This window comes from Thermodesulfovibrionia bacterium (assembly GCA_030646035.1).
GTDB lineage: Bacteria > Nitrospirota > Thermodesulfovibrionia > UBA6902 > UBA6902 > JACQZG01.
In genome coordinates this window covers 1-57,671 of record JAUSMY010000046.1, presented here as the reverse complement: position 1 = coordinate 57,671, position 57,671 = coordinate 1, and the positions used below count along the sequence as shown (strand labels likewise).

General features: G+C 43.8%; 56 protein-coding genes and 1 rRNA gene (1 of these 57 running past the window's edge). 28 read left to right on the top strand and 29 right to left on the bottom strand.

Features of this window, described 5'->3' with window-relative positions:
- A protein-coding gene (gene gspD / locus Q7U10_07205; protein ID MDO8282395.1) for a type II secretion system secretin GspD crosses the window boundary here: on the bottom strand, positions 1 to 63 show its start. 2,124 nt of this gene lie to the left of the window's left edge; the window shows 63 of its 2,187 coding nt (coding positions 1-63); its start codon is at positions 61 to 63; its stop codon lies beyond the left edge, outside the window.
- Positions 64 to 381: 318 nt separating this feature from the next.
- On the opposite strand from gspD, the gene Q7U10_07200 reads away from it, so the two are divergent.
- Both Q7U10_07200 and Q7U10_07195 read left to right on the top strand, forming a co-directional pair.
- On the top strand, positions 382 to 4,821 hold the full coding sequence (locus Q7U10_07200) for a hypothetical protein (protein ID MDO8282394.1): 4,440 nt from the start codon (positions 382 to 384) through the stop codon (positions 4,819 to 4,821).
- Between the two features lie 89 nt (positions 4,822 to 4,910).
- Positions 4,911 to 6,326: a M48 family metalloprotease gene (locus Q7U10_07195; GenBank protein MDO8282393.1), complete on the top strand. Its 1,416-nt coding sequence runs from the start codon at positions 4,911 to 4,913 to the stop codon at positions 6,324 to 6,326.
- 17 nt (positions 6,327 to 6,343) lie between these two features.
- On the opposite strand, the gene Q7U10_07190 is transcribed toward Q7U10_07195, so the two are convergent.
- From Q7U10_07190 to Q7U10_07175, 4 genes are all read right to left on the bottom strand, one after another.
- Positions 6,344 to 6,988 (bottom strand): metal-dependent transcriptional regulator, encoded by a 645-nt coding sequence (locus Q7U10_07190; GenBank protein ID MDO8282392.1) that lies wholly within the window; start codon positions 6,986 to 6,988, stop codon positions 6,344 to 6,346.
- 9 nt (positions 6,989 to 6,997) lie between these two features.
- Entirely contained in the window at positions 6,998 to 8,005 is a 1,008-nt protein-coding gene (gene amrS / locus Q7U10_07185) for an AmmeMemoRadiSam system radical SAM enzyme (GenBank protein ID MDO8282391.1), read from the bottom strand.
- 499 nt (positions 8,006 to 8,504) lie between these two features.
- Positions 8,505 to 9,392, bottom strand: coding sequence for a UDP-3-O-acyl-N-acetylglucosamine deacetylase (gene lpxC, locus Q7U10_07180; GenBank protein ID MDO8282390.1), 888 nt, complete (start codon positions 9,390 to 9,392; stop codon positions 8,505 to 8,507).
- Between the two features lie 110 nt (positions 9,393 to 9,502).
- Complete coding sequence (locus Q7U10_07175) at positions 9,503 to 10,894, bottom strand: TldD/PmbA family protein (GenBank protein MDO8282389.1); 1,392 nt, start codon at positions 10,892 to 10,894, stop codon at positions 9,503 to 9,505.
- A 104-nt stretch (positions 10,895 to 10,998) separates the two neighbouring features.
- Here Q7U10_07175 and mtnP point away from each other — a divergent pair, with 104 nt between their 5' ends.
- From mtnP to gspN, 13 genes are all read left to right on the top strand, one after another.
- On the top strand, positions 10,999 to 11,787 hold the full coding sequence (gene mtnP / locus Q7U10_07170; GenBank protein ID MDO8282388.1) for an S-methyl-5'-thioadenosine phosphorylase: 789 nt from the start codon (positions 10,999 to 11,001) through the stop codon (positions 11,785 to 11,787).
- Between the two features lie 56 nt (positions 11,788 to 11,843).
- Positions 11,844 to 12,758, top strand: coding sequence for a type II secretion system protein N (locus tag Q7U10_07165; GenBank protein ID MDO8282387.1), 915 nt, complete (start codon positions 11,844 to 11,846; stop codon positions 12,756 to 12,758).
- Positions 12,759 to 12,812: 54 nt separating this feature from the next.
- Entirely contained in the window at positions 12,813 to 14,867 is a 2,055-nt protein-coding gene (locus tag Q7U10_07160; GenBank protein MDO8282386.1) for a secretin N-terminal domain-containing protein, read from the top strand.
- Between the two features lies 1 nt (position 14,868).
- Positions 14,869 to 16,386: a type II secretion system ATPase GspE gene (gene gspE / locus Q7U10_07155; protein MDO8282385.1), complete on the top strand. Its 1,518-nt coding sequence runs from the start codon at positions 14,869 to 14,871 to the stop codon at positions 16,384 to 16,386.
- Between the two features lie 48 nt (positions 16,387 to 16,434).
- Positions 16,435 to 17,610 carry a type II secretion system F family protein gene (locus Q7U10_07150; protein ID MDO8282384.1) on the top strand — a complete coding sequence of 392 codons (1,176 nt, stop codon included), beginning with the start codon at positions 16,435 to 16,437 and terminating at the stop codon, positions 17,608 to 17,610.
- A 28-nt stretch (positions 17,611 to 17,638) separates the two neighbouring features.
- Positions 17,639 to 18,103: a type II secretion system major pseudopilin GspG gene (gene gspG / locus Q7U10_07145; protein ID MDO8282383.1), complete on the top strand. Its 465-nt coding sequence runs from the start codon at positions 17,639 to 17,641 to the stop codon at positions 18,101 to 18,103.
- A gap of 65 nt (positions 18,104 to 18,168) precedes the next feature.
- The gene (locus tag Q7U10_07140) at positions 18,169 to 18,630 is read left to right on the top strand and encodes a prepilin-type N-terminal cleavage/methylation domain-containing protein (protein MDO8282382.1); all 462 of its coding nucleotides are present in this window, start codon (positions 18,169 to 18,171) and stop codon (positions 18,628 to 18,630) included.
- 1 nt (position 18,631) lies between these two features.
- Positions 18,632 to 18,979, top strand: coding sequence for a prepilin-type N-terminal cleavage/methylation domain-containing protein (locus Q7U10_07135; protein MDO8282381.1), 348 nt, complete (start codon positions 18,632 to 18,634; stop codon positions 18,977 to 18,979).
- Positions 18,980 to 19,606: a prepilin-type N-terminal cleavage/methylation domain-containing protein gene (locus Q7U10_07130; protein ID MDO8282380.1), complete on the top strand. Its 627-nt coding sequence runs from the start codon at positions 18,980 to 18,982 to the stop codon at positions 19,604 to 19,606.
- Complete coding sequence (gspK, locus tag Q7U10_07125; GenBank protein MDO8282379.1) at positions 19,603 to 20,496, top strand: type II secretion system minor pseudopilin GspK; 894 nt, start codon at positions 19,603 to 19,605, stop codon at positions 20,494 to 20,496. The genes Q7U10_07130 and gspK overlap by 4 nt, the downstream gene beginning before the upstream one ends.
- A 1-nt stretch (position 20,497) precedes the next feature.
- Positions 20,498 to 21,559: a hypothetical protein gene (locus Q7U10_07120; GenBank protein ID MDO8282378.1), complete on the top strand. Its 1,062-nt coding sequence runs from the start codon at positions 20,498 to 20,500 to the stop codon at positions 21,557 to 21,559.
- Complete coding sequence (locus tag Q7U10_07115; protein ID MDO8282377.1) at positions 21,556 to 22,074, top strand: hypothetical protein; 519 nt, start codon at positions 21,556 to 21,558, stop codon at positions 22,072 to 22,074. The genes Q7U10_07120 and Q7U10_07115 overlap by 4 nt, the downstream gene beginning before the upstream one ends.
- A 17-nt stretch (positions 22,075 to 22,091) precedes the next feature.
- Entirely contained in the window at positions 22,092 to 22,877 is a 786-nt protein-coding gene (gspN, locus tag Q7U10_07110; protein MDO8282376.1) for a type II secretion system protein GspN, read from the top strand.
- Between the two features lie 88 nt (positions 22,878 to 22,965).
- Here gspN and Q7U10_07105 read toward each other — a convergent pair whose 3' ends face one another.
- From Q7U10_07105 to Q7U10_07085, 5 genes are all read right to left on the bottom strand, one after another.
- The gene (locus tag Q7U10_07105) at positions 22,966 to 23,535 is read right to left on the bottom strand and encodes a flavodoxin family protein (GenBank protein MDO8282375.1); all 570 of its coding nucleotides are present in this window, start codon (positions 23,533 to 23,535) and stop codon (positions 22,966 to 22,968) included.
- 8 nt (positions 23,536 to 23,543) lie between these two features.
- The gene (locus Q7U10_07100) at positions 23,544 to 24,038 is read right to left on the bottom strand and encodes a rubrerythrin family protein (GenBank protein ID MDO8282374.1); all 495 of its coding nucleotides are present in this window, start codon (positions 24,036 to 24,038) and stop codon (positions 23,544 to 23,546) included.
- Between the two features lie 53 nt (positions 24,039 to 24,091).
- Positions 24,092 to 24,832, bottom strand: a complete 741-nt coding sequence (locus tag Q7U10_07095; GenBank protein ID MDO8282373.1) for a hypothetical protein — start codon at positions 24,830 to 24,832, stop codon at positions 24,092 to 24,094.
- 68 nt (positions 24,833 to 24,900) lie between these two features.
- Positions 24,901 to 25,197, bottom strand: a complete 297-nt coding sequence (locus tag Q7U10_07090) for a c-type cytochrome (GenBank protein MDO8282372.1) — start codon at positions 25,195 to 25,197, stop codon at positions 24,901 to 24,903.
- Positions 25,198 to 25,241: 44 nt separating this feature from the next.
- Entirely contained in the window at positions 25,242 to 25,361 is a 120-nt protein-coding gene (locus Q7U10_07085; GenBank protein ID MDO8282371.1) for a desulfoferrodoxin FeS4 iron-binding domain-containing protein, read from the bottom strand.
- A 114-nt stretch (positions 25,362 to 25,475) separates the two neighbouring features.
- Here Q7U10_07085 and ribD point away from each other — a divergent pair, with 114 nt between their 5' ends.
- A complete protein-coding gene (gene ribD, locus Q7U10_07080) occupies positions 25,476 to 26,570 on the top strand; it encodes a bifunctional diaminohydroxyphosphoribosylaminopyrimidine deaminase/5-amino-6-(5-phosphoribosylamino)uracil reductase RibD (GenBank protein MDO8282370.1) in 1,095 nt (364 codons plus the stop codon).
- A gap of 16 nt (positions 26,571 to 26,586) precedes the next feature.
- Here ribD and Q7U10_07075 read toward each other — a convergent pair whose 3' ends face one another.
- The 3 genes from Q7U10_07075 to Q7U10_07065 are packed head-to-tail and all read right to left on the bottom strand — an operon-like array spanning position 26,587 to position 28,899.
- Complete coding sequence (locus tag Q7U10_07075; GenBank protein ID MDO8282369.1) at positions 26,587 to 26,853, bottom strand: bacteriophage holin; 267 nt, start codon at positions 26,851 to 26,853, stop codon at positions 26,587 to 26,589.
- A 2-nt stretch (positions 26,854 to 26,855) separates the two neighbouring features.
- Positions 26,856 to 27,137, bottom strand: coding sequence for a hypothetical protein (locus tag Q7U10_07070; protein ID MDO8282368.1), 282 nt, complete (start codon positions 27,135 to 27,137; stop codon positions 26,856 to 26,858).
- Positions 27,138 to 27,168: 31 nt separating this feature from the next.
- The gene (locus tag Q7U10_07065) at positions 27,169 to 28,899 is read right to left on the bottom strand and encodes an NAD+ synthase (GenBank protein MDO8282367.1); all 1,731 of its coding nucleotides are present in this window, start codon (positions 28,897 to 28,899) and stop codon (positions 27,169 to 27,171) included.
- Positions 28,900 to 29,090: 191 nt separating this feature from the next.
- On the opposite strand from Q7U10_07065, the gene Q7U10_07060 reads away from it, so the two are divergent.
- Positions 29,091 to 30,569 carry a DegQ family serine endoprotease gene (locus Q7U10_07060; protein ID MDO8282366.1) on the top strand — a complete coding sequence of 493 codons (1,479 nt, stop codon included), beginning with the start codon at positions 29,091 to 29,093 and terminating at the stop codon, positions 30,567 to 30,569.
- 28 nt (positions 30,570 to 30,597) lie between these two features.
- Here Q7U10_07060 and larC read toward each other — a convergent pair whose 3' ends face one another.
- Genes larC through gltX form a run of 5 tightly spaced genes read right to left on the bottom strand, consistent with a single transcriptional unit; the run spans position 30,598 to position 36,734 of the window.
- Entirely contained in the window at positions 30,598 to 31,872 is a 1,275-nt protein-coding gene (gene larC, locus Q7U10_07055) for a nickel pincer cofactor biosynthesis protein LarC (protein MDO8282365.1), read from the bottom strand.
- Positions 31,869 to 32,621 carry a nickel pincer cofactor biosynthesis protein LarB gene (gene larB, locus Q7U10_07050; protein MDO8282364.1) on the bottom strand — a complete coding sequence of 251 codons (753 nt, stop codon included), beginning with the start codon at positions 32,619 to 32,621 and terminating at the stop codon, positions 31,869 to 31,871. The genes larC and larB overlap by 4 nt, the downstream gene beginning before the upstream one ends.
- Before the next feature lie 5 nt (positions 32,622 to 32,626).
- The gene (locus Q7U10_07045) at positions 32,627 to 33,616 is read right to left on the bottom strand and encodes an NAD(P)H-dependent glycerol-3-phosphate dehydrogenase (protein ID MDO8282363.1); all 990 of its coding nucleotides are present in this window, start codon (positions 33,614 to 33,616) and stop codon (positions 32,627 to 32,629) included.
- A 2-nt stretch (positions 33,617 to 33,618) separates the two neighbouring features.
- Positions 33,619 to 35,298: a glutamine--tRNA ligase/YqeY domain fusion protein gene (locus Q7U10_07040; GenBank protein ID MDO8282362.1), complete on the bottom strand. Its 1,680-nt coding sequence runs from the start codon at positions 35,296 to 35,298 to the stop codon at positions 33,619 to 33,621.
- Between the two features lie 17 nt (positions 35,299 to 35,315).
- Positions 35,316 to 36,734: a glutamate--tRNA ligase gene (gene gltX, locus Q7U10_07035; protein ID MDO8282361.1), complete on the bottom strand. Its 1,419-nt coding sequence runs from the start codon at positions 36,732 to 36,734 to the stop codon at positions 35,316 to 35,318.
- 168 nt (positions 36,735 to 36,902) lie between these two features.
- Between gltX and Q7U10_07030 the strand changes: the two genes are divergently transcribed.
- Positions 36,903 to 37,103: a type II toxin-antitoxin system HicB family antitoxin gene (locus tag Q7U10_07030; protein MDO8282360.1), complete on the top strand. Its 201-nt coding sequence runs from the start codon at positions 36,903 to 36,905 to the stop codon at positions 37,101 to 37,103.
- Entirely contained in the window at positions 37,103 to 37,324 is a 222-nt protein-coding gene (locus tag Q7U10_07025; protein ID MDO8282359.1) for a type II toxin-antitoxin system HicA family toxin, read from the top strand. The genes Q7U10_07030 and Q7U10_07025 overlap by 1 nt, the downstream gene beginning before the upstream one ends.
- A gap of 22 nt (positions 37,325 to 37,346) precedes the next feature.
- On the opposite strand, the gene Q7U10_07020 is transcribed toward Q7U10_07025, so the two are convergent.
- The 9 genes from Q7U10_07020 to tilS form a co-directional block, all read right to left on the bottom strand.
- On the bottom strand, positions 37,347 to 37,697 hold the full coding sequence (locus tag Q7U10_07020; protein MDO8282358.1) for a nucleotide pyrophosphohydrolase: 351 nt from the start codon (positions 37,695 to 37,697) through the stop codon (positions 37,347 to 37,349).
- A 45-nt stretch (positions 37,698 to 37,742) separates the two neighbouring features.
- The gene (locus Q7U10_07015; GenBank protein ID MDO8282357.1) at positions 37,743 to 38,633 is read right to left on the bottom strand and encodes a hypothetical protein; all 891 of its coding nucleotides are present in this window, start codon (positions 38,631 to 38,633) and stop codon (positions 37,743 to 37,745) included.
- Positions 38,634 to 38,672: 39 nt separating this feature from the next.
- Positions 38,673 to 39,917, bottom strand: a complete 1,245-nt coding sequence (locus tag Q7U10_07010; GenBank protein MDO8282356.1) for a restriction endonuclease subunit S — start codon at positions 39,915 to 39,917, stop codon at positions 38,673 to 38,675.
- Positions 39,910 to 41,535, bottom strand: a complete 1,626-nt coding sequence (locus tag Q7U10_07005) for a class I SAM-dependent DNA methyltransferase (GenBank protein ID MDO8282355.1) — start codon at positions 41,533 to 41,535, stop codon at positions 39,910 to 39,912. Before Q7U10_07005 ends, Q7U10_07010 begins: the two co-directional genes overlap by 8 nt.
- Positions 41,529 to 44,591, bottom strand: coding sequence for a type I restriction endonuclease (locus Q7U10_07000; protein ID MDO8282354.1), 3,063 nt, complete (start codon positions 44,589 to 44,591; stop codon positions 41,529 to 41,531). Before Q7U10_07000 ends, Q7U10_07005 begins: the two co-directional genes overlap by 7 nt.
- A 315-nt stretch (positions 44,592 to 44,906) precedes the next feature.
- Positions 44,907 to 45,341: a type II toxin-antitoxin system VapC family toxin gene (locus tag Q7U10_06995; protein MDO8282353.1), complete on the bottom strand. Its 435-nt coding sequence runs from the start codon at positions 45,339 to 45,341 to the stop codon at positions 44,907 to 44,909.
- On the bottom strand, positions 45,322 to 45,528 hold the full coding sequence (locus tag Q7U10_06990; GenBank protein ID MDO8282352.1) for a hypothetical protein: 207 nt from the start codon (positions 45,526 to 45,528) through the stop codon (positions 45,322 to 45,324). The genes Q7U10_06995 and Q7U10_06990 overlap by 20 nt, the downstream gene beginning before the upstream one ends.
- A gap of 95 nt (positions 45,529 to 45,623) precedes the next feature.
- The gene (locus Q7U10_06985; GenBank protein ID MDO8282351.1) at positions 45,624 to 46,478 is read right to left on the bottom strand and encodes a hypothetical protein; all 855 of its coding nucleotides are present in this window, start codon (positions 46,476 to 46,478) and stop codon (positions 45,624 to 45,626) included.
- Positions 46,479 to 46,517: 39 nt separating this feature from the next.
- Positions 46,518 to 47,888, bottom strand: coding sequence for a tRNA lysidine(34) synthetase TilS (gene tilS, locus Q7U10_06980; GenBank protein ID MDO8282350.1), 1,371 nt, complete (start codon positions 47,886 to 47,888; stop codon positions 46,518 to 46,520).
- Positions 47,889 to 47,904: 16 nt separating this feature from the next.
- Here tilS and lysA point away from each other — a divergent pair, with 16 nt between their 5' ends.
- The 9 genes from lysA (at position 47,905) to Q7U10_06935 (ending at position 55,613) form a co-directional block, all read left to right on the top strand.
- On the top strand, positions 47,905 to 49,161 hold the full coding sequence (lysA, locus tag Q7U10_06975) for a diaminopimelate decarboxylase (protein MDO8282349.1): 1,257 nt from the start codon (positions 47,905 to 47,907) through the stop codon (positions 49,159 to 49,161).
- Positions 49,158 to 49,982, top strand: coding sequence for a diaminopimelate epimerase (dapF, locus tag Q7U10_06970; GenBank protein ID MDO8282348.1), 825 nt, complete (start codon positions 49,158 to 49,160; stop codon positions 49,980 to 49,982). Before lysA ends, dapF begins: the two co-directional genes overlap by 4 nt.
- The gene (locus tag Q7U10_06965; protein MDO8282347.1) at positions 49,960 to 50,145 is read left to right on the top strand and encodes a DNA gyrase inhibitor YacG; all 186 of its coding nucleotides are present in this window, start codon (positions 49,960 to 49,962) and stop codon (positions 50,143 to 50,145) included. Before dapF ends, Q7U10_06965 begins: the two co-directional genes overlap by 23 nt.
- Entirely contained in the window at positions 50,146 to 50,952 is an 807-nt protein-coding gene (gene dapB / locus Q7U10_06960; protein ID MDO8282346.1) for a 4-hydroxy-tetrahydrodipicolinate reductase, read from the top strand.
- 425 nt (positions 50,953 to 51,377) lie between these two features.
- Positions 51,378 to 51,812, top strand: coding sequence for a 50S ribosomal protein L13 (rplM, locus tag Q7U10_06955; GenBank protein MDO8282345.1), 435 nt, complete (start codon positions 51,378 to 51,380; stop codon positions 51,810 to 51,812).
- Positions 51,813 to 51,827: 15 nt separating this feature from the next.
- Positions 51,828 to 52,220: a 30S ribosomal protein S9 gene (gene rpsI, locus Q7U10_06950; protein MDO8282344.1), complete on the top strand. Its 393-nt coding sequence runs from the start codon at positions 51,828 to 51,830 to the stop codon at positions 52,218 to 52,220.
- A gap of 102 nt (positions 52,221 to 52,322) precedes the next feature.
- Complete coding sequence (gene argC / locus Q7U10_06945) at positions 52,323 to 53,369, top strand: N-acetyl-gamma-glutamyl-phosphate reductase (protein ID MDO8282343.1); 1,047 nt, start codon at positions 52,323 to 52,325, stop codon at positions 53,367 to 53,369.
- Positions 53,369 to 54,574, top strand: coding sequence for a bifunctional glutamate N-acetyltransferase/amino-acid acetyltransferase ArgJ (argJ, locus tag Q7U10_06940; protein ID MDO8282342.1), 1,206 nt, complete (start codon positions 53,369 to 53,371; stop codon positions 54,572 to 54,574). The genes argC and argJ overlap by 1 nt, the downstream gene beginning before the upstream one ends.
- A 64-nt stretch (positions 54,575 to 54,638) precedes the next feature.
- Positions 54,639 to 55,613 carry a LysM peptidoglycan-binding domain-containing protein gene (locus Q7U10_06935; GenBank protein ID MDO8282341.1) on the top strand — a complete coding sequence of 325 codons (975 nt, stop codon included), beginning with the start codon at positions 54,639 to 54,641 and terminating at the stop codon, positions 55,611 to 55,613.
- Positions 55,614 to 55,699: 86 nt separating this feature from the next.
- Here the strand turns inward: Q7U10_06935 and Q7U10_06930 are convergent, their stop codons facing one another.
- On the bottom strand, positions 55,700 to 57,124 hold the full coding sequence (locus Q7U10_06930) for a sigma-70 family RNA polymerase sigma factor (GenBank protein ID MDO8282340.1): 1,425 nt from the start codon (positions 57,122 to 57,124) through the stop codon (positions 55,700 to 55,702).
- A 211-nt stretch (positions 57,125 to 57,335) separates the two neighbouring features.
- Positions 57,336 to 57,671: ribosomal RNA gene (locus tag Q7U10_06925) — 23S ribosomal RNA — on the bottom strand; the annotation flags it as partial.

Genomic DNA, 57,671 nt, shown 5'->3' with positions numbered 1-57,671 from the left:
ACCGATCAATACTGAAGAGAACAGAAAAGACAGGACAGTAAATATAATTAATAGTCTTCGCATTATTATCATAAGTATATAACACTATTTATTTAAAAAAAAGTATAGCAGATAGTTCAGTGCCATATCAAATTATTTTAGATCCATTACGGCAAATTGACCATGAAGGCAAACTGTTTTACGGTTACAAACGTGAATATTAAACAGAAGATTCAGCCGAATATTATATACATACCACATATAGACTCCAGAACCGGCCAAGGATAAACACTTGACATATTTGCCTGTTTGATATATTTTGTATAAATATCAATCGTAAATCTATTATTCAATCGTGTATTCAATGATATTTATTAATACTAAAACCTTTAAGGAGGAGATATGAGAAAGTTCAAGTCAGCAGGTTTAATTGCGATGTTAGTAATGGTAGCAGTATTTTTGGTCAGTTCTGACCTATTCAGCAAGCCTTTGACAAATGCCGATAACCCATGGCAAGGCAAGGCAAGGCCGGGATTCATGATTGGAGATGGTGAAAATGTAAATGACTATACCATAGATATGCTTATGCCTATGTGGGGCAATGGAAAAGCCCTTTTCTTCTTCAACCCTACCGTAAGATATGACAACAATGACGGCAACGAGGAGAACCTCGGCTTCGGCTACCGCAGATTTGTAAGGAACAACAATGTGATAGCCGGCCTTAACCTGTACTGGGACACAATGAGGAGCGAGAACGACTTTAGGTATACCCAGGTAGGTCTCGGCATTGAAGCGCTTTCCGATGTTATCGACCTTCGCGCAAACGTTTACTATCCGTACGGAAATGTAAAAAAGAGGCTTTCCGGGCTTGACTTCTACGAATTCGGCCATACGAACCTTATTGTGCACGACGGATATGAAGAAGCTCTCAAAGGTATGGATGCTGAAATAGGCGTTCTCGTCCCTTTTATCTCTGAAACGATCGAGACAAGGATATTCGGCGGCGGCTACTTCTACGACTCAGACCTGAACGACGCGGTAAATGGCTGGAAGTTAAGGGCTGAGATAAGGCCGATGAAGATACTTAACCTCAACATAGAGGTGAAGGAAGATGACGTAAGAAGCGCAACATTTATAGGCGGATACCTAGACATCCCTTTCTCATTAGGCGACCTGCTTGGCGGTGAGAACCCCTTTAAGGGAGCATCCGATCTTACTGCATTCGGAACAGGCACAAGAATCCTTAAAGAGAGGATGACCGACAAGGTCATTAGAGACAGGCATATCACAACAGTCGCAAGGCCCAATTATAATGGAAGACCGGTCCTTGATGAGAACAATGACCCTATAGAGGTCATTTATGTAAACGCGGACAATACCGGCGGTGACGGCGGTGACGGCACACTTGACAACCCGTGGGAAGACATCAATGACCCGCAAAACCTTGATGACCGCTTTCAGGACGGCGCATGGATGTATGTCTTCTGTGATGATAATGAAGTTGGTTGTACGCAGACATATGTGAACATCGGGCTTATGGACGATATGGTCCTCTGGGGACAGGGTTACCTGCACCCTGTATTCGGCCTCGGCGGCGGAGTACATCCGATACTTGACGGAGGAGATGACGGATATATCGTAACACTTGCCGACAATAACGAAGTCATGGGCCTCACAATTCAGAACGGTGAAACCGGCATCTACGGCGATGACATTCAAAACACCAACATCCATCATAACAATATCTTAAACAATGGCGGAACAACATCCGGTATTCATATTGAAAACAATTTCAGCGTTGTCTCAGGCTCGCACCTAACCTACACGTTTGACAATAATGTCATTACAGGAAACTACGGCGACGGGCTGTATCTTTTAACTACTCTTTATAATGCTTCCAGCGGTACTCTTGACGATGTAAGCATCACCAACACTATAACAAACAGCACGATAGAAGATAATGGCAGCGACTTTTCCGGCGAGGGTGTTGATGTTTTCACCAGTATTTATACCTCAGCTTCAAGCTCCCAGATAACAAACACCGCGATCACAAACCGCATCGAAAACAGCAGTGTCAGCAATAACAATGGTGACGGGGTTTCATTTGAAAGCGAGATCTACACAGAAGGCTACAGCAGCTCTATTAATAACGCGAGGATAGACAACTACGTTCTGAACAATGCGGATACTATAAACAACAACACCTGGAACGGAGTTTGGCTTGGAAGCGACATACGCACGAATGGATTGTCCAGTAATTTAGACAATTCTGCGATCACGAACAACCTTGACAACAATGTCATGAACGGAAACGGGGATGAGGGCATAGACATAGAGAGCATGATATCCACCTGGTACGACAACAGTGATATCACCAATGCAGAGATAACAGCTACATTAGACGGAAACACGGTGGACGGAAACGGCTTTGACTATGATGCATCCGGCGAAGGAGTGGGCTTTGACAGTCTGATAATATATGCTGACAGTCCTGACAGCTTCATAAATAGTTCAACAATAGGCGTCTCCCTGACCGATAATACCATCACCAACAATTATGGGGACGGGGTGTTATTTGATGTTAATGGTGATTGTGGAGGCTACTGCGGCACCAGGATATATACGCGAAATTCACGAAGTTCTGTTACCGATGCCCTGATAGACATCGACTTCTCAGGCAACACCATCTCAGATAATGGAGATGACGGCGTTGATTTCAATGATGTCAGGATATATACAGGATATGATTATATAAACGGCTCCCCGACATCCACAAACGCCAGCCCTATTAACAGAGCAGCCATCAATATTGACTTTACTGACGAGAACATCATACAGGATAACTCTTCACACGGTGTTGACCTTGATGCAGTTTATATCTACACATCCGGCTCATCCAGTTCAGTGACAGGCGCTCAGACAAACGTGACCTTCACAGACAATGTGGTGGGCAATGGGATAGACGAAGAGAGCAACGGAAACGGTGACAAAGGCATTCTGATCGATGATATGGATATCTTCACCTTGGGATCCGACAGCGACATCTATACCCCGTTAATGGACTTGAGCTTTACAAACAACTATGTTGATGCCAATGATGACGAGAACATAGATTTAGATGGCCTGAATATTTATACAAATGGGAGTCTCAGCGGGATATCAAATGCCTCAATAATTAGCGATTTTATGAACAATACCGCGACAAACAGTGATGACGACGAAGGCTTTGACATGGACCTCAATATCTATACCACCGGTTATTCCTCTGATATCTATAACGGAGATATCACAAACACCTTTACCGACAACACCATAACTGATAACGATGAGGAAGGCATTGACCTCGCCAACCAGATCTACACTGCTAACTCATACAGTGCTATCTCATATTCTGATATTGACAACTTGTTTGACGGCAATACGATAGGAAACACAGATGGCTCAAACCAGTCTTACGGCATCAATATCGACACCAATATCATTAGGACTTCCGGCTATAACAGCACGATATCTGAATCCACAATGTCAGACACATTTATTGACAACCTCATCCAATACAACAATTCATACGGTGTATATATCGGCAGTTCTGATAATACCTTTATACGGACATCCGGCTACAACAGCGGTATAACTGACGCAAGCATATCCGAAAGCTTTACAGGTAATACCATCACCGGCAACGGCAATTCGGGTGTTGAATCATATGGCCTGTATATTGATACTAACGGGGCAGACAGTGCTATAAGCGGTTCGGATATTACAAGTTACTTTGAAGCTAACAACATATCTTCAAACTCCAATTGGGGTGTTATGTTTGACTCAAACAGGATTTCCACCTGGGGCAGCAACTCCAACATATCAGGGTCTGAGATCAAAAACGAATTCACCGACACTTTAACCGGCATTGGAAACACTATTGACTCAAACGACTGGGACGGGGTGTATATAGAAAATGAAATCTATACATGGGGAACCAACGCTTCTGTATCCAGCTCTTCAATAACAAACACCTTCACAAACAATGACTCCACCATCAGCAACAATGGCCAGGGTAGTGATTCTGGTGACGGGGTTGATATCCTAAGCTCCATACGCACGTACAATAACGACGGCGGCTCTATAACCGATGTGACGATAAGGAACGAGTTTTATACAAACGTGCTGAATGGCAACGCTGACCAGGGCATAGAGGTTGAGTCAGTTATCTTCACACAGGGCTCCACATCCGATATCACAGACGCAAATATTTTCAATACCCTTGAGAACAACACGGCAAATGACAACATGGCAGATGGAGACAGTGACGGGATATATATATACAGCACACTCACCTCAGGACGCGATATTATCACTTCATTCATTACCGACAGTCTGATAGACAACGTTGTTAATAACAGCGGCGGAAACGGTATTACCCTTGGGTCTGCGCTTCAGGCAGGGGGAGGAGATTATGGTGTCGTCACAAGCCTGTTCTTCCAGGGCAACGTGGTTGCAAACAGCAACAATGACGGACTTAGACTCGTATACGATATTAGTGACAATCCTTGGATCGGCGGAGTAGATGCACAATATGATGACTGGTATCTGGCACACTTTACCTTTGACCTGGGCAACGGAAATCTTGGCTCATTAGGTAATAACTCACTCTATGGGAACGAAGTTTTTGCTCTGTTCAATAATGTCACTAACCCCTGGACAGGATGGCTGAAGGCTGAGAACAACTACTGGGGTCCGGGAGTTGTTGTAGGAGATTTCCCGTCTCTCATAGGCGGATCAGGCGGTGCGGATTACACAAGCGAGAGTCCGTTCCTGGAAACAGACCCGAATCCGCTTCCGTAATTAAGTCTTAACCTAAAAGCCCCGGGCAGATGCCCGGGGCTTTTTTTATCCCTTTTTATAGATATAATATTCCTATGCCGATGATAAATATGAAGAGAGTCAAAAAACTTTTATTATGTATCATCTTTCTTTTAGTATCCTCATGCGCTGTCAATCCCGTGACCGGGAAGAACGAGCTCATGCTCGTAAGTGAAAGTCAGGAGATACAGATAGGCAAAGAGACTGCTCCGTCAATGAGATGGGGATTCGGGGGCGAATACAGGGATACAGAGTTAGAGGCATATCTCGGAGGCATTGCAGCGGAACTCTGGAAGAACTCGGAAAGGCCCAATCTGCCGATGAAGTTCTACATTCAGAACACCTCGATCCCCAACGCATTCGCCCTGCCCGGCTATGTAGCTATCACAAGGGGGCTTTTAAGCGACATGGATAACGAGGCGCAGTTCGCAGCTGTGATCGGGCATGAGATAGGCCATGTTATGGCAAGGCATACGGCGCAGAGGCTCTCACGCATGTCACTTCAGCAGATAGGGCTTTCTATCGGAGCAGCGGCTCTTGAGGGAAAGACCGGGAGCGACGCGCTTCTAAGCGTAGGGGCAATTGGCAGCAGCCTCTTACTGCTTAAATATGACAGAGAGCAGGAGATACAGGCAGACAGGCTCGGCGTAAGATATATGTCATGGCTCGGTTATAACCCGCATGAGGCAATGAGCGCGCATGAGGCGCTGGAGAGGTCTGTTAACGGCTATATGCAGAGAGCAGGGGTGAATGAGAAAGAGAGTTCGCCATTAGCCGATATGCTCTCTACACACCCGAGAAAAGAGGTGCGGCTCGTTGAGATACAGGATATGATAAACGCGCTGCCTCCTTATACTATCAAGGGCGACGGCGAGTTCAGCAAACGCTTTCTGGATGCAACAAAAAGAATGCGTGAGATAAACAGGATTTATTTTATATATGATGATGCCGAACGCCTTTATAAAAAAGAGGACTTCAGCGGGGCAGAGGCAAAGATTAAAGAGGCGATAAAAAAGAACGACAGCCAGGCGCCCTTCCATAACCTCCTCGGCTTAATAATGATCCGTCAGAAATCCTACTGGAAAGCAGAGAACAGCTTCAGGCAGGCGCTCGCTCTTAACCCGGACTATCAGCCTTCTGTATTCGGCCTTGGGCTGATAAATTATTACCAGGAGAATTATTCCGCTGCGATCGATAAATTCAACACAAGCATGAAACTCTATCCCGGCCATCTGCCGACACACTTTGGATTAGGAAAGAGCTACTACCAGCTAAAACAGTACAGCAGCGCCATACCTCATCTCGGGGAATTCGCAAATGCAGTGCCAAAAGACCCTGAAGTGCACGGGATGTTAGGCATATCTTATGAGAGCACCGGCCAGATAGACCTTGCGATAAGAGAATACGGATTTCAGATACAGGCAGCGCCTGATACTCAGCTCGGCTACCATGCTAAAAAAAGGCTCTCGGTGCTCCGGAAGAAATAAGCTGTTGTTCCTTTCTGTTATACCTGTTTTACATATATCTCTTCAGCAATGACAGGGTCTATTGCCAAAGATGTCTCATCTATCTTAAGAATGAATGACGGCCTCTTCTGTTTCAGCTTAATTATGCTGCCGGGCACCACGCCCATTGAGGTTAGGCGGTCTATTCTCGCCTCCTCCTTTGGGACAATGAAGACTATCCTGGCATTTGTGCCGACATCAAGCTCCTTGAGCTGCATAACAAGCGGCCTTACAGTCTTATACCTTGAACAGCAGTCACCTCTTGGAATGGGCTTGCCATGCGGACAGGTAGGCGGATGTCCGAGGAAAGAGCATACGCTTTCAGTGACTGACGGAGACAGAAAGTGCTCGATCTCGCAAGCTGTATCCTCAGTCTCCTGCATACTTACATCAAGCACATCATGGAAAAGCCTCTCCGCAAGCCGGTGGCGGCGGGTCAGATCCCGTGAACGGCTCTCGCCTTTTTCAGTGAATTGAATATTATCACCGGAGATAGTTACAAGCCCGGCATTCTCCATCTTTCCAATAACATCAGGCGCGCTGTTGTCGGCAATATCCTCAATCACCTTTGAGCAGCTCCTGATCCCCCGCTCTCTTAATGCCCACATCAATTCAAGTATCTCATCTGCAAGTTTACTGATCATATGCCGTATTTACCTCCATACCCCTTCTATCTGCTCCATACACTTTGAACAGTGTGTGTCCTTCATTCTGTTTTCCATTATCTTATACCCTGCACGCCTTATCAGCATGTCTTTGCAGTTCGGACAATAAGTGTTCTCACCGCCCTCGCCGGGAACATTGCCCTCGTATACATATCTTAAACCATTGGCATAACCAATATCACGCGCATGCCTTAGTGTTTCTACAGGGGTCCTCGGCTGGTCTAATAGCTTATATGTAGGATAATATCCCGTTACATGCCAGGGAATAGACGGGTCAACAGCCCTTATATATTCCGCCATAGCTGTCAGCGTGCTTTCCGAATCATTATATGAAGGAATGACAAGTGTAGTAACTTCAACCCAGACACCAAACTCCCTCATCAGCCTGATAGTATCCAGCACGGGCTTCAGCCTTGCGCCGCAGACCTTTTTGTAGAAATCGTCATCACCTTTAAGGTCAATATTTATTCCATCAAGAAAAGGCGCGATCGCTTTAACCGCCTCAGGGCCTGTATACCCGTTACTTACAAAAATATTCTTTATGCCCCTCTCATGCGCGAGCTTTGCGCAGTCATATGCAAATTCAAAAAAGATCGTCGGCTCTGTATATGTGTATGAGATGCTCCTGCACCCTGACTTTTCTGCGGCATCCACAACCTGCTGAGGTGAAACATGGCTTCCGGGGATGTCTGAGTGTTCCTTGGTATGCTGCGATATATCAAAGTTCTGACAGTGCAGGCATCTGAAGTTGCAGCCGGCTGTTGCGATTGAGAAAGAAGTTGAAGAAGGAAGAAAATGAAAGAGTGGTTTTTTCTCTACAGGATCAACATTCATTGCCACAAGCTTACCGTATACAAGGCTATAGAGAATGCCGCCCCTGTTTTCTCTTGCTCCGCAGATGCCACGCTTGCCTTGCTGTATAAGACAATGGTGAGCGCAGAGATAACATCGCACCTTATGCTCTGCTTCTTTACTGTAAAACATCGCCTCTTTCATAGAGACATTATATCACATAAAAAGATGAGCGCAGTGACTCGCTAACGAAGAAAACAGAGAGAGAAACATGACCTTCTTTATTTTTTTTCAAAACAAAAAAAGAAAAGATTTATAACTTTTAAAAAAAATATTTTGATGATCGTCATTTTTCTCTTGACAAGAATTAAATAATGTTATATAAAATTTGTAACAACATTAATCAAAGTTGTAATGATCATTGACATTGAAACAGTAACTGCTTCAAAAACACAAATGTAAAATCTAATTTATTTTGTGTGCCCATTTAATGGGTGAATTAAAAAAAGGGAGGAACTAACATGGCCGTAAAGAAGAAAGTTGCAGCAAAGAAGAAAGTCGCAGCAAAGAAGAAAACCGCAAAGAAGAAAGTTGCTAAGAAGAAAGTCGCAGCAAAGAAAAAGAAATAACAAGTAATAAGTATAAATAAAAAAGGCTGTCTCAAACCGAGACAGCCTTTTTTATTTATACTTATTACGATTAGTTAAGCTATTGACTCAAGAACTGAGAGCTTTACAGGAGACTCAGACACTATCTCCCATGAATCACGGCTCAAGAGTATCTTTTTAAGGAGTTTAACATTCATGGTATGTCCGGATTTATTTGCAATTATATGGCCATAGATAGGAACTCCCAACAAAGACATGTCACCGATAAGATCAAGTATCTTATGCCTGACAAACTCATCTTTGAATCTCAGCATTTCTTTGTTAATGATTTCGTTCTGTCCGAGAACAATAGCATTCTCTAAAGAACCGCCTCTTGCCAGGCCTCTCGCCCTCATCTTCTCAACATCGCTCAGGAACCCGAATGTCCTTGCAGGCGCAAGCTCATCAATAAAACTGTTCCTGTAGACATCAATGCCCATCTTCTGCTCCCCGAACGCAGGATGTGTATAATAGAGACGATAAGTTATCTTTGTACCTTCATATGGAGTTATAGCTATCTGGCTCGGCCCTTCCATAATAGCGATGGGCTTGAATATCCTTATACAGGTTATCGTCTTAGCCTGCTGCGCCACACCTGCCTCAAGTATCAGCGATACAAAGGCGATAGCGCTTCCATCCATAACCGGAACTTCGGGCCCGTCAAGGTCAACATAAACGTTATCGACATTAAGCCCTGCAAAAGCTGCGAGGAGATGCTCGACAGTGCCTACCTTCGCACCATGTGAAGAAAGCGTTGTAGCAAATGTTGTATCTGAGACAGAGCTCACACAAGCTTTTATCTCAGCATTGCCCTTGTCAGTCCTGACAAATATAATACCTGTGTCTCTGGGCGCAGGCCTGAGCCTTAACCTGATATCTCTACCGGTATGAAGCCCTTTACCCTGAAGGTGTATTTCTTTTTTTATAGTATTTTGTAATCGCACAACTTACATAGTAATGCAATTCCCATACCAACAATATTTCCTTTAAAAAACAATGGGATTAATTGATATGTTGTATCATTAATACATCTATAGTGTATATAATAAGCACACTATATTTCCCCGCCGACAACCATCTCAGGTATCCTTATGGTAGGCATCGCATCCGAGACAGGAACGCCCTGCCCATCCTTGCCGCAGGTGCCAATTGCAAAATCCAGATCGCTGCCGACCATATCGATAGATTTAATGATCGAAGGGCCGTTGCCTATAAGGGTTCCTCCCCTGACAGGTTCACCGATAATGCCGTTTTCTATCAGATAGCCTTCTGATACCTCAAAAACAAATTCTCCGGTAACTGTATTAACCTGTCCGCCTCCCATCTTTTTCACGAACAATCCCTTTTCAACTGACCTCACAATACCGGCAGGGTCATCATCTCCTGATGCGATAAATGTATTGGTCATTCTCGGGATAGGCCTGGACTTGTATGATTCCCTCCTGCCGTTGCCGGTTGAGCTGACTCCGTCCTTCATCGAAGTGAGCCTGTCATACATATACCCTTTGAGAATTCCTTTATCAACCAGAACTGTCCTTTGTGAATGGGCTCCCTCATCATCAAACCTGAATGAACCCCTCCTGCCCGAAAGAGTTGAATCGTCAATTATAGTCACCAGCGGAGATGCTATAACCTCTCCGATCTTGTTTGCATAGACAGAGAGCCCCTGCTGTACAAGGTCAGCCTCAAGGCCATGGCCGACCGCTTCATGTATCATCGTCCCTCCTGCCGCCGCAGAAATAACTACAGCCATCCTTCCGCCAGGAGTCCTTCTTGCGCTAAGCATTCTCACAGCCTTTTCCGCAGTTTCAACCGCGATATTTTCAAGAGAGACCTCTTGAAAAAGCTCAAATCCTTTTAATCCTCCGACAGGCTCGTATCCGGTCTGCAGAATATCTCCGTCAGAAGCAACTACCTGCACAAGCGCAAGCGTATGAATCCGTTCATCTGATGCAATGGCCCCTTCAGAAGATGCGATTGTAACCCTCTGAACAGAATCCCTGTATATCACTTTTACCTGAATGACCTTACTGCTGACGCTTCTTGCGGCACGGTCAGCATCCTGAAGCAGGCGGATCTTTTTATCCATACTGACCGTATCAGGGCGGAGTTTCATTTTAAAATCAATCGAAGGGTTAACCCTTGTCAGGTCAATCTCACCTACTTTTGCCTTGCCTGCCGTTACGGCGCTCCTGACAGCCCTGCTCAATTCAAACAGGGAGGCCTCAGAGAAATCATTAGTGTAAGCATATGCCGATCTGCCGTTGAATATCACCCTTAACCCGATCCCGGAATCTACGCCTGACACGATCCTGTCCACTTTGTTATCTTCAAGCTGGATGGTCAGGGGATTTGTCTGCTCGACAAATATATCAGCGTAATCACCTCCTGTGGAAAGTGAATCGCGCAATATTCTCTTTAAAAGATCTTCCGGAATGTTTTTCAATTTGTCAGCGCCTCAAAATTTCTGTAAACTATTTCTGTAAAGTTTAATTAAGAGTATTATTATACATAATATTTTCTGACAAAAAGATAATCAGGAGGGGATACATGACAAAGATCGGAGTGATCGGCGGAAGCGGGCTTTATGAGATACAGGGATTGGCGATAAAGAACAAAAAAAGCATCAGCACGCCGTTCGGCAAACCCTCTGACAAATATTTAATTGGCGAGATAGAGGGTAAAGAAGTAGTATTCCTGCCAAGACACGGCAGCCATCACGCGATCCCGCCTCATATGATCAACTACCGCGCCAATATATGGGGATTCAAAAAACTCGGTGTAAGCACGATAATATCCGTAAACGCTGTCGGAGGGATAAAAAGAAGCCTCAAGCCTGGAGATATTGTTATCCCCAGCCAGATAATTGATATGACAAAGAACAGGATATCAACTTTTTATGATGGGAAGACAGGAGTTGTCCATATCGACTTTACAGAGCCCTACTGCACTGAAATCGGCAATGTCATACAAAAGGCCGGGGAAAACTTAAAGACAACTTTAAAGAACGGCGGGACCTATGTCGCGGTCGAAGGGCCGAGGCTTGAAACTGCGAGCGAGATAATAGGCTTCCGTATTCTCGGCGGAGATATTGTAGGAATGACAGGAATGCCGGAGGCATCACTTGCCAGAGAGTTGGAAATATGCTATTCAGGCCTGTCTGTTGTTGCAAACTATGCCGCAGGCATCAGCAAGAGGAAATTGACAGTATCTGAAGTCATGGAAGCTATGGGTAATGCAAATGAAAAGATAAAACTCCTTCTGAAGGAAACCTTCCGGCTTATTCCGGATGAAAGGGGCTGCAGATGCAGGGACGCTCTGAAAGAGGCGAGGATATAAGCTATTAATACATATTTATTATTGACATGAGGGTGCCGATTGTTTAATCTAATTTAATGTTTCAATTCTCTCTAATAAAACTGCGGTTTATTAATTATTTTCTGCTTGCACTTATTCTGATTGCAGCTCTTTTTACTGCCCGTGCTCTTATCAGTTTCTTTGCCTACAAAGACAGCGGAATATCTTCTGTGCCATTAGATAATAGTGCATTGATAAATACTGCAAAACCTATCGATATAATGCAGTATTCCTTAATCGTAATTAAAAACCCTTTCGGCTCTCCCAAGATATTTCACACGATCACACCTTCTGAGAATCTCAAGCCTGAAACATATATGCAGGAGATTCCCCCTGCCGAACTGACCCTTGTGGGTACGGTAGTCGGTAAAAAAAATATGAGTTATGCGGTCTTCGAAGGCAATGCTATCACATCCCCAAACAAACAGGAGGTCTTTGCTCATGGAGATGCAATATATGATTACGGAACACTTGATGAGATATTGACCGATTCAGTAGTTATAAGACAGGGCGCTAACACCCATATATTGAAAATCATTGAGTCGTTAAGCAATCTCACTAATTACCCGGCGGACAATAATCAGGCCTATAAAAATACCAGCTCTGCAGATCCCTTTGTGAAAAAAGTCGGCAAAAGGCAGTTTCAATTAGACAAGAAACAGGTTCAGGACTCAATAAACAATCCGGAAAAGATCCTGACAGATGCAAGGCTTCTTCCTAACTTCATTAACGGCAAACAGGAAGGCTATAAGATAAGCGAGGTTAAACCCGGCGGGCTTTATGAAAGCATCGGCCTGAAGAACGGAGATGTCCTCATAAGGGTCAACAGTCTTGAGATCTCAAGCCCTGAGGTTGCTATTCAGACGATGTCGGCTTTAAGAGGCACTAACAACGTCAACCTTGATATAATAAGAAACAATGAGAGGATGTCCTTGAACTATCAGATAAAATAGATATGATCATCAAACGATATAACCATAATCAAACATGCAGCCAGGAGAAGCTTAATGAAAAATAGAAATAGATCATTCCTCATCTCAGCGTTCTTTACTGTTTTGCTCATATTCCTTTCATACTCATCTTTTGCGGAGGACACTGAAACAGGAAAGACGCCCGGGCGATACGGCTCAAAGATAGCATTTAATTTTGTTGATGTCGATATCCCGACCATCATCAAGTTTATAAGCAAGATAACCGGCGACAACTTTATTTTTGATGAAACCATTAAAGGCAAGATAACCATCATTGCGCCGACAGAGCTGACCATAGAGGAGTCTTTCACGCTTTTCACATCTGTACTGAACCTTAAGGGATTCACGATAATACCGGCAGGCACAAAAACATACACCATAGTCCCGTCTATACAGGCAACACAGTCCGGCGAGATATCTTCAGGCGATGTAATGCCTGTTGATGAGAGGTATATTACCAGGATACTGGCCATCGAAAACATTAATGCTGAAGATGCCCTGAAATTCCTCCGGCCTATTGTCTCGAAGAACGGGCACCTTTCAGTTTTTGGTCCGCGCAACCTCCTGATGATAGTTGATTCAGCTCTAAATATTGAAAAGGTGGTCAAAATACTTGAAAGAATAGACCAGCCTCCGACATTTGATGAGCCTTCAAAGATAAATATCTATTTTGTCGAACATGCAGATGCCACAGATCTTGCAAAAGTACTTGAGGGGATAATCAAGAGCACGCGGGCCGCAAGCCAGACAACATCAGATCCCAAAAATGCCCAGGCCGATTCTGCATTAAGAATAAGCATAACTCCTGACAAGGCAACCAACTCGCTTGTCATCGTTGCCTCTCCTTCAGAGTACAAAAACATAAGCGAGATCATAAAGGCCCTGGACAAGAAGAGGAAGCAGGTCTTTGTAGAAGCAATGATAATCGAGGCATCTTTAGACAAAGTTAAAGCTGTAGGCACAAAGTGGAGAGCGGCTGCCACGCATAACGGTGAACCTGTTTTCATCGGCGGAGTCGGGAATATCAGCTTAACTACAGTTGATGCCATAATCAACGGCCTGTCAGGATTCACAGCTGGAGGGATGGGGAATTTTCTCACTCTTCCAGGCTCAACAGTCGGCTCTGATTCAGACATTACCGTACCGGGTTTTGCAGCCCTGTTCAGCCTCAGTGACTTTAAGGACGCTATTAATATCCTCTCAACCCCGCAGATACTGACAGCAGACAATGAAGAAGCAGAGATCATTGTCGGTGAAAACGTACCGTTCATCTCAAAAAGAGAGGGAAATGCCGATTCAGTAGCAAGCACATACAGCACAAATATCGAAAGGCAGGACGTTGGAATAAGCCTGAAGATAACCCCTCAGATAACAGAAGGCAACTATGTCAAGCTTAATGTCTATCAGGAGATATCATCTGTTAAAGACGCATCTGATGAAATACTTATAGCCGTAGGGCCGACTACAACAAAACGCTCGACAAAGACAACTATCATTGTTAAAGACGCGCAGACAGTTGTCATCAGCGGGCTGATGCAGGAAAAGGAAGAAGAAAGCATTTCCAAGTTCCCAATAATGGGAGACATCCCGTTGTTGGGCTGGCTATTCAAACATAAAGGGGTAACCAAGACCAAGACCAATCTTTTATTATTCCTGACCCCGCACGTTATCAAAGACGCAGAACAGCTTACGGATATCACCAGCGCAAAGAAAAAGACGTTCGCTACAGAGGAAAATCAATATATACGTGACGAACTTCTGGTCAGGTTTCGGGATGATGTCTCGAAAAAGACTTCTGAAGAGATCATATCAAAGCTTGGGGCCTCTGTTATAAACATAATAAAGGATCTGAACATTTACCATATAAAACTCCGGCCAAAGCAGAATGTCGAAGAAGCCATTGAAGAATTCACCTCTTATCCGGAGGTGATCTATGCCGAACCTAATTACACAATGAATATACAGGGCGGTCATCCGGATAAGATTAATACTCTCCCCTCTCCGGAATCCTCACTTGAAGAGAAAGAAAATAACTTTAAACGTTTCGGACTCTACACACCTACGCTCAGCGGGCTCAGCAGGAGATGGTAGTTTGGAAATAATAGACGGGATAGAAGATGAAGAGATTGAATTCTCTCTGCTCCATGACCTGCCGCTATCCTTTGTTAAGGGCAACCTCTTTCTGCCACTAAAGCGCCAGGACGGAGAGCTTCTGGCCGCAGTATCTGACAACCGTGGTATATCTGCCCTCAGAGACCTTGCAAGAAACCTCGGCCTCAAACCGCATCCTGTTATGGCGAACAAAGAGATGATCCTTAACGCTATCAACAGGATATACAGCCGTACAAGCACAGTTGACAAAGTCATGGGCGATATCAGAGGTGAAGACCTCTCAATGATCGCAACTGAATTTGAATCTCCAAAAGACCTTCTTGAACTGACCGAAGAAGCGCCCATCACCCGCCTTATCAACGCACTTTTATTAGAGGCTGTTAAAGAACGCGCCAGTGATATTCATATCGAGCCGTATGAAAAAGGTGTCGAGGTGAGGTTAAGGGTGGACGGCATTCTCAGAAGGATACTCTCCCCGCCAAAGATAGTGCAGGAAGCGCTCATATCAAGAGTAAAGATAATCGCAAATCTCGATATCGCAGAAAAACGGCTTCCTCAAGACGGAAGGATAAAGCTGCTTGTAGGCGGCAAGGATATTGATATAAGGGTCTCAATAATTCCGACGGCACTTGGTGAGAGGGCTGTTCTCAGGCTGCTTGACAGGCAGGCAGGTGTCATGAGCCTTGAGGCGCTGGGCCTGACCGACTCGATACTCAACTCATTTAAAGAAGCCCTCGCAAGGCAGAATGGGATAATACTGGTCACCGGCCCCACAGGCTCGGGCAAGACCACGACACTATACGGGTCGCTTCTCAAGCTGAATACCGAGGAGAGAAATATCATAACTGTCGAAGACCCTGTTGAATACCAGCTGACCGGCATAGGGCAGATGCATGTTAATCCAAAGATCGGCCTCACATTCGCATCCGGGCTGCGCGCTATCCTCAGGCAGGACCCTGACATCATGATGGTCGGAGAGATAAGAGACCTTGAGACCGCTGAGATAGCTGTCCATGCATCGCTTACAGGGCATCTTGTGCTTAGCACGCTTCATACAAACGACGCCCCAAGCGCCCTGACCAGGCTTATTGATATGGGGATAGAGCCGTTCCTTGTGGCATCTTCACTTGTCTGCGTACTTGCGCAGAGGCTTGTAAGGGTTATATGCCCGCACTGCAAAGAATCATATGTGCCGACTGCACAGGAGATCGCTTATCTTAATCTTGATCCCCCTCCTGTTTCACTTTATCGCGGAAGAGGCTGTGACAAGTGCCTTGGAAAGGGCTACCTCGGAAGGACAGGCATATACGAACTGCTTGAGATCACCCCTGAAGTAAGGAAGATGACCGTCGAGAGAAAAGATGCCCAGAGTATCAGGAGCCGTGCCATGAGTGCAGGGTTCAAGGTGCTCAAGGACAATGCGGTGCAGAAGGTCATGCGCGGTATAACCACGATCGAAGAGGTCTTACGGGTAACCCAGAAAGATATCGAGGAATGACGATCAGCAGCAGAAATATCTTTTCCTGCCTGATCCATCAATAATAAAATGCCGGTATTCAAATATCGAGGTTATAATAAAGCTGGTTCAGAGATCACCGGTGTCATTGAGGCTGACAGCCAGAGAGATGCCGCATTCAAGATCAAGGCAGGCGGCATCCTGCCGAAAGAGATAAGCGAATCTCACATCGCAAGTAAAAAGAGCTTCTTCAGAAGATACACTCCGATAAACCTCCCTTCAATCACAAGAAGCCTTTCCATATCTCTTGCTGCGGGCGTGCCTTTAATAGATGCCCTCAGGGCGATCTCTTCAGAACAGAAAGGCGTATGGAAGGGCCTTCTTATTGATATTAAAGAGCAGGTCACGGCAGGGGCGTCGCTTTCCAAGGCGATGCAGGCGTACGGCGACATCTTCCCGGAATTTTACACAGGCATGGTCTCAGCCGGAGAGAGCAGCGGCAAACTGCCGGAGGTGCTGCTGAAACTTTCAGATTTCCTTGAGACTGATTCGAAGATAAAGAGCAAGGTCCAGACATCGCTGATATACCCGCTCTTTATGGCAGGTGTAGGCATCATCGTTGTCACATTCCTCTTTATCTTTGTTGTGCCGAAGATAACCAAGATATTTGAGAACACCCAAGCCGCACTCCCGTTGATAACCAGATTACTCATATTAATAAGCAAAGTCTTTCAGAACTTCTGGTGGCTCTTATTAATACTTGCCGGAGGGCTCGTAGTTCTCTATAAGAAAGCAAAGGAATCCAAAAGAGAGTTTATTGATTCAATGCTTCTGAAAGACCCGACAGGCGTATTCATGAGCCTGTATATGATGAGGTTCTCAATGACCATGTCATTCCTGCTTTCAGGCGGCCTGCCTATTCTCAAGGCGATGCGGCTTACCTCACGCGCCATCGGGAATATCAGATTAAAGAACAATATACTGGCGGCAGAGGAATCGATATCCCACGGGGCAAGCCTCTCTCATAGCCTGAAGGATTTCCCGCCGACCATCTTGCAGATCATATCCACAGGTGAACAGACCGGAAGGCTATCTGAAGTATTAAAAAAGATAGCAGATTCATATGAAGCGGAATTTGACCAGAAACTCCAGCGCATGATAGCTCTCCTTGAGCCATGCCTGATACTTTTCATGGGGCTTGTGGTCGGTTTCATCGTTATAGCTGTGCTTCTGCCTATCTTCGAGCTTAACCAACTGATAAAATAAATTACAATTATTGAAAGGGGTAACTGAAATGCAGAATAGAAAAATCAAAAAGCATGAAATAACAGATACGGCAAGAGCCGGCTTCACTCTTATTGAACTCATGGTAGTTTTAGTCATCCTGAGTATACTCGCCATGATCGTAGTACCCAAGTTTATCGGCAGTGAAGATAAGGCAAGAGTGATCGAGGCAAAGGTGCAGATAAGGAATTTTGAAACAGCATTAAAGCTCTTTAAGATAGACAACGGTTTTTACCCCACTACAGAACAGGGGCTTCAGGCGCTGATATCGCAGCCAGCCATCGGCAGGACGGCTGATAACTACAAGCCCGGAGGATATCTGGAAACAAACAGGATGAAACCGGATCCATGGGGATTTGAATATGTCTACATCTCTCCGGGACTTGAGAACGACTATGACATCATCTCTTACGGAGCAGACGGACAGCCAGGCGGAGAAGAGTATGATGCAGACATTATCAACTGGGAGATGTAAACCAGAATTGAAGGTTATCAGCCCCGGCTGATTCGCCTGAGGCGAAAGAGTTAAAGAACTATCAAATGAAGAATGAAAAATACGGCTTCACATTACTCGAATTAATCGTCGTAATATTCATAATATCATTGGCCACGGCATTGATCATGCCCTCATTCATGCAGTCTCCCGAGAGCGCGCTTAAGTCCGAGGCAAAACATATAAGCAGCACGATGAGGTATGTTTACGACCAGGCTATGGGAAGAAAAGAGGACTATATCTTCAGGATCAACCCTGAGAACAGCTCATGGGGCTTTGAAGGCAGTTCAGAGAGAAAGACATTCAAGGCAAAAGAGGATGTGAAGTTCAAGGATGTATTAATACCTTCAGCCGGCGAGCTGACAACAAAAGAGGTAACTGTAAAATTCGGCCCGCTCGGGCCTGAAGAACCTATAGTGATCCATCTTATAAGCAGCGAGATCGAGTATACGGTCATCTTTAACCATCTCAACGGCAAGAGCAAAATACTTGAAGGCTATATCCTTTAAAATGTCTGATAAATTCAACAAAGGCTTCACCCTGCTTGAGGTGATGATAGCGCTTGCTATCATAGGGGCTACGCTTACGGTATCTCTTTATACTGTGAATTATCATGCTCAGGTATCTTCTGACAATGCATTAAAGACACAGATGCTGCTCCAGGCCAAGGAGAAACTGGGGATACTGGAACTCGACAGGCAGGAATCAAACGGCGTTATAGAAGGAACCGGCTTCACTTACGAAAGCACGATAGGCAGTTCAGGATTTGAGGAGATAGTTGAATTAAAGACTGTGATAAAGGGCAACGATAAAGAGTTTCTGCTCAGAAAACTTGCGGTTAAAAAAGACGGCCATTAAATGAATAACTTCCGGCATACTGATAAAAAGGGCTTCACGATCATAGAGTTACTGGTAAGCCTTGCAATATTGGTTATCGTTCTCGGCGCGGTATACGCTACATTCTTTTCCATTCAGCGCGCGCTTGACAGGTTCAATAACATATCCATGAAATATCATGAGGCAAGGACAGCCCTTGATATAATGAGGCGAGAGATAGAGAGTTCGTATTTTGAACCCAGCGCTCCCGGTAATGAAGGCAAGACAGAAACAAGGCCGCAATTCTCTTTTAAGGACAAGGACATATTCGGCAAGAACGCGTCAGATCTGAACCTTACATCATTTTCATTAACAGGGACAGCGTTGAATATCTCATACCATGTTGAAGAAGAAGCAGGAAGCCTTAAGCTCATGAAGCAGGAGAGCCCGGCCTTTCAGCCGACAAAAGGGTATACGCTCGAAATGATGAACAGGATAGAGAGCCTTACAGTGGAAGCTTCATTTGAAAAGAAATGGGTCAAGGTCTGGGATGCTGAAGAGACCGGTAAATTACCCGACATGTTAAGAGTAACCATAGCGTTTGATGACAACGGAAAGATAGTAAGCCTGAGGGAGTATGCAAGGCCGGTGATTAAAATGAAGTTATGATGAAGAGTAACCCGAATATATCTATTAAATGCTTAAACCATCAGAACCGGAAAGGCTCGGCTCTAGTTATAGTCCTGCTTCTGGTTGCGATGATAACAACGCTGGTCGTAGAATTCGCATACGAGATATATACCGACACATCTTCTGTGGCAAACTGGGTCGATTCACAAAGGGCTTCACTTATAGCAAAGTCAGGCCAGGCATTCAGCTCGGAATACTTGAAAGTTGTTAAGGATAAAGATTATACCCACACAAAAGATATAGCGCTTCCGGTGCCGATAGATTTCGGTCCTGACAGTTCTCTCATTTTAAAGGCCGAAGACGAAAATTCAAAATTTAATATAAATAAAATTACTGATGCCAAAAAACTTGATATCTTGAAAAGGATGCTTGAATACCTTAATATAAACACCAATCTTGCTTATTCTATCGCTGACTGGATTGACGCTGATAGTGAGCCAATGCCCGGCGGTTCTGAAGATAAAGCAAAGAACGCGCCTTTATGGAGCGTAGATGAGCTTAAATATATTAAAGGCATAGATACTGAGACCTTTAATAAATTATCTCCTTTTATTACTGTTTATGGAGATGAGACAAGTAAAATAAATATAAATACTGCAAGTCTGACGGTTTTAATGAGCCTTACTCCGGAGATGACAGAGACTATGGCAAACAATATAATCAGTTACAGGGAGTCCGCTCCTTTTGAAAGTACAAGTCTGCCAGAAAATTTAGTGCCGCAAGGGGTTAGATCAGAACTGATTGGTAAAATATCTATAAAAAGTGACTACTTCAGGATATACTCTATTGCAAGGTCTCATGAGATTACAAGGATAATCGAAAGCGTAATGGATACATCACTTAAAGTGCATTACTGGAGAGAGGGATAAGTTGAAGATAGGATTTGCAGACTGGACAGACGAAGAACTGCACTTTTATACCTTCCAGAAAAAGGGCAGCAGCCTGACGCTTGAGAACACAAGCTCCATCCCTGTTCAGGGCGAGCCGGAGCAGAGCGCTTTAGCAGCGCTGAAGGCATCCGGCATGAGTTATATTTACCTGAGCCTTCCCGCGGCCTTTCTCTCTCTGCGTGAACTGGAATTCCCGTTTGCTGATGAGAAAAAGATATCAGACACCATCGCTTATGAACTTGAAGGCCTGCTCTTAGGCGATACTTCAGGCTACTGCATAGACCATATAGTTACTTCATCCTCTGATACCGGCAGCAAGGTGCTTGCCGTCTGCATGGAAAAGGCAAAGCTTGACGCTATTATCAAGACCTTTACTGCAGCAGGCCTTGAGCCGAAGGTTGTGACATCATTGGATCTGAGGCTCAGCGGAAATAATTATGATCGGATACTTGAGGCACAGACCCAGGATAAAGAGATAAGAGCTGATGCAGCAAGAGAAGAACTTATCCATCCCTCCATTAACATAAGAAGAGGAGATCTGTCATTCACAGGCGACATTAAGAAATTTATAAATATCTCTAATTTAACAGCTTTACTGGTTCTCCTTTTATTAATAATTTTCGGAGTGAACCTGACGCTCAAGTATAAGCTCATCAGCAGAGAACACAACATGCTTATAAGCCAGGTGGAAGGCGCTTTTCGGAGCACTTTTCCTGAAGACACAAAGGTCGTTGATATCACCAGGCAGTTCACTTCAAATGTCAATATACTGAAGAACAAGAAAAAAATGCTCAGCGGCATAGCGCCTCTCGATATGCTGGGCAGGATCACTGATATCACAAACGACCTTGCCACGCTGGACGAGATCAGGGCGGACGGAGACAACATTATCATCAAAGGCATCGTCCCGGCATTCAAAGATGTAGAGGCGCTGAAGAACTCGCTCTCAGCATCCTTTGATAACGTAAGCGTAACTGACTCCACATCAACTACAGGCGATAAGATAAGCTTTACCATAGTTATGAAGGAGAAGGCATCATGAAAAAGGATTATATGAGCTTAATCCTTTCCAATAAAAAGTCCGTCGTGCTTGTTGCGGCCATAATAGCGGCTTTTGTTTATATTATTGTTATTTCAACACATATAACCAGCGTTAATAAAAAAAGAGATGCCCTCAAAGCCCAGCTTGCAGAGCTAAGTTCGTTAGGCGCCGGCATTATGGAGATCAAACAGCTGGTTGAAAGCAAAGAGAGAAAGATCGCGTCAGCAAGCCCTAAAGGAATAGTCGCAACTCTTGATGAAATCCTAATCAGCCTGAGCATGAAAGCGGAAAAGCTCAAACCGGCAGACAAAAAAAGAGCTGATGAGTATGTTGAAGAGAACGCGGAACTTGAAATAAAGAATATAGACCTCAATGGAATAGTAAATTTTCTCTACAAGATCGATTCAGCACCTGAACCGATGAAGGTCAAATCTATCGATATGCAGACTTCATTTGCAAATAAGGATATCTTCAGCCTGAACCTCACAGTCTCACTCCTTTCAAAGGCGCAATAGGCCGGGCCGGAATCCTCATGAGAAGATCTCTTATTTTTTTATATTCATCAGCCGCTTTTATTGTTTTCACCATTCTCATATGGTACATCTCTGTTCCAACTGATCTTATAAAAGAAAAGATCGAACAAACAATATCAAGATCAATAGGCGCAAATACCGGTGTTAAGATAACAGGGCTGGAGAAAGGGCTTTTTTTTTCTCTGCATATTGATGATCTCGCCATAGATCAAAGGGGAGCTCATATCATAAACGCCTCTGACATCGCAGTTCAGATGAATCTCCTTTCCCTGTATAAAGGGAATATCGGCCTTGACCTGAACGGTAATATCGGAGGCGGTCATATTAATGGGATCTTCAAAGAAGCAGGGAAAGGCGTTATTAAAGCAGACGGAATAGATATCAGCTCGCTCCAATATCTCAAAGATCTCGGCATCAACTGTAACGGTATCCTCTCTGCGGAGACAACACTGAATAACAACTCCTCAGAAACAAAGTTCACAGTCACAGGCCTCAGTATGAAAGGCGGAGCGCTGGATATATTGCCGCTGATAAATTCATTCAGAAAAGCCCAGGGCTTAATAATTGCGAATAGAGATCAGATCACAGTAACATCCCTGAGCCTTGACGGTGATAAGGGTTATGCCCGCGCAAAAGGCAAGATAGTGAACCGCTCGGCAGACATGGTATTTGAGCTTATGCCTGAATTCGGCAAACTTGAAGAATTTGAAAAGATACTGATCAAGCAGTATGAGACCTCCCCGGGATATTACGTCTTCCCATACAGAGGAAAGCTCTCAATATAACTCCATCTGCTCCCCTCTTGCCTAAAGCACCTACTTTTGGTAGGCAAAGAGGGGTTAGGGGAGATTTTGTAATTATAATTTTACATTTTTAAGATACGAGTCTTTTCCCTGCTTCAAAAGCATCCTTTAAAGCGGTAGGGTGGCTCGTTATCGCACCTTTAGCATCAACCTGCGGATAACAAAGCACATCATGTTCAGGCACATTGATCGTCCTGAAAAATGCGGTCGCAGTTGCGTCACAGCATTTAAACCCGATCTCCTTCTTCATGCCGCCGACAAGCATCAATAATCCCTTTCTCCCATTCTCACCTTCAGGTATCGGCCTCTTAAGAAGATATTTCTCACACCAGAAAGACTGACACCTGTCTATCAATGCCTTGACCTGGGCGGTAAGGCCAAAGAAAAAAACCGGCGAGGCGATGATAAACCTCTCTCCTCCGCGGATCGCCCTGTAAACCTTCTCCATATCGTCATCGACCGCGCATATCCCAGCCTCATTACATCCCCCGCAGTTAAGGCATGGGGATATCTTCATCCTGCTCGGCCTGAAGACCGTGACAGTATGCCCTTCCCCCTCAATCGCACGAATGGCCTCATTGAGCATAAGCTCTGAATTGCCCTTAACCCTCGGACTCCCTAAAAAAGCTATTACCTTCATAAATTATCCTACTCTATTTTAGTAAACATCTTCTTCATCGCCCCGCATATCGGGCATTCATCCGGCGCCGAGCCCTCAACTGTATTCCCGCATATCTGGCATACATAGTAATCAACTTCTCTGCTGTTGCCGAGGCTTTCAAGCGCCTTCTTATATAGCTCAGCATGTATCTTCTCCACCTCATTTGCAAGATAAAAACTCCTTGAAGCCGAGGTCTCTCCTTCAGCCTTTGCGTCATCTATCATGGCCGGGTACATGCTCTCAAACTCATGCGTCTCGCCGCTAATAGCAGCCTCAAGATTTTCTTTAGTGCTTTTAATGCCGTCAAGCTCCTTAAGATGATTGTGCGCATGAACCGTCTCTGCATCGGCAGCCGCCCTGAAGAGCTTGGCAACCTGGCGGTAACCCTCTTTTTCAGCCTTCTTTGCAAAAGCAAGATACTTCCTGTTTGCCTGTGACTCGCCTGCAAATGCATCCTTTAAATTCTTATCTGTCTTTGACATTGAATCCTCCCTCTAATAATCAGTTAAAAAATAAATACATGGATCCCTGTTGCTCACTTCACCTCAGGCGACGGGTCATCCCTGAATATATTTGTTCTAACGGCAAGTGAAAAAAGATAAGGGTAGCTCTTCTTCATATGCTTCATATACATCAGCCATTCAAAGAGCAGATGATTATATGCGCGGTTGATATCCAATTCCAGGTGCTTGCCGTCCTTTTCAGTCAGCTGTGAGAGATCCTGCCTTGCATCCAGCTCCTCTGAAAGATGGAATACAGCCCAGAGCAGGTCTGTGAAAGAATCATGCTCAAGCAAGTTCTGATTCTCCAGAAGACGGAGCAGGAAGAGCCTCCTATCCTGCAGAAAGTCCTTAAGCTCATTCAGGTTGCCTTTGTGGATATCAACATGAGATTGATGACCAGAGATAAATTTAACAGCTTCATCAAAATCTTTATCAGACCACTCAGCTGAAACGATCATATGCCTGTTCCCGCGAAGGGCATGACTGTTGAATCCGAGAAAATGCTCAAGCAGTTTATTGCCCACCTCGCTGAAGAAGGTTCCGATTACCATATTCATCTTCTGCATCAGAATATCCTTCTCCCTCTGCTGAAGAAAGCGATGGATTATCAGAGTCACCAACAGGACTTCGATCGGCAAGAACGCAATGTCGCCGAGCAGATACAGGAAAATATGATGCGCGTCTTTATAGATCACATAATGTAAAGAATAAAGAAGCGCAGAAAGGCTTATAAGTATTAAACCAATTACTATCTGCCATCGAATATTTTTCATTGTCTAACCCTCACACCTAAAATAGATGTCAAAACACTATCTTGCCCGTGATGCTCACATTCCTTCTTCTATTCAGGCTTATCAGGAAGAACTTGAGAAGCTTCTGTTCCCCTGCCTGCGAGGTAAAGAGCAATCTCTTCAGCCTCTGGCTCTGTAATCGCGCCTTCTGAGTATTTAGCCATTCTCTTTGTAGTTATCTTCCACGCGTCAAGATCCTTGTTTTTTCTTAAAGCACGGTCAAGGGCATGGCATTTACTGCACCTCTTTTCAAACAGTTCCTTCCCGCTGTCTGAATAAGCCGATAAAAAAGAAATATTCATCAGCAATAATAACGACAGCCCGGCGATCAAAGGGATCTTTCCCATCTCGGCCTCCTTATTAAACTAAACTCACTAAATCAGGAAAATTATCAGGCGGTCTTCTGCATAGGCTTTCCGCAGCAGACAAGAACTCCGACTCCCTCATTGGTCACACTCACCTCGTTTGTACAGACCACACATTTATACTTCTCTCCCAGTTTTGTTGCCATTACATCCTCCTTTAATTTGCTCTTAAGATTAAATACGTTACTTATATAATATTATAATATATTCCATACCTACTCTAATAACATACTTTTCTGTTAAAATCTATGATTCATAATATGACAAAAAATGAAATGTATATTAAAAAAGCCCTTGCCCTCGCAGCAAAGGGCATAGGACGCACAAGCCCCAATCCAGCTGTCGGCGCTGTTATAGTTAAGAACAACAGGGTCATAGCCGCTGACTATCATAAAAAAGCAGGCGAGCCTCATGCTGAGGCGCTCGCCCTGGCAAAGGCTGGCTCTGATGCAAAAGGCGCTACGCTCTACATCAACCTTGAACCATGCTGCCATACCGATAAAAAAACACCGCCATGCACCAGTGCGATCATAAGATCAGGCATCAATAAAGTTGTAGTTTCTATGCTTGACCCAAACCCGAAGGTGTCAGGAAAAGGGATAGAAGCGCTTTGCAATGCCGGGATTGAAACTGAGGTAGGCATCATGGAAAGAGAGGCATCTAAGCTTAACGAAGCTTTTGTTAAGTTCATTACAACAAAAAAACCATTCGTCATACTCAAGATAGCACAGAGCATTGACGGCAAGATAGCAGATGCAAAAGGCGAGTCCAAATGGATCACAGGTGAAAAGGCGAGAAAGCATGTTCATAAACTAAGAAATGAACTTGACGCTGTAATGGTAGGCATAGGTACTGTGATAAAGGATGACCCGTCTCTTGACTGCAGGATGATAAGAGGGAGAAATCCATACAGAATAATCATTGACAGCGCTCTCAGGATATCTCTAAATTCTAAAGTGTTAGGGTATAAAGACGGCAAGACAATTATAGCAACAACAGATAAAGCAGCAGCCCGGAAGATCGATGCCGTAAGAAAGACAGGGCATCAGGTCATGATTGTTAAGAGCAGGGATAAACATGTTGACTTGCAAGACCTTGTGAGCAAACTCGGCAAAATGGGGATATCAAGCATAATAATTGAAGGTGGTTCACACATAGCCGCGTCAGCGCTTTTAGACAAGATAGTTGATAAGGTTATGTTCTTTATTGCTCCAAAGGTGATAGGCGGCAAGGATGCCTTAACATCTGTTGAAGGCGGCGCTCCTGCTTCGCTTATTAACTCTATAAAGATAAGAGATATGAAAACAAGAAGATTCGGCGATGATCTGCTTATTGAAGGATATGTAGAAAATTAAAACCCATTCCTGCTGATTAAGACTTCTTCTCCTGTGCCTCGGCTATCTTATTGTAGACCCACCCGAATATGGAAGCACAGATAACACCATCAAAAAAACCTATTATAAGGCCGAAGAAACTCCCCTTGACTGAAATATCATAACCGGGATACAATGCTTGCGGCAGGGCATTTAAAAATGTCTCGCCATATCCTGTGTAAACACTCAAAAGCGTGACAACAAATAAAGATAATCCCCATAAAATACCTGTTGCAACTCCAAGCGCCAAAAGTTTAAATTTCATGATCAATCCTTCTTAATTATTTTTTGTTCTTTATTATACTGCAAAAGCCTTTTATCTGTCCCTATGACCTGCTCAACGTCATCTCCGTTCAGCTCCCATGAATACTCGCCATCGCCATTTCGTTTCAGTTTTATCTTCACAGGCTTTTCCGGATTGACCTCACTGATCTCCTGAACGGATTTAAACGTACTGCCCTCTTCCTTCGCTGTTCCGTTTGCGCCTGAGCAGGCAGATGCTGTCAGGATCAATATCATAAATAAATATATCAGAGCAGAATTCTTCATTTTCAATCTTTCACCTCAATTTTAAATTGATTTAGTAACTTCTGTATTTATTTGTTATGGGAAACCTGCGGTCCTTGCCGAACGCCCGCTGTGTTATCTTTATGCCGGGAGGCGCCTGACGTCTCTTATACTCGGAACTGTCCACCATTCTTATGACCTTTTGAACGCTGTTTACATCACAGCCCAGCTCCATGATCTCTTCAAAACTGCGGTCATCCTCAACATATGCCTTCAATACAGGGTCAAGCACAGGATAAGGCGGAAGAGTATCCGTATCCCTCTGGTCAGGCTTAAGCTCTGCTGTAGGCTCTTTCCATAATATGTTTTCAGGTATAAGGAGACTGCCCTCTTTGCTGTTGCGCCACTCGCAGAGTTTATACACAAGAGTCTTGGGCACATCCTTTATCACCGCAAAACCTCCTGCCATGTCGCCGTACAAGGTAGCGTAACCAACGCTCATCTCGGATTTATTCCCTGTAGTGAGAACAAGCCATCCGAACTTATTTGAGAATGCCATCAGAATAGTTCCCCTGATCCTTGCCTGGAGATTCTCTTCTGTGGTATCCGGAGCGGTGCCACTGAACTCTGTTGAAAGAGTTTTTAAAAATACATTAAAAATATCGTTGATCGGCGCAGTCTTTATCTCTATGCCGAGATTTTTCGCATGGTTGTATGCATCGTCACGGCTCTCTTTTGAAGTGTATATCGAGGGCATAAATAATCCGTGCACATTCTCTCTCCCAAGCGCATCAACAGCAATAGTCGCGACCAGGGCAGAGTCGACCCCGCCGCTCATCCCGATCACCGCCCCCTTAAACCGGTTCTTCCGAACATAATCTTTTGTACCGAGCACAAGCGCGCTGTATATTTCTTCGGCTTCAGATATATTCTTATGTCTTCTGTTTTTTAATTGGGGTTTTCGTTTTGAGAGCGCCGAAGGGATATCTATCATCTCAACCTTCTCACCTTTAAATACCAGCCTCTTAAGCTCCTTTCTGCCGGCATTTGATGATACCTGCCTCATAGTCATTTCCGGCTCAAGATCAAATGTCAGCATCTCTTCTACAAACTGCCTTCCCTTAACGATCATATCGCCTTTGGCATCCATTACAAAACTGCCGCCGTCAAATACAAGTTCGTCCTGCCCGCCGACCATGTTGACATAGAGCATTGCGGCATTGCATTCAAGCGCCCGTTTCTTTACTGTATCTTCCCTGACAGCTATCTTGCCCATGCAGTATGGCGACGCATTGATGTTTATGATAAGCTCAGCTCCTGACAGGGACTGAACCTTTGCAGGGCCGTTCTTCTCCCAGATATCTTCACATATATTTATCCCGATATTTATGCCGGCAAAATTATAGACCGGGTACCTTATGCCTTTCTTGAAATAACGGTATTCATCAAAGACGCCATAATTCGGCAGATGCTTTTTGTGGTAAACATCTATTATCTTTCTATTTGATATCACTGCTGCCGCATTATATATGCCTTCTTTTTTATCGACAAAACCGATAATAGCTGCGATACCGTCAACTGATCTCGTTATCTCATTGAGCACATCAATGCTGTCATCTATAAAATCAGGTTTCAGGAGAAGATCTTCAGGAGGATAACCTGTCACTGCAAGTTCCGGAAAAACGATGAGGTCAGACTTGGCGGCGATAGCTTTCTTTATGTATGAAACTATCTTCTTCCGGTTGCCTTCGAGGTCGCCGACCGTAGGGTTGATCTGTGCCAGTGATATGCGCATATTATTTATATATATCTCTAAAATTACTTCTGCTGTCCTGCATTGAGTATTAAATGATAATTGAAGAGGCGCAATTTGTAAACCCGGGGTATCTTCATAATTTATTCAACATAGATATGCTAACCTTTAATTACAATTTTTTGACGCACCATATTTTGGAATATATAATCTTAAAAACACCATTAATATAAGGAGAAGAAATGTTTATCAGAAAAATCAAATTCAGGAAACCGCTATTTTTTGCCGCTGTTATCTTATTGTTTAATATAGCCTTCTATCTTCCTTACATCACCCATTCTGAAGCCAATGCTAACTTGCAGGAGTCAAAAGACTTTCTTTCAAAGACCAGCCAGGCCATGTCTGATGTAGTTGAGGCGGTCAAACCCGCTGTAGTCAATATCTCAACTACAAAGACCATTAAGACCCAGGGCAGCGTCAATCCTTTATTTGAAGACCCATTCTTTAAAAGGTTCTTTGGCGACCAGTTCGACCAGATGCAGAGGCCACGGGAGAGAAAGGCCACAAGCCTCGGATCCGGTGTTATAGTCACTTCTGACGGATACATAGTCACAAATAACCATGTTGTAAAAGATGCTGACGAGATAACCGTTCTTTTATCTGACAAAAGGGAGCTTATCGGGAAGTTGATCGCCAGTGACCCTAAGACCGACATATCAGTTATCAAGGTAGAGGCAGAGGGGCTACCGACAGCCACATGGGGAAATTCAGATGAATTGAAGGTGGGCGGGCTTGTAATGGCGATCGGCAGCCCATACGGCCTGAACCAGACCGTTACCTCTGGCATCGTCAGCGCGCTTGGAAGAGAGAATGTAGGTATCTCAGACTATGAAGACTTCATACAGACAGACGCTGCCATAAATCCCGGCAACTCAGGCGGGGCGCTTATAAACGCAAAGGGTGAACTTGTCGGAATCAATACCGCGATCTACAGCACTTCAGGAGGATACCAGGGAATAGGTTTTGCAATCCCGAGCAACATGGCAAAAAGAGTTTTGGACAGCCTTGTAGAAAAAGGAAAGGTCATACGCGGATGGCTTGGCGTATCTGTTCAGCCCATTACACCTGAGCTTGCCAAACAGTTCCAGCTTATTGACAATTACGGCGCTCTTATTACCGAGGTTAACGAAGGCGGCCCTGCTGAAAAGGCCGGCCTTCTCAGAGGAGATGTGATAGTTGAGTTCAACAATGTGAAAGTTGATGAACCTGCAAACCTCAGAAACAGCGTAGCTAATACATTACCCGGCGAAGAGGTAAAGGTTGTGGTTATAAGAGATGGAAAGCTTGCAAACCTCAAGATAACAATTACGGAACTCAGTGCAGCATCTGAAAAACCGGCCAACGCTCTTCTTGAGAACGCGCTGATGGGCGTAACAACCCAGGACATTACCCCGGATATCTACAAAGAGCTGAGTATCCCGCAGAAGCTTAGGGGCGTAGTAATCTCTAACGTTGCCGAAGACAGCCCTGCCGTAGAGAAACTCATTCGCGGAGACGTTATACTTGAGATAAACAGAAAAGCCGTATCCAATAATAATGACTTTAACGACTTCGTATCAAAGATAAAGCCTGAAGAAGATATGCTCCTGCTGGTTTACAGAAAAGGTGCATCTATCTTTGTTCCCTTAATCGGCAAGAAACAGGAAGAGATCAAGAAATAAGATAATTAGGTGACGGGGGATCTTTTAATTAAGATTTCCCGCTTACTTTCTTCATGACTTCTAAAAGCGGAATGCCGTGCTTCTTCGCTATCTTTTTGCAGTCGTCATACTCAGGAGTTGTCTTAAGTATCTTACCGTCAAGGCTTGAAACCTTCACATTTATATTTCCGAACTTTGTCTTTACAGATTTTATCTCCCGCGCAAGCACTTCCCGCCCGGCGGTATAAAATCTAATGCCGATGCTTGTTGTCTCTGTGAATATGACCTTTGAAAGCTCGTCCCTCTTGCCGTCATCACAAATAACCGTCAGCTTGATCCCGGGCCTGCCCTTCTTCATAATGATATTTGTCAGCCAGACATCAAGCGCGCCTGTCTTAAACAGCCTCTTCATCACATACTCATAGACCTGAGGGTTCATGTCATCAATATTGGTTTCTATGACAGTGATATTTTTATCTGAAAATCCCCCTTTCTCCCCCTTTTTCAAAGTGGGAAAGTTTTCCCCTCTATCAAGACCAACAGTAGGTGCTTTAAGCAGGGGCAGGGGTGTGTTCTCCCCGATCAATATTCTCAGCACATTCGGCTGTTCCTTTAAATCCTTGCCGCCGGCCCCTATCCCTGTGCCCGAGACCTTCATATCAGGAAACGGCATAAATCCTTTTGAGAGTGATGATATTATCACAGCTCCTGTCGGTGTCGTAAGCTCATGCTCCACGCCTGATGAGTAGATCGGAACGCCTTTCAAAAGCTCCAGAGTCGCCGGAGCCGGGACAGGCAATATACCATGTGCTGTCTTTACGGTTCCTCCTCCAACATTTAAAGGAGAAGAATAAATCTCTGTGATACCGAGCATATCAAGCCCTATCAGCGCACCGAATATATCGACTATGCAGTCAATCGCGCCGAGCTCATGCAGATGAACGTCCTGAATTTTCTCTCCATGAACCTTTGCCTCAGCCTCAAAGAGCCGTTTGAAGATCAATAGACCTTTCGCTTTTATATCTTGTGACAGCGAGGATGTCTTGATTATCTTCTGAACGTCCTTCCATTTTTTAGCTGAAGGCTGACCCCCCTTAAGTCCCCCCTTGGTAAGGGGAGATTGAGAGGGGTTGTACAGAACTACATCGACCTTTGTTGCTGAGAATCCTGACCTCTTAACTTTCTTAACTTTTAATTCATATCCGCTAACAGGGAGTTTAGAGAGTTCCTTTTTTAAGGCCTCTAGAGAAACCCCGGCGTCCACAAGCGCGCCGAGGATCATATCGCCGCTTATCCCTGAAAAACAGTCAAAGTATGCGATCATAGTAAATTTATCTTATGCGCCAAGACGCCTGCGCCGAAACCGTTATCTATATTCATTACAGCTATTCCCGGCACGCATGAACTCAGCATTGCAAAGAGCGTGGTAATGCCGCCGAGGTTCACGCCGTATCCTACCGAGGTCGGGACTGCGATGATCGGCTTGTCAGTCATGCCTCCGACAACAGAAGGAAGAGCGCCCTCCATCCCTGCAACAACTATCAGCACCTTTGCATCTTTCAATGAATCCTTTGCATCTATAAGCCTGTGCAGGCCGGCAACTCCGACATCATAAGTTATCTCAACCCTGCTTCCGAGAAAAGAGGCTGTTACAGCCGCCTCTTCAGCAACAGAGATATCAGATGTGCCTGCGGAAATGACCGCTACAAATCCTTGCTTCTTCTTCTCGCCTCCGACAACTATCACACCTGACCTCTCATAAAACTCAGCCTTCTTTTTATGCTTCCTGCATAGAGCTTCTATCTTTTGGAAAACAGGTTTTGATGCCTTGGTTATAAAGAGCTTCCCGCTTCGTTTCAGGATCGAATCTGATATTGAAACAATATCTTTTATCTCCTTGCCTTGAGCATATATAACCTCAGGTATGCCGTGCCTCAATGACCTGTGATGATCCACCTTGGCAAAACCCATATCCTCATACGGAAGATGTTTTAAGGTCTCCATCGCCTTCATGACCGAGACATCACCTGCCTTCACAGACTCAAGTATCTTTATTATCTTCTTATTATCCATTTTGTCTAATGTTCTGCCTTAAGACTTCTTGCCATCAACTCCTTAACCGCGTCTCTTGGAGACTTATCCTGATTAATTGTTTTATAGACCTGTTCAACCACAGGCATCTCAACTCTGTATTTTCTTGAAAGTTCATATGCTGATTCAGAAGTGGCGACACCTTCAGCTACCATCGCCATACTTGAGATGATATCTTTGATCTTTTCGCCCTTGCCAAGCCTTGTGCCTACGGTATAATTCCTTGACAGAACGCCTGTGCATGTAAGCACCAGGTCGCCCATGCCGCTGAGCCCCCTGAATGTCTTCTCATCCGCGCCCATGACGATACCAAGACGGATTATTTCCTCAAGCCCTCTCGTGATAAGCGCAGCCCTTGCGCTTGAGCCGAGGCCGAGGCCGTCTGAAATTCCCGAAGCGATAGCCATGACATTCTTCAGCGCGCCGCCAAGCTCAACTCCGAGCACATCGGTATTTGTATAGACCCTGAAGTGGTCGGTATTAAATATCTTCTGAAGCAGCCGCCCAGTTTCTTCGCTCTCACATGCTAATGTTACAGCTGTCGGCAGTTTCTTTATGACCTCTTTGGCAAAGCTCGGGCCTGAAAGAGCAGACGCCTTGCGTCCGGTCATCTCTTCAATTATCTGCGACACCGTAAGAAGTGTGCCGTTCTCAATACCTTTGGATGCGGTTACTATGTGCGCGCCTTGAGGAATAAAAGAAACCGCCTCTTTAAAGACCCTTCTCGTATGCTGCGTCGGCACAACGCTGAGCACAACCTCTGCATCTTTCATAACATCACGCATACTGCTTGAAGGTGTAATGTTTTGAGGAAGCGCTGCGTCAGGCAGGAATTTCGAATTGACCCTGCTCTTTGCAATCTCATCAGCAAGTTCAGGCTCATACACCCAGAGAGAGACATCATATCCCTTCTCACCAAGCAGAAATGCCAGCGCGGTTCCCCAGCTTCCCGCTCCTATGACAGCGATCTTTTTCATATCTATGTTTTATTCTCCGCTTTATTTACTTTAGCCCATGTATCTTTCAAAGTCACTGTCCTGTTAAAGACCGGCATCTTCTTTCTGAAAGAGTCCTGCGGGTCGATACAGAAATAGCCGAGCCGCTCAAACTGACACATGAACGCATCCACAAGAGCAGGCTCGATACGGCTGAATGACATTGTCTTAAGCGAGTTCGGATTCAGATCTGCTATAAAATCCTCACCCGGCTCAGGAACAGAAAAGAGGTGATCATACAGCCGCACCTCAGCCGGAAGGGATTGAGATACAGAGACCCAGTGGATCGTTGCCTTGACCTTGCGTCCGTCAGAAGAATCGCCGCCTCTTGTTTCAGGGTCATACTTGCAGCGAATCTCAGTGATAACCCCGTTCTCATCCTTGACCACATCGGTGCAGGTTATGAAATAAGCATACCTTAAACGCACCTCACGTCCGGGAGCCAGGCGGAAGAACTTCTTCGGCGGGTCTTCCATAAAGTCATCACGCTCAATATATATCTCCCGCGAAAAAGGCACCTTTCTCGTGCCCATACTCTCATCTTCAGGATTGTTCACGGCATCAAACTCTTCTACCTGATCTTCAGGATAGTTCTCTATTACAACCTTCAGAGGGTCAAGCACCGCCATAAAACGCGGGGCGCGTTTGTTAAGGTCTTCTCGCAGGCAATGCTCAAGCAGCGCCATATCAACAGTGCTGTTCCTCTTGGCAATGCCTATACGTTCGCAAAAGTTCCTGATCGCTTCAGGAGTATACCCGCGCCTGCGCAAGCCTGAAAGTGTCGGCATCCGGGGGTCATCCCAACCTGTGACATGCCCTTCATTTACAAGAGTGATAAGTTTTCTCTTGCTCAATACAGTATTGGTTATGTTAAGGCGCGCGAACTCTATCTGCTGCGGATGATAGATATTCAATTCATCCAAAAACCAGTCATACAATGGACGATGGTCTTCAAACTCAAGCGTACAGAGCGAGTGAGTGATAGCCTCAATAGAATCTGATACACAGTGAGCAAAATCATACATAGGATAGATGCACCACTTGTCGCCTGTCCTGTGATGGTGGGACTTCTGTATGCGATATATCACAGGATCGCGCATATTGATGTTGCCTGATGACATATTTATCTTTGCGCGGAGTGTGCGTGAGCCGTCCTCAAACTCCCCTCCCCTCATTAGCTCAAAGAGTGCTATGTTCTCCGCAACTGAACGATCGCGAAATGGGCTCTCTATACCCGGTTCTGTAAGCGTCCCCCTGTACTGTCTCATCTCTTCGGCGCTCAGGTCGCATACATATGCCTTGCCGTTACTGATAAGTTGAAGAGCATAGTCATGCAGCTTATCAAAGTAGTCAGAGGCATAGTATTCTCTGTCAGCCCAGTCAAAGCCGAGCCAGTCAACATCATCTTTTATCGCTTCAACATATTCAACCTCTTCTTTAGTCGGATTGGTATCATCAAACCGCAGATTGCAGAGCCCGCCTTTAAATTCATTTGCGATGCCGAAATTAAGGCATATGGACTTTGCGTGGCCTAAATGAAGATAGCCGTTAGGCTCAGGCGGGAAGCGCGTATGCACGCGGCTCTCGTTCTTATTCAGCTTCAGGTCTTCAGAGATCATATCCCTGATAAAGTCAGATGGTTTGGGAGAATCATTATTAGACATATTTAACCCTTGTACAGCTATGAAGCCTTTATAATATCAACAGCCTTTTCTAATCTTTTAACAGTCTTATCTTTCCCCACGATCTCAAGCACCTCGAATATCCCGGGACTTGCAGTTCCGCCTGTAATAGCGACCCTTACAGGCTGCGCGAGTTTTCCAAGGTTTGCTCCGTGCTTCTCAACAATAGATTTAAAGACAGTCTCAAGCCCGGCTGCGCTGAAATCAGAAGCTGAAGCCAGACTCTCTTTCAGTTCAACTAAGAGTTCAAGGCACTCTTTATTAAGGAACTTCTTACATGCCTTATCATCATATTTTATCTCTTCGGCAATGTAGTAGCGCATCGACTCAGCAAGCTCAACCAATGTCTTTGACCGTTCTTTCAGAGTAAGGACAGCCTTAGACAGCCATGCCATGTCAACTGTCTCTCCTTCCTTGAGCAATCCGTCTTTGACAAGAAAAGGCATGACAAGCTCAGCAAGCCTCTCCGGCGTTGAGCCCATAATATACTGCGCATTCAGCCAGTCAAGTTTTTCAGGATTAAATACAGCAGCTGCCTTTCCGATATGTTCAAAAGAGAAATGTTGAATAAGCTCTTCCTTTGTAAAGACCTCCTGATCCCCGTAAGACCATCCGAGGCGCACAAGATAATTTACAAGCGCTTCAGGAAGATACCCCATATCCCTGTAAGCGGTAACTGAAGTCGCGCCATGCCTCTTAGATAGCCTCGCCTTGTCAGCGCCGAGTATCATTGGAAGATGCGCGAATTTCGGAACCGCGTAATCCAGGGCTTCATATATCTGGATCTGCCTCGGAGTATTATTAAGATGGTCATCACCTCTTATAACATGCGTTATCTCCATATCAACGTCATCTACGACAACGGTCAGGTTATATGTCGGAGTGCCGTCTGATCGCTGTATGATGAGGTCATCAAGCTGTTCGTTATTAAACTCAACAACGCCCTTTATCAGGTCATGAACAACTGTCTGTCCATCCTGCGGCATCCTGAACCTTACAACAGGTTCTACTCCAACAACAGGCTCTTTCAGCCCTCTGCACTTGCCGTTGTATTTCAGCGCCCTGCCCTCTTTCATCGCCTCTTTGCGCTTTGCCTCAAGCTCCTCAGGAGAGCAGTAACAGTGATAAGCCTTGCCTTCTGACAAGAGTTTGTCTACATATTTTTTGTAGATATCAAAGCGCTCAGTCTGCCTGAACGGGCCTTCATCCCAGCTAAACCCGAGCCACTTCATGCCGTCAATGATCGCGTCAATGAATTCGTCAGTAGAACGGGTCCTGTCAGTATCTTCGATCCTTAAAATGAAGGTGCCGTTATTGTGCTTTGCATAAAGCCAGTTAAATAATGCCGTCCTCGCCCCTCCTACATGCAGAAAACCTGTGGGGCTCGGTGCAAATCGTACGCGTATCTTTTCAGTCAAAGTCATTCTCCTTAAGCTATAAAAATCAAGGTCAATTATATCATAGATAGTGTGGAAGCTGGAAAGATTAGAAATACGCCTTTGGCAAAGAGTGATAATGCGGGTTAATTCCTTAAGTTTACCCGAAATCCTGCCTGTGATATAATAATTTCAACTCAAGGTGAAACCATGAAATTACATATAAATATTGAACAGGATGAAGCCGGCTATTTTGTTGCTGAGGTTCCTGCGCTTCCGGGCTGTTTTTCTCAGGGCAAGACAAAGAATGAGGCCATAGCCAATATAAAAGAGGCTGTTGAAGGCTGGATAGAGGTTATGGAGTCTAAGCAGTCTTTTGACAGTTCCCGCCTGATCGAAGTCGCTGTCTAATGGGCCCTTCTTTAAAACTCTGTTCAGGCGCAGAAGCAGTAAAGAAGTTCAAAAAAGCAGGATGGTCTGCAGCCCGCCAGAAAGGATCTCATGTAATGCTCATAAAGCCTGACTACCAGTGGACATTATCTGTGCCACAGCATAAAGAACTTGGCCCCGGCCTTCTTCGGAAATTAATTCAACAGGCTGGATTATCAATAGAAGAATTTAATAAGTTGTAAGCGCTTCCTCTCGCTTCAGATATTATCTCTTGTTATACTTCACGGCGTTGTCTTTAGAGAGGCCGACGGGGTATTTCTTTTCATTTAGGGCGATCTTGGCGAGGACTTCTTTTTCGATGTCGATATTTAATTTATCAGCAAGGCGGACGAGGTAGATAAAGACGTCTGCTATCTCTTCCTTAACCTGTGCGATCTCTTTTTCTGAATTGACGATATCCTTTGACTGCTCTTCTGTCAGCCACTGAAATATCTCAAGCAGTTCAGCCGCTTCGGCGGCAAGCGCCATTGAGAGGTTCTTCGGGCTATGGAATTGATCCCAGTTTCTGGCTTCGGCGAACTTGCGGAGGGTCTTTTGGATGTCGGGGAGGTTCATATCTTCATTTCAACATTGAATCAGTTTGTTTTTATAATGTCAAAATCAAAGACTAAATACTGCTTTTTTACCAGTTATATTTTCTAATTTTTGAAGCCAGCCGGTATTTGCCATGTATTCCCTTGCTATTAATGCTTCCTTGCTGTCTATGGCAACAGGACTTTCCTCTGATGTGCAAATATATTCATCAGGGTGCCACCTCACGCAATTGAGATTATTCACGAGTGGGCCGGGGAAAGCCCTTCCCGCGATCAGATTTTTTATCTCACTTTTCGGCAATTCACAACCACATATAAAAACTTGGAATTGAAAGGCGGCAAAGAACATCGCTTTAAGCTGGATACGCGTCCTATCATAATCCCAGTACCATTCATCATCAGCCAGATAATATTTATAAATTGGTTCGTCGTCGAGTATGCCAATATACACCTGAAACAATAATGCTATCGGCAATCGATTGCCTGTTTTTTTAAGTTTATCTTCAGGTGATTTTATAGCAAATCCTTGGACCCTATCATATTTCTTTGTAATTTCAGAAAGGAAACCAACATATCGGTTCATGTCTTTATAAAATGAGAGTTGGGTATACATAGGAACACTGCCCTTATCAAGCCATTCTCTCTGAACCCCAAATAGTTCACAAACAGCTGATAGGATGTTTTCATCTAAGCGGGTCAGGAGTGTTGTATTTGTGCTTACATCAGAAAGGGTTAAATTATATGGCTCGCCCAAAAATCTGGGGATTTGTGTACGCTCGATGCCATGAGCTTTGAAAAGGTCTATAAAACGATCTGCAAGTAAAGACACTTCATTTTTTGTGATGGGTGTTTTATGTTTTCGACGCCAGCGGACAATGAATCGCCAAGCTGCAACTACACCGGTAATAATTACAACTAGTCCACTTATAATAGTAATTAATTCAGTTGGCCATCTCATAAGATATCGATTCTTACTAGTTTGTTTTGATGTCTTGCTTTAATTTACCTTCACCTGACCGTTCATCAGCATCGGCAGGAGCCAGTCGCGGAGTTCCGTCAGATGTTGTTTTTCGATTTCATTATTTATCTTCTTCTCGAAGATAGGCGCTATTATCTTTTCGAGGTCTTCCGTCAACTTTTTGGGAGGAAGCACAATGCGACTTTGTTTAAGATGATCTTGTGTAATGTGCCCCATTGTAGTCTTGCGGTTTTCAGCCATCATCTTGAAGTGCTGTAAATAATTTATCAATTGGTAGAAGTAAAACGATTTAGGGTATTTCTCAGATATTACTTTGAAAATATGTTGGTTGAGTGCGCCTTTTCCGCCAGACCATATTTGTACTTCCAAGGAAGCAGACCATGAAAACAGAACATCACCGTTTTCAATTATTGCTTTTTCGGGAATGTCAGGTCTGACAAGTTCGGAATTTTCAGTAAGACCATCTCGCATTTCTTTTATTTTGATAACTCGCAAGAACCCTTTACCTGTTGGTCTAAATTTTTGACAGGGCAAGCCGTTCATGTAATCAGCAATGTCTAATAGTGTACCTACTTCCCACCCCTCCGGAATCTCTCTCTTCAACTCCTCATTCCAGACCATCTTCCCGCCACTGGTTTTGTAGGATTTGCCTTTAGCATTGGGAAAATCAAACTGCACAAACCAATAGTCGTACAATGTTTTTGCCATAGACTCCAGCTCGACGTTGATGCGCTGGTTGAGTTCGATTTTTGCGTCCAGTGCGGAGAGGACTGCGGCGATCTTTTGCTGGGTGGGAAGAGATGGAAGACTAACAATTACATCATATATTCTGTCGGGGGAAGTATGCTTTACTTTTGAGCCAGAAGAACTGCTACTGAGTTGTCGGCGAACGCTTTTGGTATTTAACAAGTGATACAGGAATAATTTGTCAATTTCATTGCTATCCACTGTTACCAAGCCAATTCGTTGATTATGAAGGAAGCGATTATCTTCTGGAACAATTGCAGAACTACCTAATAAGCCTTCGGCTTGTTCAGTCATTGCAACTATCAAATCACCTTGATTGCAAATGTAATCTGACGGTATCTCTCCACTGTAAAACTTTGCTTTACTTGGGTCAAACTTGAAGCCTCCAGTTTCATGAAAATTACCAGGCGTTAATACAACATAATCTCCCTCTGAAGAAAAGAGTTCACCTTTGAACGCGAAGCCATGCTTAATTTTGATTTTATCTCGCAGGGTAGTTACTGCCAGTTTACCCATACTTCAATCCGCCCAATTGCTTCTTGATTTCCTTCTCCAAATCCTTCGACTCTGCAAACAGTGAATCCAGACTCTTCTTGAAGCCGTCCATCTTGGCGGTGAATTGCTTGGGAGTAATGTCGGTGTATTCAATCTTCACATCAAAATACTGTCCCGCGCTAAAGGAGTAGTTCTTCTCTTTGATCTGCTCATAAGAAACCACAACCGTGAAATCCTCTACGGCTTTGTGTTTATTAAAGGTATTAATGATTAAATCTTCCTCTTCAGATGAGAGCAGGGTTTTCTGATTCTTGCCTTCCTTTACGGTAGTGCCGAGCTTAGATGCGTCCATCAGCACAATATCGCCTTTGGTATTGGCTTTGTCTAAAAATAATATGGACACATTCGTGCCTGTAGTAGCGAAAATATTGCTCGGCATAGATAACACACCGCGCAGCATCTTCTCTTCTACCAGCTTCTCACGGATCTTCTTTTCAATACCGCTTTGCGCAGTGATAAATCCGGTAGGCACAACAACAGCTGCTTTACCTTTAGAAGACAGTGAAAAGATAATGTGCTGAATAAAAAGCAGATAGATTGCCATCTTGTCTTTACTCTTAGGCGTTATCTTTGGAATGCCTGCAAAAAAGCGGTCATGGTTTTGCTTGGAGTCCAGATCATTTCTGAAGTCGCTAAAATCCAGTTTAAAAGGCGGATTTGATGCAATGTAATCAAAGGTCATCAACTTGTTGCTAACCTTGTGATAAGGTTCTTTTAATGTATTGCCTTGAATAATATTCTGAATAGAGTGCACCAGGTTATTTAAGATCAAATTTAATCGCAGCATACTGCTCGACTTCTGAGAAATATCCTGAGAATAAATAGTACAGCGGTCTTCGCCAATAGCATGAGCCAGATTCATCAGCAAAGTACCCGAACCTGCCGCTGGATCGTAGCATGTAACATTCTTAACAGGCTTATCCACCAATATGGAGGCCATGATCTTTGAAACCGCATGAGGCGTGAAGTATTCAGCATACTTCCCGCCGCCGTCTTTGTTGTAATCCTTGATCAGGTATTCAAAAATAGTAGAGAAGAAGTCGAACTTCTGATCGAAGATCTTCTCAAAGCTGAAATTCACCAGCGGGTTGATGATGGCGCGGCAGAAATTGTCCCGTTGTGAGCTGTCTGTGATGTAATTACTCAGTTCATCAAACAACGTGATCTTTGCGCCTGTGCCTGTTTTGACCGAGAATATTTCATTGTTGAAGATGGCTATGTCACGCAATGTGTCATCAAAGAGTTTCGCAAATTCCTCTTGATTCTGTTTATTGTGCAGAGATGATAAGTAATGTTCACTTTTGAGTTTGGCGCTGTCAGCGCTCATCTTCATCAGGAGCATATCATATTGCTTGTCCGAGTATTTGGCGATCTCCTGCTCCCAGTTCTCCGCGTTCTTCAATTTGGGATCAAGCCTTTTTACTTCATGGCTGAACTTGTCATTCATGAACTTATAAAGAAACACCTGTGTGATGATCTTAAATTCATTCCCATCATTTCCCAAACCATAAGAGGTGCAAACACCCTTCAGGCTGTCAATCAGTTCTTTTGTTTGTGCTGTAAAATCCTGAGTTACCATCGTTGCGTTCCCTGATATTCTCTCATATATTCCTTTGCCAAAGCGGCATTAATATATCTGGCTGAGTCCGGCTCCAGTTCAATTTTAACTTTTTCAAAACTACCAATCACCATCTGCATCAGCAGTTGTTCAAAATAACTTTCATTCTCTAATAATTTTGTATTGATCAATACTCTCTCGTCAGTCTGTTTCTTTATGTCCATCAGCGTGTCGCATATTTCACTCTCTCTTTTGGAGATATTGCCTTTTTCCAATATGCGTTTATGAGTGCGGGCATATTTAGCGTCATTCTCGTATTTAGCTTTTAGCAGGTTATTCTTACGGTTGAGTTCAGTGACCTTATCAAATATCTGCTGCAAAGAGCCGATGTTATTTTTCATGTCATCCTGTGAAATTTCATCCAGATTCTTCTTGTTAAATAACCGCTTTAGTTCTTCATATAAAGAAATAAATTCAGGGTCTGCCGGATCAAAATTCCCATTTAACGCTTCACGGGTTTTGCTAAGCATATCTTTTAGTTGATCGGCAATTACCATTTCTGATTCTGATACCTTGCGGAACATAAAGAGCACATTTTCCAGTGCTACATTCAGCAGGTTCGTAGTGTCTACATTGTTCTCAACAGCTTCTTTCAGGTTCAGCAGATCCAAATGTCTTGCGGTCTCATTGAGCAGTTGGTTTAATTTCTTAAAATCAACTTTCTCCAGTAATTCAAAATGGCCATAGAGCCGGATGATGTTGTAAAGATTTCTTGCGTTCTCTAAAGCCTTCTTGATCTCTAAAACCTTTTTACGGTCTTGAATCTGACTGATCTGCTGTGAGAATAATTCAGCATTGTTTAAATCGTAATGAAAGAGCGCTTCCTTGATGTCTTTAATCTCTTCTTCAATCTCTTCTCTAGATTTAAAGAGGTTGGAATATGTATTCATTTCATCGCCAAGCTCTAATTGCAACTCGTCCAGATAGGCTTTATTGGTGGCGTCAAATTCATTGCGTATATCCGCAAAATCAACAACGTAACCATATCTAAATTGTTTATAGGGACGATTTACCCTTGTGAGCATCTGCAATAAATTATGGTCTTTTATGATCCGTCCGATATAAAGTTTCTTCAGGCGTTTAGCATCAAAGCCTGTGAGCAGCATGTTGTAGACAAACAGGAAATCAATTTTCCCATCTTTAAAATCTTCTACTTCTCTTTTGCGGTCATCTTTGGTGCCGATATCATGTAATATTAAGGCGGCTGTCAGGCTGTCATTATATTCAGTACGTGATTCTGCTACCTTTGGATAAGATTGAGCCGGTTCACATACTTTTTGAATTGCATTATATTTGTCCATGAAGATCTCAAATAATTTCTTTGCCTGATCTGCACTGTCACAAACAACCATTCCGCCAATTGTATCGTCTCCAAATCGTATTCTGCTTTTTAAGAAGTCCTGAACAATATAGTCAAGCATGGGTTCTGCAAACTTTTTATGAGCGTAAATAATTCGTTTATCCGCGTCGCCTTTTAAAATCTCAACTTCTTTCAGAGCCTGTTCTAATTGAATTTTATATTTCGTCTCAATGCCTTCACGAATTAGTTTCAGTGTATAACCATCAGCGATAGAGGCGTTGTAATAATAAGTATGGATGTAGCCTCCGAAGGTGTCGCGGGAACGTCTGTCACTTCCAATAAGAGGAGTTCCCGTCAAGCCAATCAAAACAGCATCTCTATCTGAGCTAATTAGGTTGGCTAAAAAACTTCCTGTCGGGTTATAGCTGCGGTGAACTTCATCAAGGAAGTAAACCCGCTGAGTCTTGATGTCATAATCGTCAGCCTTTAATACGTCGGTATCGTCTTTAAATTTCTGAATATTAACTACGGTGATCTCTCGTTTCCCGCTAAAATTATGTATCGCCTGTTTTAATCTAAAATTAATTACCAGTTCTTCTTTTGAATTAACCGTATGAACAGTTAAGCCACGGCTCTTGAATTCACGACTTGCCTGATTCATCAGGTCAATGCGGTCAACTATAAAATAGAATTTAGGCACAACACCTTTGCGCTGAAAATAATCTGTTAAGTATTGAACATTATAAAATGCAAGCGCCGTCTTCCCGCTTCCCTGTGTGTGCCAGATAATTCCTTTTTTAATACCGCTTTCAAGCGTGCGTTCAATCGCCTTGGTAGCAAAGAATTGCGGATAACGCATAATGTGCTTCTCAAGACCGGTCTCACTATGAACATAAGCAAAGCTATACTTCAACAGCATTGCAAGACGGTCTTTGCAAAATAAGGAAGTCAATATGCGATTGGTAGGATTGTGTGGGTCTTTATTGGTGATGAATTCAGGAGAGTGTTTAATAGCAGTAAGGTTATTGTCCTTTAATATAAAATTTTCCAGCTCATCATCCTCTGGCTTAAGCAGCTTCGCTAAATCAAATTTTTCTTCTTCTCTGAAACAGTTAAAGTTCGCATTAGAATAGGCGGTTGAAGAATAGAACGCACCTTGAATGGGTTCTATGGATTCCGTGTCATACTCCATGTTATTTGAGAAGACAAGGACTTGCGAAATGTTAATGAATTTTCGGAACTTCTTGTTTTTGAATCGGGTATTGATCCGGTCTCTTTCAGCAAGAATACCTTCATGATTATTCGGTTTTTTCACCTCTACAAACGCAAGAGGCATCCCATTCACTAAAAGAGTTATATCCGGTCGAAATTCATCATCGCCATTTTTATAAGTAAGCTCGGTAACAACATGGAATGAGTTATTGCTAAAGTTTTTGAAGTCAATCAGCTTAACCCCTGAAGTCGCATTAAGCATCTTGGAAAATGCCTCTCCCAAATCTTCATTGTCTAAAGCCAGCGATACATCCTCGAAAACCCTTTTTACCTCGCTTGCGTCAATATCGGGGTTAATGCGACGAATGCTTTCGGCAAAAATGTCAGTGAAAATATTGGTGCTTTCATCCCGCTTCGCCCTTGATAGAGAGAGGTAGTCATACCCCAATTTGCACAGGTGCAATATTGCAGGGATTTTTACTCTGGTATTTTCGTTAAAAGACATAGTTATTAGATTAATCCCATGAAGATGTAAATCTTTATAAATTGCGTCATTGTCGTCTCTTGCTTTCCCGTTATTATATACGCAGCTGGTTAATTTTACTCAAGAAAAATGGGTGAACGGAAGCGGGAAAGCAAAGGCTCTGGATTTTTAATAGGGGGCGGGAATGACAAGATGGAGAAGATTTAAAGTATTGTGAAATCCCCCCTGACCCCCCTTTTACAAAGTGGGGATAAAAAAAGACGGAGTTACTGCCCCTTAACCGCCTTCTTCAACTCCCGCACTATCTCTTTCACCGACTCATTGCTGACCTTTCCCTTACCGCCCATAGATACGAAAATCCACAAACTCACGTATTCTCACAAAATCCTTTTCATTTTTTGTAAGCACAAACGCTCCGATTCTCCGGGCAGAGCAGGCGATAAGAATATCATTTTGCAGACGGGAAAGATATGTTGAGTCATACCTGTATTTTTTTCTGTTCTTCGCGATGATGCCGCCGGTTTGACGCCAGTCCTCGTCGTTGGGGACTATCAGTCTTCCGACATTCTGAAAGGTGTGATACAACTTGTCCAGAAGCTTAATGGACTGGCTGTCATGCGCTCCGGCGTAAAGTTCAGAAACGACAACCGAACTCATGTATAGTAATGGCGCGGATGTCTCATTGAAAACCGCAGGATGCGCGATTCCCTGATTTATAAAAGGGATATATATCGAGGTGTCGCAGATAACCTTAAGCGGATATTCTGCCAAAAATGTCCTCTATCTTCCCCTTACCCTTTACTCCGGCAAGCGCTTTATGAATTTTCTCGTTGGCAATCACCATATCAAGGGCTTTATTGATTGCCTCTGTATCGGTAGCGGCATGGGTAATCCGCCTGACCATCTCGATTTTGCCGGGTTCAAGAAGAAACTGTTTTCTTACTTTTGCTGCCTGCATATTTTACCACCTCCATGATGTGTATAGTATACAATAACATACACACAAATAGGCAGTTAACTGGGAAATCTGTCTTGAGGTTAAAACTTAATAGATTACTGCCCCTTAACCGCCTTCTTCAACTCCCGCACTATCTCCTTCACCGACTCATTACTGACCTTTCTTGAGAACCGGATCTTATCAATGAAATGCAGGTCATAGACTATCTGGATCAGGTCACCCTTCTGAATAACGCTGTGAGGCGGCATGTCATACATCTCTGCGTACTTGTCCCTGATATCAAAGACCTTTCTGAAGACAGCCTTCTCCTTATACTGAAGCCTGCTGTATCCGCTGATCTTTCTGTACTTGTCCTCAGGGTCTCTGGTGTAATCCTTGTTCTGGATCTGAAGGTTCTTCAGGAAGAACGGCTCCATCAGCTTCTTGGCGTAGAGCTTTGCCAGAATGATATCCTTCAATGCAAAGAGATGTATCACATCATTGAGCGCATAATGTATCGCCTCTTCCTCTATAGGCCTGTTTATCCAGTTATGCTGCTGATACTTCCTCTTCTCTTCGAGCACGATGCCGAGTTCAAAAGCGATTATGGAATGAAGGTCCTTCTTCTCATATTCGAGCAGCTCTGTAGCCGGCCTAAGGTCTAATATCGATTTTATATCTATGTTAGCTGAGTTCTTGAGCAAGGAGAGATCACTGCCAGCGTCATACATCATCTTCAGGATGCTTGAATCCTCAAAGAGCATTTTGAGTGTGTCCTTGCCGATATTCAACGGATCAATGATGACACTGTCCACTCCGTCAAATATCTGCACCAGGCATAACCTCTCACCATAGGCGTGGAGGTTAGACTCTGCCTCAATATCCAGGGCGATAATATGAAGCCCCTTCTCTTTAAACTTCTTCAGATATAATTGAAGCCCTGTCTCGTTTTCAATATAGATGTAATTCATAGTTATCTAATATACAGGCGGAACAGGCTGTCGGGCAAGTCATGCAGAAACGACCTTCAGAACCAGGAACTTCCTTGTCCCCTCTTTTGCCTTAAACCTTTCATCCATTCTGCAGCCTGCGACCCAGATGATATCTGCTCCTGAAACAATGATAGGCACAGTGTCTCTCTGCTCCCTTGGAACCTTCTCATCCACAAAGAAATCCTGAAGCTTCTTTCTCTTGCCAAAGCCTGCGGGATAAAAGAAATCCCCGTCCTTTCTCATGCGAACCTGAAGCGGCAAGGTGAGGCTGCCATAGTCAAGGACAGCAATATACCTCCCATCTGTTTCTTCTGGTTTATCAACCAGTTGCGCCAAAAGCCTTAAACCGTTTTCACCCAAGATTATCTCGCCCGGAATATCAATATTCTGCGTCTTAATGCCTTCAGTCGTCTCTCTGGTAAAGAGAAGCGTTGAGTACCCTTTTAACGCCCTGATGCCTTTGGGAAGGTTTATCATATCACCGCTCTTGCACTCCTTAACAAGATGGATGATGTCATCGATATGAACCAGTTCAATGCCCCTTTCAGCGCCTATCTCAGCCAGCACCCTCCGAAGCACCCTTCTCAAAATCGCTTTCTCAATGTTCATCAGAGGGATAAGAAAAAGCTCGATCGACTCATCTGTCTTTCTTGTGATAAGCCTCATCATCGTCTTTGTGGTCTTTATCTCAAGGTATTCATCCTCACCCCTTAATATCTCAGCTGTCCTGTTGATGCTCTCTATTACAGAAGGGTTCTCATCCTTCAGCAAAGGAAATATCTCCAGCCGCAGCCGATTGCGTGAGTAGTCTCTTTTCAGGTTGGAAGAATCTGTCATATATGAAATATTTTTCCGGGAGAGGAATGATTCTATATCCTTTCTCTCAATATCTATCAAAGGCCTGATAATGCTTCCGCGCACAGGCGGCATTCCTGAGAGCCCTTTTCTGCCTGCTCCTCTAATGAGCCTCATCAAGACCGTCTCTGCCTGATCATCCGCGTTATGTGCGATTGCAATACATGCGGCATTAACCTTATAAGCAATCCTCTCAAACGCATCATACCGCAGCTCTCTGGCAGCCTCCTGAAGATTAAGCTTATTTGACTCTGAATGCTGCCTTGTCTCAACAGGCTCAACATAAAACTTTATACCCAGATCATCACAAAGGCGTCTGCAAAATGCCTCTTCCTCAATGTTCTCTTTGGGACGCAGGCCGTGGTTTACATAAAGGGCGTGCAGAGAGAGATTGAAATTGTCCTTGAGTTCATCTAAAATAACCGTTAAGCAGACAGAGTCAGGACCGCCGGACAGCCCTATGAGAAGACTGTCTCCATGTTGAAGCATCGAATATCTCTTTATAGTTTTAAGAGCCTTTTCTTTAAGATCCATAGGAAGATTATAACTCATGCATGACTTTAAATATAAAAATTCAAAACTCTACGCTGAAAATGTTCCGGTTGAAAGGATAGCCAGAGAGATCGGCACTCCGGTATACATCTACAGCCATGATACCTTCCTCAGGCACCTGAACGCCTACAAAGATGCTTTTGACGGCCGCAGTCATATAATCTGTTTTGCGCTTAAGGCAAACTCCAACCTTGCGATACTGAAGCTCCTTGCAAAGAATGGTTCAGGCGCGGACGTCGTATCAGGCGGTGAGCTTTACCTTGCATTGAAGGCTGGGATCCCTGCAAAGAAGATAGTCTATGCAGGCGTCGGCAAGACTGATGATGAGATAACTTATGCGCTTAATTCAAAGATACTCATGTTCAATGTCGAATCATTTGACGAGCTGAAGGCGATAAACAGGGTCGCGAAAAAACTGAATGTCAAAGCTCCGATAGCACTCAGGGTCAACCCTGACATCGACCCAAAGACACATCCATATATATCAACCGGATTAAAAGAGAGCAAGTTCGGCATCCCCATCAAAGACGCCCTTGAACACTATGCCCTTGCAAAGAGGCTTTCAAATATTGAGATACTCGGAATACATAAGCACATCGGTTCCCAGATAACTCAAATAAGGCCGTTCGTTGACGCCTTAAAGAAGATCCTCATACTTGCTGATAGCCTGAGAGCAAAAGGTATCAATATAAAGAACCTCGACATAGGCGGCGGGCTCGGGATACCTTATAATAATGAAGAACCTCCTCATCCCAAAGACCTCTCAAAGGCGATACTTCCTCTTCTTAATAAATATGACTTCAACCTTATACTTGAGCCGGGAAGATCTATCGCAGGCAATGCCGGGATACTTGTGACAAAGGCGCTTTATATAAAAGAGCATGCGGATAAAGAGTTCGCAGTTGTAGACGCAGGCATGAACGACCTGATCAGGCCGAGCCTATATAATGCATTCCATAATATTATCCCGGTCAAAAAGAATAGCCGCAAGAAGGTCTCAACGGATATCGTAGGCCCAATATGTGAATCAGGCGATTTTCTCGGCAAGAACAGAACGATGAACCGTGTCATGCCCGGCGACCTGCTCGCAGTGATGAGCGCGGGCGCATACGGCTTTACAATGAGTTCAACCTACAACAGCAGGCCGAGGATTGCTGAAGTCATAGTCAAGGGCGATAAATACTTTGTCATCAGAGAGAGAGAAGACAACAAGGTCCTTGAGAGAGGCATCAAGATACCGGAGTTTTTAAAATGAAACTCGCATTCACTAAAATGCACGGGCTCGGCAATGACTTTGTTGTCATTGACAACAGGAATGGCAGGATCAAAAACCTGAAGAAGCTTGCGCTTAAACTCTGCGACCGCAGGTTCGGAATCGGAGCTGATCAATTGATCATCCTCGGCAGCTCTAAAAAGGCTGACTTTAAGATGGGCATCATCAATGCCGACGGCTCAGAGGTCGAGATGTGCGGCAACGGCATAAGATGCCTTGCGAAATATATATGGGACAATAATATCGGAAGTGAAAAGCTGGCGATAGAAACTCTTGCAGGTATAATGTATCCAGAAAAGGCAGGTTCACTGATCAAGGTTGATATGGGAGAGCCGATTTTAGACCCTGAAAAAATACCTGTGAAGCTTAAACCATCAACTATTATTGACCATCCCCTAAAGCTGAAAGATAAAACCTTTAGGATTACCTGCGTATCAATGGGAAATCCGCATGCTGTTATTGTTGTGAAGGATGTTGATTCTGCTCCTGTTGAAACTATCGGCCCTGAAATAGAGAATCACAAACTCTTTCCGAAAAGGACTAATGTCGAGTTTATACAAATCCTGAACAGGAAGAATATCAAGATGCGGGTATGGGAAAGAGGCGCAGGCGAGACCATGGCATGCGGCACTGGAGCATCAGCGGTTGCGGTAGCCGCCTCACTTCTTGAACTTGCTGATAGAAGGGTCACTATCCATCTTAAAGGCGGTAAGCTTCTCATTGACTGGTCAAAAAAAGACAACCACGTATATATGACAGGTCCTGCAGTGAAGGTATTTGATGGAGCGGTTGATGAAGATTAAATGCCCATATTGCAAAAAGGATACAACATGGGAGGAAAACCCTCACAGGCCCTTCTGTTCCGAGAGGTGCAAGCTTATCGACCTCGGCAAATGGGCGTCCGGAGAATATAAAATAGAGGGAAAGCTTGATGACGAATCAGATCCATCAGAAAAGGAGAATTAAATGGTTAATATAATTATATCCGGTGCTGCAGGGAAAATGGGGAAAAGAATACTTGCGCTTGCAAATGACCATGATGAGATAAAGATCGTCGGGGCACTCGAGTATAAGGGCCATCCAAAGATCGGCTCTGATATCGGGGAGACGGCAGGGATCGGGAATATCGGCGTTACACTTTCAGCTGATCTTAATGACATCAAAGAAAAAGCCGATGTGCTGATCGATTTCTCCAATCCTGAAACAACTGTGGCAATAACTAAGGCCGCTGCTGCAAAAGGCATCGCAATGGTCATAGGAACAACAGGGCTTACATTTGAGCAAACGGCTTCTATCAAGTCCCATACTGATAAGATCCCATGTGTGCTTTCGCCTAATATGAGCGTCGGGATCAATCTTCTTTTGAAAATACTTAAGGATATCGCCGAGGTCCTTGGAGATGACTATGATGTTGAGGTCATAGAAGCACACCACAGACTTAAGAAAGATGCCCCATCAGGCACTGCCATACGCCTTGCACAGGTCCTCGCTGATGCCCTTGGGAGGGATCTTGAAAAGACCGCTGTCTATACGAGAAAAGGGATCATAGGCGAAAGGACAAAAAAAGAGATCGGGATGCAGACCATCCGGGCCGGTGATATTGTAGGTGATCATACTGTACTATTCGGCGGTATCGGCGAAAGGATCGAGATAACTCACAAGGCATCAAGCAGGGACACATTCGCAGGCGGTGCCATCAAAGCAGCCCTGTGGGTTGCCGGTAAAGAACCGGATTTGTACGACATGCAGGATGTATTGGGGCTCAAGAAATAGATTGACTGTCGTTTAAGTTATTATATTATTCCGCTTTGCCTCTTTAGCTGTGAATGTGTTAAAGTTTTATACAGTTACACTATACTTTTGGGAGTTAGGGAATGAAGAGTGAAGAAAAGGACCGTTTTAAATGCAATGCCTGCGGAGGGCCGCTTAAGCTCTCCATCGGCTGAAGAGGGACAAGTCTGAACTGCATGGATTGCAGACAAAGTTATTCAATTCAGGAATACATCCACGAGATGGAAGATGTGGACTGGGCAAAACTGTCCTGCCAACCTTGTGACAGGGCATGATCCTCTACACTAAGCATTAAATAACGCCTTAATGTTTTTATTATGTTATCCTTCCTGACTTATTGACAAATAAAGAACATATAACATAATATATATGTTCAAATAATTTACTATATTTAGATCTGAGGAAATATGAAAACTGTATTTACAAAAAAGAGCGATGTAGACACAAAATGGTATGTTGTTGATGCTGATGGGCAGGTACTGGGAAGGCTGGCTTCAAGGGTAGCTTCAGTGCTCAGAGGCAAGACCAAACCAATATACACCCCTAATGCTGATACAGGTGATGGTGTTATCATCATAAATGCCGGCAAGATCCAGCTTACAGGCAACAAGCTTGTGCAGAAGGTATACTATCACCACACCGGTTATCCGGGTGGAATAAAGAAAGAGACCGCAAAAGACCTTATAAAGCTTAACCCTGAAAAGCTCCTTACCACTGCGATCCGCGGGATGCTTCCTAAAAATACTCTCGGCAGGGAACAGATAAAGAAACTAAAGGTCTACAGCGGCACAGACCATCCTCATGTAGCACAAAATCCTGAACCATTAACTTTGACCAAATAAGGAGTTTTTTAGAACATGGCAGAGATATTATATAACGCAACCGGAAGAAGAAAAAATTCTATTGCGCAAGTTTTCCTGAAACCTGGCCCCGGAAATATCACAATCAACAAAAAACCACTTGTGGAGTATTTTCCTTTAGATACAATGAAGATGATAGTTCTTCAGCCGTTAAATTCTGTTGCGGTCAACGGCAAGTATGATGTCAATGTCAGGGTAAAGGGCGGAGGAGTAACCGGACAGGCCGGCGCTATCAAGCACGGCATAGCCAGAGCGCTCATTAAGATCAATTCCGATTTCAGGGGACCGCTTAAAAAAGAGGGCTTCTTAACGAGAGACCCACGTGCGGTCGAGAGAAAGAAGTACGGCCAAAAGGGTGCAAGGGCACGCTTCCAGTTCTCAAAGAGATAATTAATAAACCGTGACCAGTGAAGCGTATTGCGTATCTAGTTAGATTTCTATCTGAAGCTTTTATTAATATCACTCATAACTGATTACACATACGGTCTTTAAATGTTAAAAGTTGCTATCTTAGGAGGCAGTGGATATACAGGTGGTGAACTCTTCAGGATTCTGCAGCACCACCCGCATGTCAAGATAGCAGCTGTCACTTCAGAACGTCTGGCAGGTTCATCCATATCTGATCTATTCCTTCACTCAAGAGATTCCATTCTCAAGCTTGAAAAACTGCATCTTGCAACACTTACAAACAAAGCCGATCTCTTTTTTCTCTGTCTCCCTCACAAGACCTCTCAGCCGGTTGTTGCATATCTTCATGAAGCAGGTAAAAAGGTTATAGACCTTTCAGCTGACTTCAGACTGAAGAGCGCCAGAACATATCAGAAGTGGTACGGCACCAAACATATCTGTCAGCCCCTTCTCAAAAAAGCTGTTTACGGCCTTCCCGAGGTCAATAGGGAAAAGATAAGATCTGCATCGATAATCGCTAACCCTGGCTGTTACCCTACATCTATAGTCCTTGCCCTGGCTCCTATAATTAACAAAGATTTTGTTGATACTGATTCCATTATTATAGATTCAAAATCAGGTGTCTCAGGAGCTGGCAGAAATCCTTCACAACCCTTCATGTTCTGTGAAGTAAATGAGTCTGTCAAAGCATATGCTGTAAGCAACCATAGACATACTCCTGAAATAGAGCAGGAGCTGAATCATATTTCAGGGAAGAAGATCAAGATAATTTTCACTCCGCACCTGATCCCTATGGACAGGGGGATGCTCAGCACCACTTACATCCGCATTAAAGACGGCATGAACCTGTCAAAGATTCAGCAGATCTACAGGAACTTTTATAAAAACGAACCTTTTGTCAGAGTTCTTAATAATGGAATTTATCCGACCACAAAGGCTGTAAAAGGAAGCAACTTCTGCGACATATCTGTATTCCTTGACAAGCGAAGCCATAGCCATAATACACTCATCATTATAAGCGCAATCGACAACCTTCTGAAAGGGGCTTCAGGCCAAGCTGTTCAGAACATGAATATAATGTCCGGCTTCGATGAGACAGAGGGTCTTCACACCCTTCCCATATTTCCTTAATGCGCAAGCCATCTGTTAATAAGAAACTCCTTGTCCCTGGATTTATGTTCTCAGGCATATCTGTCGGAATTAAAAAGAAGACAAATAAACCTGACCTCGGAATTATATTTTCAGAAAAGCCGGCAAATATAGCAGGCGTCTTCACTACCAATAAGGTTAAAGCAGCTCCTGTCAAGCTTGATATAAAACGAATAAGATCCGGAAAGGGCCAAGCCATAATTATAAACAGCGGCAACGCCAATGCATGCACAGGTGAAACAGGTTTAAAAGACGCATCTGAGATGACAAGACTTACAGCAAAGGAACTGGGAATCAGAAACAATCTTGTCTATGTATCATCAACAGGAATAATAGGAATCCCGCTTCCGATGGCAAAGATAAGAAAGGCGATACCGGATGCTGTGAAAATGCTTTCCCCTCTTTCATTAGATAGGATCTCTTTAGCCATAATGACCACCGATACTTTTCCTAAGGTGGTTTCAAAAAAGATAAGAATCGGCAGCAAGGTCGGAACTATTGCAGGCATAGCCAAGGGGTCAGGTATGATCTCTCCGAATATGGCAACAATGCTGAGCTATATCGTCACTGATATAGATATTACACCAAAAGCTCTCGACTACGCCCTTAAAGCAGCTGTAAAACAATCATTCAACAGACTGGTAGTGGACAATGATATGAGCACAAACGATACTGTAATGATCATGGCCAACGGAATGCTCGGCAATATCCCGATAACCCGAAAATCATCTGACTACAAAGTCTTTGAAGATGCATTGATTGAACTCACATATAATCTTGCAAAAATGATAGCGATAGACGGTGAAGGCGCAACAAAACTAATCGAGGTTAAGGTCAAAGGGGCAAAAACGGAAGAGGATGCCGAAGATATTGCCAGGGCAATCGCCAGCTCTATGCTTGTCAAGACAGCCATATACGGGCAAGACCCGAACTGGGGCAGGATAATATCTGCCATAGGATATGCCGGAGTTGACATCAATGAAAACAAGATAGAAATTTATATCAATAAATGCAAGATCGTAAGCAATGGGATCAGAAACAGCAAGACTAAGATATCACGAAATTTATTCGCCAATAAAGAGATAAACATTACTGTAAACATCGGCCTTGGTAAACGATGTGCCAGCATCCTTACATGTGACCTAACTGAAAAATACATAAAGATTAACGCTGAATATTCAACTTAGCTTCAATATAATATTATTTTATGATATATTGTAACTACAGATTAAATTCCATGGAGGAATCCAAATGAAGATAAGAGCATTATTACTGGTCATTGTATTCGGGCTTATTATTAACTATGCGAGTGCAGATGATACAGAATCAAAAAACTATATCATAATAAAAGGCGATACGCTCTGGGATATCTCTAATAACGAACTGAAAGAACCTATGTTATGGCCAAAGCTTTGGCATGCCAATCCTCAAATTGCCAATCCTGACCTCATCTATCCCGGAAGCAAGATATGGATTCCAGAAGAACTTATGCGCTTGACCAAGGATACACAAAATACGGGAGATAAGACTGCTACTGATGAGCTTGAACTGGACTTCCCGGAGTTCAAACCTGTCATAGCAGAATCTTCCAAACCTGAAATTGAATATATTGTAGACAAAAACACCTACGTCTCAACCGGGTGGGTGTCAAATGAATATCAGAGTCTCGGAGAAGTATTTTTTACTAATAGAGGAAGAAATCTTTTCGGGAAGACCGAAACTGTATTTCTGAAAATCGGAAACGAAGTTTCGGTTGGTGATATGTTCTTATCTATAAGAAAGATGAAGGAAATCAAACATCCAAAGACTGGCAGCAAACTTGGATATCAGGTTAAGGTGACAGGTCTGCTTGAAGTTGTAGGGATTGAGAATAACACTACTAAAGCTATAATCATTGAAGAATATGATCATGTTGACGACGGTGATAATCTAATGGCATATATTGGATGCCCTCCGCCTGCACGTCTCATGACAGCAAGAACTCCTGACATTCATGGCTATATCGTAGGGTCAAAGCTTGACAACCATATTTCGTATAAAGGCGATATTGTTTATCTCGACAAAGGTTCTGAAGACGGTCTTGAACCAGGTGATGTCTTTTCAATTCAGGACAATGCTCCGATGGGTACTTTACAGGTTATATCCACAAGATCCAATACTGCGGCTGCCATTATACTTGATATCCAGCAGGAAGTGATGACAGGCGATACATGGGGGAAGAAATAATTACTGCATAATCACTAATAAACCGAATAAAAAAAGGGGAGCAGAATTCTGCTCCCCTTTTTTATATCTACATTATAAATAATTTTTTAGGTACTTACCAAAGTCTTAAGCGCCTTCAACCTTGTAGGGTGCTTAAGTTTTCTCAAAGCCTTTGCTTCTATCTGCCTTACCCTTTCTCTGGTGATTGCAAGATGCCTGCCGACCTCTTCAAGTGTATGATCCCTGTCTACTCCGATACCAAACCTCATTCTAATTACCTTCTCCTCTTTCGGAGTAAGGGTACCAAGTACTTTCTTGATATAACCGGATACCTCTTTTTTCTCAGCTTCTGTATAAGGTGAAGGGCTGTTTTTGTCCCCTATGAAATCTTCAAGTTCGGTATCTTCATCACCAACAGGAGTCTGAAGCGCAATAGGATCCTGGATAGCCCTAAAAACATCCTCGACTTTCTTTGTGGTGACTTCAAGTTTCTTTCCAATCTCTTCATTGGTCGGCTCTCTTCCAAGTTCCTGAGTGAGCTCTCTTGATGCCTTTGTAACCCTGTTATAAAACTCCATCATATGAACAGGCACCCTTATAGTCTTGGTCTGATCTATCAGCGCCCTTGTAATTGCCTGCCTTATCCACCACGTTGCATACGTACTGAATTTATAACCTTTTTCATACTTAAATTTATCAACAGCTTTCATAAGCCCGATATTGCCTTCCTGTATAAGATCCAGAAGAGGCAATCCTCTGCCTACATAATTTTTTGCAATGTTAACTACAAGTCTTAGATTTCTGGTGATAAGCTCACCCTTGGCCTCATGAACAAATGCTTGAACTTTAAAGATCCTGTCCCACATTAATAAAAGGTTGTCTATCTTAATCCCCACCTCTGACTCTATCTTCTTGAATGCTTTCCTCGCCTTGCTTGCTGTCTCTTCCATTTCCAGAAGCAAAGAATGTCTAACCCTCTTTTTGCTTTTTTCATGTTTTATCATTAAACCTAAGGCCTTAAGTGAACCGCCATACTTCTTCATTTTTTTATTTGATGATCTCACCTCATCAACCATGGCTCTGATCCTACTTAAGGCGAGGTCAACAACCACGTCAATCCTCTCAGATTCCTCCTCAAACACCTCAGCATCAAAAGGAATGGTCTTTTCAATTTTCTTTGTTATGGGAAGATTTAAGATGATTTCAGCAATGATACCTTTTCCTTCCTCAAGTTTCTTGGCAAGCTCAACCTCCTCCGCTTTAGTGAGTATGGAGATGTCTCCCATGGAATGAAAGTACGCCTGGACAAGATCCTCTGTCTTCTCATATCCCTGGACCTCTTCCTTCTCCAATGGCTGTGCTTCTTCATCAACAATATCAATGCCCATATCCTGCAGAAGATCCATGAGATCTTCAATTTCATCAGGACTGAAAAATTCAGAAGGAAGGGCCTCGTTTATCTCATCATACGTTAAGACGCCTTTCTTCTTACCTATTTCAATTATTTCGTCTACTATATCTCGTTCTTTCATAAGCTTATATTGAATTATGGGATGTATAACTTGAGATTATATCTGAAATTAGAGTAAAAAACAAGAATTTTAATAATAAAAATCTTCTATTAAGAAAAATGTATATTTACAGATAGTTGAATTGCAAAATTTTTACAAAAAAAAACCCACTTGTCTGTGGGCTTATGGAATAATAAAACTATTATTTAATAACTGTTAGAATTTGAGTAATGAGGTCAAGGCTCACGATCTATTAGTACTGGTTAGCTCAATCCGTCACCGAACTTACACACCCAGCCTATCAATGTGGTAGTCTACCACTGATCTTCAGTCACGCTTAAGCGTGAGGGAGACCTAATCTTGAGGTGGGCTTCCCGCTTAGATGCTTTCAGCGGTTATCCCGTCCGGACATAGCTACCCAGCATTGCCGCTGGCGCGACAACTGGAACACCAGAGGTCCGTCCATCCCGGTCCTCTCGTACTAAGGACAGCTCCTCTCAAGTCTCCAACGACCACAACAGATAGGGACCGAACTGTCTCACGACGTTCTGAACCCAGCTCGCGTACC

Coding starts and splice junctions, on each gene's coding strand:
- Q7U10_07200 (MDO8282394.1), top strand. CDS start 382: ATGAGAAAGTTCAAGTCAGCAGGTTTAATTGCGATGTTAGTAATGGTA.
- Q7U10_07195 (MDO8282393.1), top strand. CDS start 4,911: ATGAAGAGAGTCAAAAAACTTTTATTATGTATCATCTTTCTTTTAGTA.
- Q7U10_07190 (MDO8282392.1), bottom strand. CDS start 6,988: ATGATCAGTAAACTTGCAGATGAGATACTTGAATTGATGTGGGCATTA.
- amrS (MDO8282391.1), bottom strand. CDS start 8,005: ATGAAAGAGGCGATGTTTTACAGTAAAGAAGCAGAGCATAAGGTGCGA.
- mtnP (MDO8282388.1), top strand. CDS start 10,999: ATGACAAAGATCGGAGTGATCGGCGGAAGCGGGCTTTATGAGATACAG.
- Q7U10_07165 (MDO8282387.1), top strand. CDS start 11,844: ATGTTTCAATTCTCTCTAATAAAACTGCGGTTTATTAATTATTTTCTG.
- Q7U10_07160 (MDO8282386.1), top strand. CDS start 12,813: ATGAAAAATAGAAATAGATCATTCCTCATCTCAGCGTTCTTTACTGTT.
- Q7U10_07150 (MDO8282384.1), top strand. CDS start 16,435: ATGCCGGTATTCAAATATCGAGGTTATAATAAAGCTGGTTCAGAGATC.
- gspG (MDO8282383.1), top strand. CDS start 17,639: ATGCAGAATAGAAAAATCAAAAAGCATGAAATAACAGATACGGCAAGA.
- Q7U10_07140 (MDO8282382.1), top strand. CDS start 18,169: ATGAAGAATGAAAAATACGGCTTCACATTACTCGAATTAATCGTCGTA.
- Q7U10_07135 (MDO8282381.1), top strand. CDS start 18,632: ATGTCTGATAAATTCAACAAAGGCTTCACCCTGCTTGAGGTGATGATA.
- Q7U10_07130 (MDO8282380.1), top strand. CDS start 18,980: ATGAATAACTTCCGGCATACTGATAAAAAGGGCTTCACGATCATAGAG.
- gspK (MDO8282379.1), top strand. CDS start 19,603: ATGATGAAGAGTAACCCGAATATATCTATTAAATGCTTAAACCATCAG.
- Q7U10_07115 (MDO8282377.1), top strand. CDS start 21,556: ATGAAAAAGGATTATATGAGCTTAATCCTTTCCAATAAAAAGTCCGTC.
- gspN (MDO8282376.1), top strand. CDS start 22,092: ATGAGAAGATCTCTTATTTTTTTATATTCATCAGCCGCTTTTATTGTT.
- Q7U10_07105 (MDO8282375.1), bottom strand. CDS start 23,535: ATGAAGGTAATAGCTTTTTTAGGGAGTCCGAGGGTTAAGGGCAATTCA.
- Q7U10_07100 (MDO8282374.1), bottom strand. CDS start 24,038: ATGTCAAAGACAGATAAGAATTTAAAGGATGCATTTGCAGGCGAGTCA.
- Q7U10_07095 (MDO8282373.1), bottom strand. CDS start 24,832: ATGAAAAATATTCGATGGCAGATAGTAATTGGTTTAATACTTATAAGC.
- Q7U10_07090 (MDO8282372.1), bottom strand. CDS start 25,197: ATGGGAAAGATCCCTTTGATCGCCGGGCTGTCGTTATTATTGCTGATG.
- Q7U10_07085 (MDO8282371.1), bottom strand. CDS start 25,361: ATGGCAACAAAACTGGGAGAGAAGTATAAATGTGTGGTCTGTACAAAC.
- ribD (MDO8282370.1), top strand. CDS start 25,476: ATGACAAAAAATGAAATGTATATTAAAAAAGCCCTTGCCCTCGCAGCA.
- Q7U10_07075 (MDO8282369.1), bottom strand. CDS start 26,853: ATGAAATTTAAACTTTTGGCGCTTGGAGTTGCAACAGGTATTTTATGG.
- Q7U10_07070 (MDO8282368.1), bottom strand. CDS start 27,137: ATGAAGAATTCTGCTCTGATATATTTATTTATGATATTGATCCTGACA.
- Q7U10_07060 (MDO8282366.1), top strand. CDS start 29,091: ATGTTTATCAGAAAAATCAAATTCAGGAAACCGCTATTTTTTGCCGCT.
- larC (MDO8282365.1), bottom strand. CDS start 31,872: ATGATCGCATACTTTGACTGTTTTTCAGGGATAAGCGGCGATATGATC.
- larB (MDO8282364.1), bottom strand. CDS start 32,621: ATGGATAATAAGAAGATAATAAAGATACTTGAGTCTGTGAAGGCAGGT.
- Q7U10_07045 (MDO8282363.1), bottom strand. CDS start 33,616: ATGAAAAAGATCGCTGTCATAGGAGCGGGAAGCTGGGGAACCGCGCTG.
- Q7U10_07040 (MDO8282362.1), bottom strand. CDS start 35,298: ATGTCTAATAATGATTCTCCCAAACCATCTGACTTTATCAGGGATATG.
- Q7U10_07030 (MDO8282360.1), top strand. CDS start 36,903: ATGAAATTACATATAAATATTGAACAGGATGAAGCCGGCTATTTTGTT.
- Q7U10_07025 (MDO8282359.1), top strand. CDS start 37,103: ATGGGCCCTTCTTTAAAACTCTGTTCAGGCGCAGAAGCAGTAAAGAAG.
- Q7U10_07020 (MDO8282358.1), bottom strand. CDS start 37,697: ATGAACCTCCCCGACATCCAAAAGACCCTCCGCAAGTTCGCCGAAGCC.
- Q7U10_07015 (MDO8282357.1), bottom strand. CDS start 38,633: ATGAGATGGCCAACTGAATTAATTACTATTATAAGTGGACTAGTTGTA.
- Q7U10_07010 (MDO8282356.1), bottom strand. CDS start 39,917: ATGGGTAAACTGGCAGTAACTACCCTGCGAGATAAAATCAAAATTAAG.
- Q7U10_07005 (MDO8282355.1), bottom strand. CDS start 41,535: ATGGTAACTCAGGATTTTACAGCACAAACAAAAGAACTGATTGACAGC.
- Q7U10_07000 (MDO8282354.1), bottom strand. CDS start 44,591: ATGTCTTTTAACGAAAATACCAGAGTAAAAATCCCTGCAATATTGCAC.
- Q7U10_06990 (MDO8282352.1), bottom strand. CDS start 45,528: ATGCAGGCAGCAAAAGTAAGAAAACAGTTTCTTCTTGAACCCGGCAAA.
- Q7U10_06985 (MDO8282351.1), bottom strand. CDS start 46,478: ATGAATTACATCTATATTGAAAACGAGACAGGGCTTCAATTATATCTG.
- tilS (MDO8282350.1), bottom strand. CDS start 47,888: ATGGATCTTAAAGAAAAGGCTCTTAAAACTATAAAGAGATATTCGATG.
- lysA (MDO8282349.1), top strand. CDS start 47,905: ATGCATGACTTTAAATATAAAAATTCAAAACTCTACGCTGAAAATGTT.
- dapF (MDO8282348.1), top strand. CDS start 49,158: ATGAAACTCGCATTCACTAAAATGCACGGGCTCGGCAATGACTTTGTT.
- Q7U10_06965 (MDO8282347.1), top strand. CDS start 49,960: ATGGAGCGGTTGATGAAGATTAAATGCCCATATTGCAAAAAGGATACA.
- dapB (MDO8282346.1), top strand. CDS start 50,146: ATGGTTAATATAATTATATCCGGTGCTGCAGGGAAAATGGGGAAAAGA.
- rplM (MDO8282345.1), top strand. CDS start 51,378: ATGAAAACTGTATTTACAAAAAAGAGCGATGTAGACACAAAATGGTAT.
- rpsI (MDO8282344.1), top strand. CDS start 51,828: ATGGCAGAGATATTATATAACGCAACCGGAAGAAGAAAAAATTCTATT.
- argC (MDO8282343.1), top strand. CDS start 52,323: ATGTTAAAAGTTGCTATCTTAGGAGGCAGTGGATATACAGGTGGTGAA.
- argJ (MDO8282342.1), top strand. CDS start 53,369: ATGCGCAAGCCATCTGTTAATAAGAAACTCCTTGTCCCTGGATTTATG.
- Q7U10_06935 (MDO8282341.1), top strand. CDS start 54,639: ATGAAGATAAGAGCATTATTACTGGTCATTGTATTCGGGCTTATTATT.
- Q7U10_06930 (MDO8282340.1), bottom strand. CDS start 57,124: ATGAAAGAACGAGATATAGTAGACGAAATAATTGAAATAGGTAAGAAG.